Here is a 57671-nt window from a genome sequence, read left to right on the forward strand (position 1 = left end):
CCTGGCCACCCTCGCGGGCCTGCTCGACCTGCGCGCCAACGCGTGGATCACGGGCGTCTTCCTGGTCCTGGAAGTGATCGCGGCGGCCGTGGTGGCCCTCCTGGGCTTCACCCACGCGGAGCGCGGCCCGAGCAGCCTGCTGTCCATGCAGGTGGCGGGCGCGCACGGCCACGCGGACACGGTGACGGCCATGCTGGTGGTCTCCGGCCTGGCCATCGCCCTCTTCGTCACCCAGGGCTTCTCGACGGCCGTCTACCTCTCCGAGGAACTGGAGAACCCCCGCCGCAACGTGGCCCGCACGGTCCTGGCCACCCTCGCCATCTCCACCGTGATCATCCTGGTCCCGGTGGTCGCGATCACCCTGGGCGCCTCCGACCTGACGGAACTGACCGGCGGCGACATCGGCACCATGGTCACGGCCTGGTCCAACTCCGCGGTCGGCACCTTCGTCAGCCTGTGCGTCGCCCTGGCGATCATCAACGCGGGCATCGTCATGGTCATCCAGAACTCCCGCGTCCTCTTCGCCTCGGCGAGGGACAAGGCCTGGCCCTCCCCGGTCAACACGGTCTTCTCCAAGCTCGGCCGCTTCGGCTCCCCCTGGGTCGCCACCCTCGCGGTGGGCATCCCGGGAGCGGCCCTGTGCTTCGTGAACCTGGACACGCTGTACGGCGTCACGGGCGTCTCGGTGACGGGCATGTACCTCCTGGTCGCGGTGGCGGCCCTCCTCTCCCGCCGCAACCACCACCGCCACACCCCGGCCTGGCGCATGCCCCTCTGGCCGGCCATGCCGATCCTCCTGATAGCGGTCCTGACGTACATCCTCACCCAGCAGGAGACGGAGTACCTGCTGTGGACGGGCGGAATCACAGCAGCGGCGACCCTGTACTGGGCCCTGTATCTCCGCCCGAGAAGGGAAACAAGGTGGCTGGTCTCAATTCCGAGTGAGTAGACCTACTCAGGGGCGCGGGGAACTGCGCGACCAGCCACAACGCGCCGGCAGACGGCACACCACAGAACCCCCCGAGCTCATGGCCGCCCGTACCGCACCTGCTGTACAGGACGACACCCCCTCCACCCCCAGGATGGCCCGGAGTTCAGCCCCCAGTAGACACGTCCCCGCCCGCTTCACCCCGTACCGTTGAATCATGGATCTTCGACGCCTCCGGAGGCCACGGTGGATCGCCGCCGCGGCCTCCGTCGTCGTCCTCGCCGCAGCCGGGACATGGACGGCCGCCGCTTCCGACGACCCACCCCCGGTGCACCGCGCGGACCAGATCATGTCGATCGACGGCGTCCGCATAGACACCTCGTACTTCACGACGAACGGCACCGAGAGGCGCCCCGCGGTCCTCATAGGCCACGGCTTCGGCGGCAGCAAGAACGACGTACGCCAGCAGGCACAAGCCCTCGCCAGAGACGGCTACGCGGTCCTCACCTGGTCCGCGAGAGGCTTCGGCAGGTCCACCGGCAAGGTCGGCCTCAACGACCCGGGCGCCGAGGTCAAGGACGTCAGCAAGCTGATCGACTGGCTGGCGAGGCAACCGCAGGTCCAGCTCGACAAGCCCGGCGACCCCCGGGTCGGCGTGACCGGCGCGAGCTACGGCGGCGCGATCTCCCTGCTGGCCGCCGGCCACGACGCCCGCGTGGACGCCATCGTCCCCGAGATCACGTACTGGAACCTCTCGGACGCCCTCTTCCCGAACGGCGTCTTCAAGAAGCTCTGGGCCGGCATCTTCGTCAACTCCGCGGGCGGCTGCGACAGGTTCGAGCCGCAGATCTGCGCGATGTACCAGCGCGTCGCCCAGTCCGGCACCCCGGACGCGAGCGCCGAGAAGATGCTGGAGGAGCGCTCCCCGTCGGCCGTGGCCAAGGACATCAAGGTCCCCACCCTGCTGATCCAGGGCCAGACGGACTCCCTGTTCCCGCTGGACCAGTCCGACGCCGCCGCGAAGGCGATCCGCGCCAACGGCGCCCCCGTCGACGTCGACTGGATCGCGGGCGGCCATGACGGCGGCGACCTGGAGACGAGCCGCGTCCAGTCGCGGACCGCGTCCTGGTTCGACCGCTACCTCAAGGGCGACAAGGGCGCCGACACCGGCCCCGCCTTCCGCGTCACCCGCACCCTCGGCACCGGCACCGGCGACGGCGAACCCCGCCTGACCGGAGTCACCGCCGGAACCTACCCCGGTCTGGAGGGCGACGAGCGCAGGATCGCCCTGACCGGACGCGAGCAGGACTTCGTCAACCCGGCCGGCGCCAGCCCGCCCGCCGTCTCGGCCCTCCCCGGCCTCGGCAGCGCCGGCGGCCTCGCCCAGCTCTCCTCCCTCGGCGTCGGCGTCTCCCTCGACTTCCCGGGCCAGTTCGCCGCGTTCGAGTCGGCCCCTGTCAAGGACGACCTCCAGATCACCGGTTCGCCCACCGTCACCGTCCATGTGAAGTCGACCAGCGACGACGCGGTCCTCTTCGCCAAGGTGTACGACGTCTCCCCGGGCCGAGGCGGACGGCAGACCCTGCCCTCCCAACTCGTCGAGCCCATCAGGGTCGAGGGCGCGAAGGCCGGCAAGGACGTCACGATCACCCTCCCGGCGATCGACCACGAGATCGACGACGGCCACCGCCTCAAGTTGGTCCTCGCCTCCACGGACCTCGGCTACGCCTCCCCGGTGACCCCGGCGACGTACACCGTCTCCCTGAAGAGCGACCTCCACGTCCCCACCGCCCTCAGCGAGAAGAACACCCAGGCCCCGCTGCCCGCCTGGGTGTGGTGGCTGCCCCTCGCGGGTGCCGTGCTCGCGCTGGTCCTCGTGGCGACGGGCCGCCGCCGTACCGCGGCCCCCGCCGCCCCCGAGCCGGAACTCACCGAAGTCCCGCTCCAGATCAGCGACTTGAGCAAGCGGTACGCCAAGTCCGCCGACCGGTACGCGGTCCGCGATCTCTCCTTCCGGGTCGAGAAGGGCCAGGTCCTCGGCCTCCTCGGCCCCAACGGCGCGGGCAAGACCACCACCCTGCGCATGCTGATGGGCCTGATCAAGCCGGACGGCGGCGAGATCCGCGTCTTCGGTCACGCCATCGCCCCCGGTGCCCCCGTCCTCTCCCGCGTCGGCGCCTTCGTCGAGGGCGCCGGCTTCCTCCCGCACCTGTCGGGCCGGGAGAACCTGGAGCTGTACTGGCGGGCCACCGGCCGCCCACCCGAGGACGCCCACATGGACGAGGCCCTGGAGATCGCCGGCCTCGGCGACGCCCTGGCCCGCGCGGTGCGCACCTACTCCCAGGGCATGCGCCAGCGCCTGGCCATCGCCCAGGCAATGCTGGGCCTGCCGGACCTGCTCATCCTCGACGAACCCACCAACGGTCTCGACCCGCCGCAGATCCGCGAGATGCGCGAGGTGATGATCCGCTACGCGGCGGCCGGCCGCACGGTCATCGTCTCCAGCCACCTCCTCTCGGAGGTCGAGCAGTCCTGCACCCACCTGGTCGTCATGGACCACGGCCGGCTGGTCCAGGCGGGCCCGGTCGGCGAGATCGTCGGCTCCGGCGACACCCTCCTGGTCGGCACCGCCGTACCCGTGGAGGAGCCGGTCGCGGAGAAGGTCGGGGCCCTGCCCGGCGTGGCCTCCGCCGTCACCACCGACGACGGCCTGCTCGTACGGCTCGACGCGGACGGCACCGCCCAGCGCCTCGTCACCGAACTCGTCCGGCTGGAGGTCCCCGTGACCTCGGTGGGTCCCCACCGCCGCCTCGAAGACGCCTTCCTCACCCTGATCGGAGACTCCGCATGAGCACGGTCACCGACCGCGCCGAGGTGGCCGACGGCTACCGCGCGGGCCGCACCCTGCCGGTCCGGGTGGAGCTGGTACGGCAGTTGAAGCGCCGCCGCACCCTCATCATGTTCGGCATCCTGGTCGCGCTGCCTTTCGTCCTGCTGATCGCTTTCCAACTGGGCGGCGGACCGGACGGCGGCAACAACCAGGTCAGCCTGATGGACACCGCGACCGTGTCCGGGGCGAACTTCGCCGCGGTCAACCTCTTCGCCTCCGCGGGCTTCCTGCTGGTCATCCCGGTGGCACTGTTCTGCGGGGACACCGTCGCCTCGGAGGCCAACTGGTCCTCGCTGCGCTATCTGCTCGCGGCTCCGGTGCCCCGGGCCCGGCTGCTGTGGTCGAAGCTCGCCGTCGGCCTCACCCTGAGCCTCGCCGCGATGCTGCTGCTCCCGCTGACCGCCCTCGCGGTCGGCACGATCGCCTACGGCTGGGGCCCGCTCCAACTTCCCACCGGCGGCGCGATGCCCGCGGGCACCGCGACCCAACGCCTGCTGATCACGGTGGCGTACATCTTCGTCTCCCAACTCGTCACCGCGGCCCTCGCGTTCTGGCTCTCCACCCGCACCGACGCCCCCCTCGGCGCGGTCGGCGGCGCGGTCGGCCTCACCATCGTCGGCAATGTGCTGGACCAGGTGACCGCCCTCGGCGACTGGCGCGACTTCCTGCCCGCGCACTGGCAGTACGCCTGGCTGGACGCCGTACAGCCGAAGCTGGAGTGGTCCGACATGATCCAGGGCACCTCCCTGTCGATAACACTGGCCCTGGTGCTGTTCGCCCTGGCCTTCCGGGGTTTCGCCCGCAAGGACGTGGTCTCCTAGGTCAACGGAGGGTCACCCACCGGTCTCGACGGGCCGTCTTCGTGCCCCCTTCGATATCCATCCGCAACGCTCCGTAGCGCACGTTCCGGCCCCCCGGCCCGTCACAGTCGCAGAAGCCGACGTCAACAGGCCCAGGGGGTACGGACGATGGAGCGACAGCGGACACGACAGGTGATGCTCGCCCTCGCGGTGGCGGGCGGCCTGCTGCTCACCGGCTGCGCCGGGGGAGAGGACGGGAGCAACAGCAGCACGGACGGGGCGAAGGGCGGCTCCTACGGCTCGGCCTTCCCGGCCCCGAACCAGCCCCAGGGCGAACAGGACCAGGACGAGTCCCGTGACTTCGACTCCCCGGAACGCAAGGCACCCGACTACCTCTCCACCTTCGCCCTCGACGTCGACACCGCCTCCTACGGCTACGCCCGCCGCACCCTCGCCGAGGGCCGCCGCCCCGACCCCGCGACGATCCGCCCCGAGGAGTTCGTCAACAGCTTCCGCCAGGACTACGACCGTCCCGACGGCAACGGCTTCACGGTCACCGTCGACGGCGCCCGCACCGACCAGGACGACTGGTCCCTCATCCGGGTGGGCCTGGCCACCAGGAACGCCGAGGACGACGCGGACGAACGCCCGCCGGCCGCCCTGACCTTCGTCATCGACATCTCCGGCTCCATGGCCGAACCCGGCCGCCTCGACCTCGCCCAGCGCTCCCTCGACACCATGACGGAACGCCTCCACGACGACGACTCGGTCGCGATCGTCACCTTCAGCGACCAGGCCGAGACGGTCCTGCCGATGACCCGCCTCGGCGGCCACCGCGACCGCGTCCACCGGGCGATCGACGGCCTGGAGCCGACGTACTCCACCAACCTCGGCGCGGGCGTCGAGACCGGCTACCGCACGGCGGTCAAGGGTCTGCGCGAGGGCGCCACCAACCGGGTCGTCCTCATCTCCGACGCCCTCGCCAACGACGGCGACACCGACCCCGACTCCATCCTCGACCGCATCGACACCGCCCGCCGCGAACACGGCATCACCCTCTTCGGCGTGGGCGTCGGCAGCGACTACGGCGACGCCCTCATGGAACGCCTCGCCGACAAGGGCGACGGCCACACCGTCTACGTCTCCGGCGCCGACGACGCCGAGAAGGTCTTCTGCGAACAGCTCCCGCAGAACATCGACCTCACCGCCCGCGACGCCAAGGCCCAGGTCGCCTTCGACCCCGAGACCGTCAGGCAGTTCCGCCTGATCGGCTACGACGACCGCCGCGTCGCCGACGACGACTTCCGCGACGACCGCGTGGACGGCGGCGAGGTCGGCCCCGGCCACACCGTCACCGCCCTCTACGCGGTCCGCACCAGGCCCGGCGCCGAGGGCCACCTGGCGACCGCGACCGTCCGCTGGCAGGACCCGGAGACCAGGGCCCCGCACGAGCGGTCCGCCGAGCTGGAGACCTTCCACGACTCCCTGCGCGAGGCGAACCCCCGCTTCCAGGTCGACGCGGTCGCCGCCTACTTCGCCGACGCCCTGCGCGACCCGTACACCGACCAGCGGCTGCCGGGCCGGCCGTCCATGAGGGAACTCGCTCACTGGGCGGACGAGTTGGGCGGCCGCACCGACGACAGCGCGGTCCGCGAACTCGCCGCCACCATCGGCCGGGCCCGGCACCTCACGGACTGACGCCGGACCCATTGACCTTTTCTTACTTGAGGGTAAGTTAGCGGCCCAGTCGGAGCCGACCGGGGAGCCAGCATGGGCGTACGCAAGGACCTGAAGAGGGCGAGACACCTGGCCGGCCGGAGTGCGGTCGAGGTCGTCAAGGACGAGAACGGTGTCGTACGGGAGGCCCGCACACCGCCCCTCGCCCCGCCCCCGACCACCGGCAGCATCGCCGACCTCCCCTTCACCAACGCGGCCGAGACCCCCGACACGGTGGTGCTCCACCGCCGTGCGGAAACCGGCTGGCGTCCGGTCACCGCCCGGGAGTTCGCCGACGAAGTCACCGCCGTGGCCAAGGGATTGATCGCGGCGGGGCTCGAACCCGGCGGCCGGGTCGCGGTGATGTCCCGCACCCGCTACGAGTGGACGGTCCTCGACTTCGCGATCTGGGCGGCGGGCGGTCAGACGGTCCCCGTCTACGCCACCTCCTCCGCCGAGCAGGTGGAGTGGATCGTCCGGGACTCCGGCGCCCGCCATGTCGTCACCGAGAACGCCGAGAACGCGGCGACCGTCACCACCGGCACCGCCGACCACCAGGTCAAGCCCCGGATCTGGCAGGTGGATTCGGCGGTCCTCGACGAACTCACCGCCCTCGGGCACGACATCCCCGACGACGAGGTCGCCAAGCGCCGCGCCGACCTCACCCCCGACACCGTCGCCACGATCTGCTACACCTCCGGCACCACCGGCCGCCCCAAGGGCTGCGTCCTCACCCACGCCAACCTGCACGCCGAGGCCGCCAACACCGTCGAACTGCTGCACCCCATCTTCAAGGAGGTCACCGACCAGACCGCCTCCACCCTGCTCTTCCTCCCGCTCGCCCACATCATGGGCCGCACCCTCCAGATCGCCTGTCTGATGGCCCGCATCGAGATCGGGCACTGCCCGAGCATCAAGCCCGACGAACTGCGGCCCGCGCTCAAGGAGTTCCGCCCGACCTTCCTCGTCGGCGTCCCGTACCTCTTCGAGAAGATCCACGCCACCGGCCGCGCCACCGCCGAGAGGATGGGCCGCGCCGCCTCCTTCGACCGCGCCCACCGCATCGCCGTCCGCTTCGGCCAGGCGTACCTGAACAAGTTCCTCGGCCGCGGCAGGGGACCGGGACCCGGCCTCTACGCCGCCTGGGGCCTGTACGACCTGCTGGTGTACCGCCGTATCCGCAAGGAACTCGGCGGCCGCATGAGCTACGCCATCAGCGGCGGCTCGCCCCTCGACCGCGACCTCAACCTGTTCTTCGCCGCGGCCGGCATCATCATCTACGAGGGCTACGGCCTCACCGAGACCAGCGCCGCCGCCACCATCGTCCCGCCGCTCAGCCCCCGCCCCGGCACGGTCGGCCAGCCGGTCCCCGGTACCGCGATCCGCATCGCCGAGGACGGCGAGGTCCTGATCAAGGGCGGGGTCGTCTTCGGCGCCTACTGGAACAACCCCGAGGCCACCGACGCCGTCCTCAGGGACGACTGGTTCGCCACCGGCGACCTCGGCGCCCTCGACGAGGACGGCTACCTCACCATCACCGGCCGCAAGAAGGACCTCCTCGTCACCTCCGGCGGCAAGAACGTCTCCCCGGCGGTCCTGGAGGACCGGCTGCGCAGCCAGGCCCCGGTCGGCCAGTGCCTCGTCGTGGGCGACAACCGCCCCTTCGTCGCCGCCCTGATCACCCTGGACCCCGAGGCGATGACCCACTGGCTCTCCGTCCGGGGCCTGCCCGCCGACACCCCGCACGCCGAACTCGCCAAGGACGAACGGCTGCACGCCGACCTCCAGAAAGCCGTCGACCACGCCAACGCGGCCGTCTCCCGCGCCGAGTCGATCCGCGCCTTCCGGCTGGTCGAGGGGGAGTTCACCGAGGACAACGGCATGCTCACCCCGTCCCTGAAGGTCAAACGGCACGCGGTGACCGCGGCGTACACGGAGGACATCGAGGCCATCTACCGCAAGTGAGGCACCCTCGCGGCGCCCGGACACACGAAGGCGCCCGGACACACGAAGGCGCCCGGACACACGAAGGCGCCCGGACACACGAGAACGGCGGGTCACCGGAGAACCGGTGACCCGCCGTTCCGGCGGAGCGGGGAGCCTCAGCTGTGCGCGGCGCCGTTGCCGGACAGGGCCGAGATGTCGTCCAGGATGTGCGACAGCGGCTCGTCACCCTTGGCCTGGGTGCTGTTCTCGACGCACTGCTGGTTCTGCGGGGCAGACAGGATCGGCACGTCCTGGAGGACGCCGACGGCGACGAGGCCGACGAGACCCTGGGCGTTCAGCTTGGCCGGCAGGCCGACACAGGGCTTGTTCAGCGAACCCTGGACCAGCGAGAGCTGCGGGCTCATGTCGCCGAACGTGGCCGAGTTGCCGAACTCCTGCGAGGCGCCGTTGCCACTGGCGGACGTGGTGCCGCTGTCGTTGCCGATGGCGAGCGCCTGGGGGGCGGCCGCGGCCGCGACACCGGCGACGGACGCGGCAACAGCCGCGGTTGCCCACAGCTTCTTCATGTTCATTCCCTTCGAAAAGCGGACTCCGGGGAGGAGCTGCATGATCGTCAACGCCCGACCCCCGGCCAGGGTTGCGCTCTTTGCCCCGATTGGCCCAGCGCGCGCCCGGAACTCGCGGGCGCCCCTCAAGCGCAGGCGTAAGCACTCCCGCGCACGGTGACGGCATGCATCAGACGGGGCGGGTCGTACGGCTTCGGATTCGTGCCCGCCTTGAGCAGCGGCCGGTCCTCGCGCAGCGTCTTGAACATCGCGCCCGCCTTCGCCTTGTCCCAGGCCAGCGTGGAACCGATGTCCGGCCGGGTCGGGTTGAACCCGGCGACCGGCACCGTGGCGAACTCCGTATTCTTCGCCTGCACCTTGTGCAGCGCGGCCGCCAGCTCCACCAGGTCCCCGGCCGTGAAGCCCTGCTCGTCGCGCCCGGACCCGAGCAGGGTGCGCACGAGGGCGGCCGTCTTCACCGGGTCGGTCAGCAGCCGCTTCGCCTGGAGCCCGCGCAGCGCCTGCACCAGGAAGCGCTGCTGCCGCTGGATCCGCCCGAGGTCCGCCGCCTGGTCCACCTTCCGCGACCGGACGTACTGAAGCGCCGGGCCGCCCTTCAGACGGTGCTTGCCCGGCTTCAGGTCGAGCTTGGTGGCCTTGTCCTGAAGGCGCCGGGCGGTGCACACCTCGACTCCGCCGACCTTGTCGACGCCGTCGATGAACCGCCGGAAGTCCAGCTGGAGGTAGTGGTCGATGTTCAGTCCGGTCATCGACTCGACGGTGGCGACGGTGAGCCGGGGGCCGCCCTCGGCGTACGCGCCGTTGATCTTCGAGGGACGCGCCGGCAGCTGCTTGCCGGTGCCCTCGTCGCGGTGGGGCGGGATGTCGGCGTAGGAGTCGCGCGGCAGGGCCACCACGCTGACACGGTCCTGGCGGGCCGAGACATGGACCACCATCAGGACGTCCGTGCAGTCGCAGGCGAAGCCGCCCGCGTGGAACTTGCGCTTCTCGGCGGCGGAGATGGTGTCCCGGCCGTCCGTTCCCATCACCAGGATGTTCGTGCCGTGCCCGGCGTGGGCGGCCCTGCCGGGGGCGGTCCGGCCAGGGAGGACGGCGCCCGCGAGCAGCAGGGCGGAGGTCGCCAGGACGACCGAGGAAAGGGTTCTCTTCATCGTCACGCGACGCAAAATAAGTCAGCGGACCGCCGGTGGTACGGCGGCCCGCTGACGGGGGCTCAGAATCCAGCCCGAGGGCTCATCGGCCCATGGTGCGCGACAGCTCAGCTGTGCGAGGCACCGTTGCCGGACAGGGCCGAGATGTCGTCCAGGATGTGCGACAGCGGCTCGTCGCCCTTGGCCTGGGTGCTGTTCTCGACACACTGCTGGTTCTGCGGGGCCGACAGGATCGGCACGTCCTGGAGGACACCGACGGCGGCGAGGCCGAGGATCCCCTGGAGGTTCGCCTTCGCGGGCAGGCCGATGCAGGGCTTGTTCAGCGAACCCTGGATGAGCGCCATCTGCGGGCTCATGTTGCCGTAGGTGGCGGAGTTGCCGAACGACTGCGAGGCACCGTTGCCGCTGGCGGACGTGGTGCCGTGGTCGTTGCCGATGGCCATGGCGGGGGAGGCGGCACCCACGATGGAAGCGGCGACCGCGGCGGAAGCCAGAACCTTCTTGATCACTTGCTGATTCCCTTCTGGAGAAACCCCGACCACCGGAGCGCCCTGGACAACTCGCCCCGGCGCGGCTTGGTTGCTGTCATTCACTCCGATGGCCCAAAGGTGCTCGGGGGAATTTCGTGCCGCGGCAGCGCCATTCGGGTGACGGGTCGAAACCAATCCGGATGCCGAGGGTTGATGCGGAAGCAGGAACAGTGCGTCTCGTCCCCGGGGACGTGTCCCAGGAGGCGTGTCCCAGGAAAGGAAAACGAAATGCTGAAGAAGGCAATGGCCGTGGCGGCGGTCGCCGCGTCCGTCGTCGGTGCCTCGGCGGCGGTGGCCCCCCAGGCGCTTGCCATCGGCAACGACCACGGCACCACGTCGGCCAGCGGCAACGGCGCCCACAGCGCGTTCGGCAACCAGGTGACCAAGGGTGACATGAGCCCGCAGGCCACGCTGGTCCAGGGCTCGCTGAACAAGCTCTGCGTCGGCCTGCCCGCGAAGGCGAACCTCCAGGGCATCGTCGGCATCATCGCCGCCGTCGGTGTCGCGCAGGACGTGCCGATCCTGTCGGCGCCGCAGAACCAGCAGTGCGCCGAGAACAGCACCCAGGCCAAGGGTGACGAGCCGCTGTCGCACATCCTGGACGACGTCTCCGCCCTGTCCGGCAACGGCGCCGTCGGCAGCTGAATCCCCTGCTTCGAAAACGCCCGGGCCACGGCCCGGGCGTTTTTCGTTGCTGATACACCGTCAATTGCTTTTCGCGTTGCTCGGATGAGGCGTTTCCTTGAAGGCGTTCGAGTGAATTACCCGGCGACACACGTTCCGTAGTTTCCTTCGCTGTCTATGCCTCGTTCTACAGCCTGCCGGTCATGGTGCGAGCCGTCCCGAATGCGTTCGCCCGGTTTCTACCGTCACTTCAGGCATGACCGCAGAGAAGGGAAACCTCATGAAGAAGACCGCTGCTGTCGTCGCGGGCGTGATCATGGCCCTCGGCATGGCCGCCCCGGCCTTCGCCGACGCCGGTGCCGAGGGTGCCGCCATCGGCTCCCCGGGTGTCCTCTCCGGCAACCTGGTCCAGATCCCGGTGCACGTCCCGATCAACGTGTGCGGCAACACCGTGAACGTCATCGGCCTGCTGAACCCGGCCATCGGCAACACGTGCGTCAACGACTGACGACGTAAACCGCCAGCCGCCCGGCTGTGCCAGGGCCGGCCCCGGACGTCTTCCAGTCGTTCGGGGCCGGCTTTTCCCATTTCTTCGAGCAGGAAGACAACGAGATTGCGCCAGACACTGAGCAAGGGAATGGTCGCGGCCGCCGCCGCGACGAGCATTCTGTCCCTGTGCGGCGGTCCCGCGATCGCCGAATCGCACGCGGGCGGGGCAGCCAAGGACTCGGCGGGCGTGCTGTCCGGCAACACCGCGAAGGCGCCGCTGGAGGTGCCGCTCAACGCCTGCGGTGACTCCGTGGACGTGATCGCCGCCCTCGACCCCGCGTTCGGCAACTCCTGCGCGAACGCCCCGGCCCCGCACAAGGCCGGTTCCCACGGTCCCCAGGGCCGTCACGCCTCCCGCGGGGACGACCACGGCTACGGCGACTGCGACACCGACGGCGGCTACGGCAGCCACGGCGGCGACTGCGGGGAGACCCCACCCCCGACGAAGCCCCCGCACACACCTCCGACGAAGCCCCCGCACACGCCTCCGACGAAGCCCCCGCACACGCCTCCGACGAAGCCTCCGCACACTCCGCCCCACACGCCCCCGCACACTCCGCCGACGACGAAGCCTCCGCACACGCCCCCGCATACGCCCCCGCACACTCCGCCCCACACCCCACCCCACACTCCGCCGACGACGCCGGGCACCCCGCCCACGACGACGCCCCCGCACACTCCCCCGCACACCCCACCCCACACGCCCCCGCACACTCCGCCGACGACGAAGCCCCCGCACACCCCGCCGCACACGCCTCCCCACACCCCGCCGCACACGCCCCCCACGACGGCGCCTCCGCACACGCCCCCGTACACGCCTCCGACCACCACCCCGCCCAGCACCCCTCCGCACCTGCCGCACACCGGCAGCAGCGGTGAGGCCATGCTGGCCGCGTCGGGTGTCAGCGCCGCGCTGATCGTGGCCGGAGCCGTCCTGTACCGACGAGGCCGGGCCGCGGCCCGCCGCTAGGACCGCACCGGGTGCCGGGCCGCACCGACCCGGCACCCGCGCCCGTCGGCGGGCCGTGCCTCAGCGGCTGCTCGCCCTCTCGTCACCGGGCAGGTCCGAGAGTCCGGGGAGACCGTCCGGTCCCGTCCGGTCGGTCAGCCGGGGCAGGTCGGTCAGGGACGCCACCGGCGCCGTCCCCTGGCGGATCACCTGCGCGGCCGCCCGCTGCCCGCGCCGCGTGCACAGCCGGCGCACCCGCTCCAGCAGTCGCCGGGACACATGCCGGGCCCACAGCGCCCACATCGCCCACCCGGGCCCGCGGTCGTCCGCCGCGTGCCACGCGAACTCCCGCCGGGCCGGCGCCGGACGCAGCGCGGCCAGCGGTGCGTAGTTCTCCACCACGAACGCCCGCCCGGGCAGCGCCACCCCGTCCGGCAGCGGCCGGTGGGTCAGGTCCAGGTGCAGCGCGCGGACGACGTCCAGGCCGGCGCTGTCGGTGAAGAGCCGGAACTGCGCGCCGGGCCGCGGGTTGAAGTCCAGCAGGTGGAAGTCGCCGTTCGTGCCGTGGCGCCGGAAGTCGAGGTCGAGGATGCCGCGGTAGCCCAGCGCGCCGGTCAGCCGCTCGGCGAGCACCCGCACCCGCGGATCGGGCCGCCAGTGCCCCACCGCGGTCAGCCCCGCACCGCGCGGCCAGGACTGCTCCTTGACACCGCTGCCGCCCGCACGCAGCGCACCGCCGCGGTCGGCGTACCCGTGGAAGAACCAGTCGCCGTCCGGCTGCGGCGGCAGGAACTCCTGGAGCAGCAGCCGGCTCCCCGCCTCCTCGGACCGCAGATACAGCTCGCGGGCCTCCCGCGGCGAGCGCACCACCACCGTGCTGCGCAGCCCGCCCTCCGTCGGCAGCAGCCAGGGCCGGCTCCACTTGGCGACCACCGGCAGCCCGAGCCGCCAGGCCATCGCGTCCGCCTCCCCGGCGCTCTCCGGGACCAGCGTCACCGGATGCGGCACGCCCACGGCCGCGCACACCTCGGCCAGTTCCGCCTTGTCCGCCAGCCGTTCGGCGAGCGGGCCCGGCTGCTGCGGCAGCAGATAGGAGGGGGCCAGCTCCGCACCCAGCGTGCCCACCGCGACGGCGCTCGCGTCGTCCATGGGGATCAGCACGGCCGGGTGCGGGATCCGGGCGGCCACCCGGCGCAGCACGGCGGCGATGTCACCCGGCGACGCCCCCGGCGGCGGCGGGGGATGCAGCTGCCGTACGAAGCGGGACGTGCGCACCGGACTTCCCGCGCAGTCGGCGACGACGTGCACGTCCACGCCCGCCCTGCCGAGCGAGCGCACGGCACCCAGCGTGCCGTGGTGAAAGGGGTTCCGGTCGATCCGCAGCAGCACGGCGGGGACTCGGGTGTCGAACAACGACACGGGCCATTCCTTCGGGTCGGTTCACTCGTGCGGACCATCGCAGCACTCGAAAGCCGTAGGCACGGTGGCGGAATTCATATTGATATGACTGAGTGTCAGTTAGTCGGAGAAGTGTCCGGAAAGCGCGAGAGTGGAGAAAGGAGCAGGAATGGACTCACAGCACAGACGGGCTCGTACCGGACGGTTGGCGTTCATCGCGGTGACAGTGGCCGCGTCGGCCGCCCTGGCGTCGGGCCCGGGTTTCGCCGTGGGGGCGGTCGGAGATCCACCCGCTCCGGCCTCCGCGGTCACCCCGGTCCCCGGGGTCCCGCCGGTTCCCGCCGTGACGCCCGCTCCGGCGATCACCCCGGATCCCGTCAGCCCGGTCCCTGTCACCCCGGCCCCCGTCACCCCGGTGGTCCCGGTGAAGCCGGTGGACCCCGTCGTGCCCGGAGGGCTGCCCGCCTTCGGCGCCTATCTCGACTACGGCCCCGACGGCGTCTCCCGGATGACCGAGCTCAGCCGCTGGCTGGGCAACGCCGACCTGCGCGTCGGGCACACCTATCTGCCCGGTGACCGCTGGAGCAACATCGAGGGCAGGCCCGACTTCCTGGAGGCGTGGGCCGACTGGCGCACCAAGCGCGCCGACCGGATGTTCGTCCTCAACGTGCCGATGATGGAGCGCAACGAGGACCACCTCTCCGACCACCAGGTCCGCTTCCTGCTCCGCAGGGCCGCGGCAGGCCAGTTCGACGAGCACTACCGCGTCCTCGCCAAGCGCCTGGTCGACCTGAAGGTGCCGGACACGGTGATCGTGCTCGGCTGGGAGATGAACGGCACCACGTACTCCCATCGCTGCGGTCCGGACCCGGAGTCCTGGAAGAAGTACTGGAACAGGATCGTCACCACCATGCGGTCGGTCCCGGGCCAGAAGTTCAAGTTCGACTTCAATCCGACGCGCGGCCGGGACGCCGTTCCGTGGACCCAGTGCTATCCCGGTGACGACACCGTCGACATCATCGGCATGGATTCCTACGACCAGCCGTCGGGAATCACTTTCGACCAGCAGATCAAGGAGCCCTACGGCCTTCAGGCGCACGTCGATTTCGCGAAGGCCCACGGAAAGCCCATCTCTTATCCCGAATGGGGGCTTTTCCGCAACGGGGACAATCCCGAGTACATGAAACGCATGCTCGCGTGGATGGACGAGCACAAGCCGCTCTACAACACGCTGACCGACTACTGCCCGCACGGGGTGTGGCAGTGCTCGGACAACCCGAAGTCGTCCGAGGTCTACCGTTCGGTGCTGTTCGGCCGGACCGGTGAGCCGACCACGGAACCGACCACCGAGCCGACCAAGCCCACCGAGCCGACGACCCCGCCGACCACCCCGCCCACCACCGAGCCCACGAAGCCGCCCACCCCGACGACCCCGCCCAACTGCTCGCCGCTGCAACTGGGCGACTGGGTGGAGTACTGGCTCGGCGGCAAGCTGTGCCTGCGCTTCGACTGGTACTCGCGCAACCGCTAGCCGCACCCGCCGCCGGCGGCAGGCCCCCTCAGGACCTGCCGCCACCGGCACGCTCCCTCCACCCGTGCCGGCGCAGCAGCAGTTCCTTGCCCCACCGCCGCGCGGCCACGTCGCACAGGACCGCGGCCAGCAGCGGGGCCGTGTGCCTGCGCGCCAGCAACAACCGCTGGTTCACGACCTGTTCGGGCCGCCAGTGCTGCTTGTACGGCTCGTTGCCGCGCAGCAGGCTCAGCGTGCCGCGCGCGTGCTCACTGCACGCGTCGAGCAGCATCACCGCCACGTCCGCCTTCTGTTCCCGCAGCCGCGGATGGGCCCCGTACAGATAGCCCCCGGCCAGCCGCCGCGACAGCAGCGTCAGGTCCACGGCCACCACGTCGTCGTCCAGCCGGAACTCGGTGACCACCGCGTCCCCGGAGCGCACCATCGGCCCGACCGAGCGCACCAGGTGGTCGCAGAACCGCGGCCGCAGATGCTCCGACGTCACCTTCCGCCCCTGCCACTGGAGTTGGTGCAGCTCGATCAGGCGCCGCAGCGCCGAGTCCACCTCGTCCGGGTGGACGACACTGCGCCGGACCCCCAGCGAGGTCAGCTTGCGCAGCTTGGCGCGCACCCGCTGCTGGGCCTTCGTGGACGGCAGCCGGGCCACCAGCTCCTCCATCGGCACGGCGGGCAGCTCCAGGCACACCGAGTCGCCGACCCGGCGCCGGGGCCCGCTCCAGTGGTCGTAGATCCTCTGGGCCGCGCCGCCGGGGCGCACCTCGCGGAAGTCGACCAGCGCGGTGCGGGCCGCCCGGGCGAGGCCGTCGGTGAGGGCGGCCACCGCCTCCTCGCCCCGCCCGTCGTCCAGCAGGACGTCCCCGTAGTCGGAGATCGCCCCGCCCAGCGGCACCAGGGAGGGCACCGGCCGGCCCACCCGCATCAGCGGGGCGGCGGCGACCAGTTCGCCCTCGTGCCGGACCAGGACCAGCCTCAGGCGCCCGGGCCTGCCGTACGACAGCCACCAGGAGTGCAGCCAGGCGTGGCTCTGGAACGGGGTCGCGGACTCGCAGCGGCGGTACAACCCGTCCCACTCGGGGCCGAGTTCGGCGAAGGCCCGCTCGTTGGTGACCAGGTGGGTCGTGTACGTCACAGCTGTCCGTGGGCTTCGGCGGCCACGGCGGGGGCCGGCACCGACGCCGGGCGCCCCTGGTCCCGGCCGGTGCGCCGGGGCCGGGCCAGCAGCACCAGGCCGCCGAGCAGCCCGCCCGCGCTAGCGCCGACCAGGCCCGTCACCGCGGGGGAGGCGGAGGACGGCTCGGTGGGCCTGGTGGCGCGGGCGAACTGCTGGAGCTCGACGTTGGTGGCGCTCTTGGTGTCGTTCGCGTGCCGGGTCAGGGCGCGGGAGACCGCGTTGGCCATGTCGGCGGCCAGGTCGGGGCGGTCGGAGGTGGCCGTGATGGCGACCATCGGGGCGTCCGGCGAAGTCGCCGTCTGGACACTCGACTTGAGCGTGCGCACCGGCACCCCGGCCCACACCTGGGCGTCGCCGAGCACCGCGACCTGCGTGGCGACCCGGCCGTAGGCCTGCGCGAAGCCCAGCGCGGACGCCGAGTCGGACTTCTCGGTCGGCACGGCGACGACATAGGCCGTGGCCGTGTAGGCGGGCGGCTTCGCGAGGCCGTAGACCCCGCCGAGCAGTCCGCCCGCGAGGGCGCCGGCGGCGATCAGGGACCAGGGCGGGAGGGCCTTGACGCGGCCCAGCGGGGAGGGGCGGCGGGCGCTGGTGGGGAGGTCGGTGGTGGTCATGAGGAACTGGCTCCCTGGGGTGACGGGGACACGGAAGGAGCGGCCACGGCGGCCGCGTAGACGTCCATCAGCTGGGCGGCACTGCGAGTGATGCTGTAGTGGTGGGCGGCTTCCGGCGCGGTGCGCGGGCCGGTGTCGTGCGCGCGGGTGGCCGCCACCGCGCGGGCGAACGCGGTGGGGTCGCAGGCGACCTGGCGGGCCGCGCCCGTGCTCTCGGGCGGCAGGTCCTCGATCGCCGGACAGGAGGCGTAGAGCACGGGCAGCCCGGCCGCCAGCGCCTCCACGGCCGCGAGCCCGAAGGCCTCCTCCGGGGAGGGGGAGGCCAGCACGTCCATCGCGGAGGTGAGGGAGGGCAGGTCGGGGCCCGGCGAGCCGTCCGGGGCGTAGGGCAGTTCACCGGTGAACAGGACCCGGTCGGCCACGCCCGCCTCGTGCGCGGTGCGCCGGAGGCGGTGCTCCTCGGGCCCCCCGCCCACCAGCACCAGGCGGCAGATCTCGGGGAGCTGGGCGAGGGCGCGGATCAGGACGTCGAACCGCTTGCCCGGGTGCAGCCGCCCGATGCCCCCGACGACGTACGCCGTCTCGGGCAGCCCGAGAGCCTGCCGGGCGCGCAGCCGGCGGGCCGGGTCGAAGCGGAAGCGGTCCAGGTCGATGCCGTTCGGCACGACCGCGATCCGGGGCGCGGGCACGCCCCAGTGACGCAGGCGGGCGGCGACCGTGGGGGAGACGGCGACCGTGGACCGGCCGAGGCGCTCGCTGGCGAGGTACAGGCCGCGCACCCCTCTGGTGAGCCGGCGGCCCTCCATCTGCGAGTCGCCGAGGGAGTGTTCGGTGGCCACGATCGCCCGCACCCCCGCGAGCCGCGCCGCGAGCCGGCCGTAGACGCAGGCCCGGTAGAGGTGGGTGTGCACGAGGTCGTAGCCGCCGGACCGGATGTGCCGCACCAGCCGGGGCAGCGCCCCCAGGTCCCGGTTCCCGGCCATCCCGAGGTGGGTCACCCGTACGCCGTCGGCGACCAGCCCGTCCGCGACCGCGCCCGGGTTGGTCAGGGTCACGACCTCGCAGTCGACCGGCAGATGCCTGAGCAGCAGCCGCAGTTGCTGCTCGGCACCGCCCACGCCGAGACCGGTGATGACATGCAGGGCCCGCACCTCAGATCCCCTCGACGGGACGGCGGCGCAGCCGGTGCAGCCGGTGTTTGAGGAACAGGCGTACGGCGGTGTCCTGCTGGCCGATGTGGACGCGGGGCAGCGCGAGGGGGCCGTTGATCGGGCCCGGGTCGATGGCGCAGGCGTAGCGGTACCCGGCGTCCCGGACGGTGTCCACCGCGCGCTGGTCGAGCGTGCCGTACGGGTAGCAGAAGCCGCCGATCTGAGTGCCGGTGAGCTCCTCCAGCAGGGCCCGGCTCTCGACGACCTCGGACTTGAGCGTGACGTCGTCCGCCTGCGTCAGGTCCACGTGGGTCAGCCCGTGCGAGCCGATCTCGACGCCGGCTTCGGCGGCCTCGCGGATGCCGTCGGCGGTGAGCAGGGGCTTGCGCGGGCCGAGCGGGTCCCACGCGTTCTCGCCGCCGAGTCTGCCGGGCAGCACGAACAGGGTGGCGCCGAAGCCGTGGCTCGTGAGGACCGGCAGGGCGTGGTCTAGGAAGTCGGCGTAGCCGTCGTCGAAGGTGAGCCCGACCAGGCCGGCGCGGGTGGGTGCGGCCAGGAGCGCGGACACGGAGACGCCCCGCAGCCCGCGGCGGCTCAGCCAGTACAGCTGGCGGTCGAGCCGGTCGGGCGTGACGGTGATGCGGTAGGGGTCCTCGGAGCAGTCGCCCACCGAGTGGTACATCGCGATCCACGGGGTGGAGTCAGTGGCTGCGGCCATGAATGAGCCTTCGTGTGACGGAGTGGACGGACTGGAGTACCGGAGCGAGACCCTGGGCGCCCAGGGCCCGGGCGAGCAGGACGAACACGGTGAGCACGGTCGCGGCGCCGGCGACCAGGCCGGTCAGCGGGTCGTCGAGACGGCTCGCCACGAAGGCGCCCGCCAGGGTCGCGACCACCGCCGCCCGTACCGGCCTGCTCAGCTCGGCGAGCACCTGCCGGGTGCGGATCGGCACGCTGCGGCGGCGCATCCCGGCGAGCAGCAGCGCGGCCGTGACGGTGATGCCGGCGGCGTTGGCGGCGGCGATCCCGAGGACGCCCCAGGGGCCGACCGTCCAGGCACCGACCCAGGAGGTCACGATGATCCCGCCGACCATCGCGGAGACCGGGTACCAGCTGGGGCGGCCCGCCGAGAAGTAGGAGCGGACCAGCGCGCCGGTCAGGGTCTGGCCGAGCAGTCCGAGCGCGTACACCCGCATGACGTCCGCGGTGGCGGTCGTGTCCCGGACCGTGAACGCGCCCCGCTGGAAGAGGAGTTCGATGATCTGCGGAGCGCACGCGATCACGGTGGCGGCGCCGAGCAGCACCACGCAGGCCGCGAGCGCCAGGTCCCGCTCCACCCGGCCGCGCGCCCGCTCCACGTCCCCGTCGGCGAGGGCGCGGGCGACCACCGGGAAGGTGACCGTGCACAGCATCAGCGACAGCGTCATGGGGATCTGGGCGACCTTCTGCGCGTAGTTCAGGTGCGAGATGGCGCCGGCGGGGAGCGTGGAGGCGAGGAACCTCTCGATCAGGACCTGGGACTGCCGGCACAGCGCGAAGAGCAGCACGGTCGCGACCAGGGCGACGGTCACGGCACGCTGCTCGTCGGCCTCGACGGGCAACGTCGGTTCGACCTTCCGGCGACGCAACTGCCGCACGAAGGAGGGCAGTTGGATGAGCGCCATCAATCCGCTGCCGATCGCCACCCCGAGCGCCGCCGAGCGCACCCCCCAGTGCCCGCCGAGGACGAACATCGCGGTGATGATGCCGGTGTTGTACGCCACGTAGATCGCCGCCGCGGCCACGAAGCGGCGGTGGGCGCGCAGTGCCGCGCTGAAGTATCCGGTGAGGCCGAAGCCGAGCACGCACAGCGCGGTCAGCCGGGTGCAGTCGACGGCGAGCGCGGGGTCGGGCAGGCCGGGGGCCAGGGCCTCGACCAGGTAGGGGGCGGTGCCGGCGATCAGCGCGGACACGGCGGCGAAGGCGAGGCAGAGCCGGGGCAGGGTCGACGCGACCAGTGCGCGGACCGGGTCGCCCGCGGCACCCTGCGCCCGCCGGGCCAGCGCCAGGCTGAACGCCGGGATCAGCGCGAACGCCAGCCCGTCCTCGATCAGCAGCGTGGACGCGAACTCCGGGACGGTCCAGGCCACCAGGAACGCGTCGGTCTCGCTCCCGGCCCCGAACAGCCGCGCCAACGCCTGATCCCGGACCAGCCCGAGCAGGGCGCCGGCGATGGACAGCACAGCGGTGACGAGGGTGGCCTTGGCGAGGAACCGACGCGAGACGGGGGTCAGTTCGCCTTCGGCGGGGTGGGTGGCGGGGCGGGCGGTGGAGCGGTCGGGGGTGCGGGCGGGGGTGCGGGCGGCGGGGCGGACTGGGGGGCGTGCCGGGGGACCGTCCGGAGTGGCGGGGGTGGCCGTGGTGGAGAGCTGGGCGGTACCGGTTCCCTGGGTGGTGGCCGCGGTCGGCGTACGAGGAGTGGCCGCCGGGTCCTGAGCGTTGGCGGGGGGCGATCCGGCGGTGGCGGGGATCGAGCCGTGGGTGGCCGTGCGCGCGGGCGGCCGGTTACCGGCCGGGGCGTGGACCGTTCCGTAGGCCGAGGTCGTCCGGCCGCTCAAGGGCCCGAACGGCAGGGCGCTCGCCCAAGCGGGGCCGGTGGTGGAGGCGGGCGTCGCGGGACCTACGTTCGTACGGCCGCTCGTGGGCGTGGGGCCCGTGGCCGTACGGCTGTTAGTGGGGGCGGCGGGACCCACGTCCGTACGGCCGCTCGCGGTGGCGGGACCGGTGGCTGTACGGCTGCTCGCCGATGCGGGATCGGTGGCTGTACGGCCGCTCGCGATAGCGGGATCCGTGGCGGTGCGGCTGCTCGCCGGTGCGGGATCCGTGGCGGTGCGGCTGCTCGCCGGTGTGGGATCCGTGACCGTGCGGCTGCTCGCGGGCGCGGGACCTGTGGCCGAACGACTGCCCGCAGCCGTAGGACCCGGGGCCCCGTGGCCGGTCGCGGGTGTCCCCGGTGAGGGCTGTGGCTCCCGGGGTGGCCGAGGGCCCGTCACCCTCATCGTGCCGTGGCCTTCCCGGCCGGTTCGCGCACCGGGGTCACTGCTCCGGACGGGGCCTCGGTGGCGTGCGCGGCCAGCGACCACCACGCCACCAGGCCCAGGCAGACCGCCGTCAGGACCGTCGAGGGGCCGCCGATGTCGGCGTACGCGAAGTCGGTCAACTGCCAGACCAGCAGCCCGCAGGCGACCAGCGCGCAGTCGAGGCCGGGGCCCCCTCGGCGTACCCGCAGCAGTCGCCGCAGTCCGCACACCAGCAGCGCGAGCCAGCCGCCGGCGAGGGCCAGCAGCCCGATCAGGCCCTGTTCGGCGAGGATCAGCAGGTACATGTTGTGCGGGGACAGCAGCGGCTGCCGGACGAACCCGGTGCCCGCGCCCTCCGTGTCGCTGCCCGCGGACAGCGCCAGCGAGGCGTGCGCGTCCCGGTGCTCCGGGAAGCCCTTCAACCCCACGCCGGTCAGCGGGTGTTCACGCCACATGCCGACGGCCGCCGCCCACATGGTGTACCGGTCGGTGACGGACTGGTCGGGCGCGTCGGTGACCTGCGTGATGCTGTCGACGCGCTCCTGGAGCATCGCCGAGCCGACCCCGAAGCCGCCGACCAGGATCACCCCGAGGGCGGCCACCACCGCCCCCACCTTCAACGCCCGCCGCAGTCCGGCCAGCAGCAGCTGGACGACGATCGTCACCACCGTGGCGATCCACGCGCCCCGACTGAAGGAGAGGGCCAGCGGGACCAGCAGGGCGAGCGCACAGCAGGCGGCAACCGTCCCCTGCCGTACCGAACTCCGCCCCAGCGCCAGCCCCACCGCGCACACCAGCCCGAAGGACACCACGGTCGCCATGCCCATCACGTCCTGCGCCCCGAAGGTGCCGACGGCCCGGATCTCCTCGCCCTGGTAGGAGGCGCCGGTCCCGGTCAGGAACTGGTGGACACCGATCGCCCCCTGCCACAGCGCCAGCCCCACGAACGCCCAGGCCACCAGCCGGAAGTCGGCCCGGCCGCGGACCAGCAGCAGCACGGCCGCCGGGACCAGCACGAAGATCTGGAGGTAGCGGCCCAGGCCACCGAGCCCGGCGCCGGGGGAGGAGGCCCCCGTCGCGGCCACGGCGAGCCCGATCACCGGCAGCCCCAGCAGCACCACGGCCGTGCGCGACAAGGGGCGCCTGCGCTCCCGTACCAGACGCAGCGCGCAGGACAGCACCGCCAGCGCGGAGACCGCGTCGGCGGGACCCGCACCGCCCTCGCCGCCCGGGCCGAGGGGCAGCGCGAGCAGGGCGATCACCAGCAACACCGGCAGGACCGGCGGCAGTTCACGAAGGCGGGCCAGGGCCGGCGGGCGGACCGGCAGCGACTCGGCGTGGGGCGCGTGGGTCATCCCGCTCAGCTCCCCGTCGGGCGCACGAGGGAGGCCGCGGTGCGCAGCAGGATGCAGACGTCCTGCCACAGCGACCAGTTGTCGATGTAGGCGTTGTCGAAGCGGGCCCGGTCCTCGATCGAGGTGTCACCGCGCAGCCCGTGGACCTGGGCGAGCCCGGTGATGCCGGTCCGCATCCGGTGCCGGGCCGCGTAACCCGGGTAGGTCTGGCTGAACTTCGTGACGAAGTAGGGGCGTTCGGGGCGCGGCCCGACCAGGCTCATGTCGCCCCGCAGCACGTTCCACAGCTGGAGCAGCTCGTCCAGCGAGCTCTGGCGCAGGAAGCGGCAGAACCACGACATCCGGATCTCGTTCGCCACGCTCCACCGGGTCGCGGACTCGTGCTCGTCGACCGGGCGGTGGGTGCGGAACTTCAGCAGGGTGAACGGCTTGCCGTCCTTGCCGATGCGCTCCTGCCGGAACACCACCCCGGGCCCGTCGGTGAGCCTGAGCACCACCGCGCACACCAGCAGCAGCGGGCTGACCAGCAGCAGCAGGCTCCCGGACACAGTCACGTCCAGCAGCCGTTTGCCGACGCTGCCGCGCCGCCGTGCGCCCATGTCCAGGCGGCGACAGGAGAATCCGGCGAGCTGGTGGCGGCTCTCGTACGACGGCGAGTCCGCGTCCACCTCCCACACCGAGCAGCCGGACTCCGCGAGCGCCCGCAGCAGCGGCCCCTGCTCGGTCCGTACGGAGGGATGGACGGTCAGGACGTCCCGTACGCCGTTCTGGATCAGGGCGCGCTGGACCTCCTCGCCGGTCGTCAGCACCGGGAGGCCGTCACCGCCGTCGGGCTGGTCGGCCACGATGCCCACCGGCCGTACCCCGCACCGCGGATGGCGCTGCACGGCGGCGGCCACCCGCTGGGCGGTGCCCGCGGGGCCGACCACGAGGGCCGCGCGCGGCCGGGCGAGCCGGGCGGTGCGGCGCCGCCAGTGCACGGTGCCGCGGCCCGCGCAGGCCACCGCCGACTGGATCAGGAAACCGGCGGTGAGCGTGCCGGCGCCCAGGGCGAGGGCCGGGTCGTAGGCGGCGACGAGGGCCGCGACCGCGAGCCACGCCACCGCGATCCGGCCGCAGACGGTGGGCAGTTCGTCGAGGATGCCGGGCACCGCCCGGGGCAGCTGCGGCCGCAGCAGTATCGACGCGGCGACCAGTACCGCCGCGAGCAGCGGATGGCGCAGGGCCTCGGCCATCGCCGAGGCGCCGATCAGCGCGGCGAGGGCGTCGGCCGCGAGCAGCGGCACCGGCGAGGCGGGCCGGGCCGGGGGCCGCCGCAGCGGGAACCGGAAGCCGGTGGTGGTGCCGCGCGGCGGCATGAGCGAGACAGGCGAGAATCGCAGATTCCGTGGCTGTCCGCCGGGCGAGGGGACGGTACTTTCCGCGGTCACGAGTGGATGGACTCCCTGTATTCGGTGGGCGCGAGGCGCCCTGCGAACTCGCCGCCGAGGAGCTCGCGGTACACGTCCGCCACCGCCCCGGCCGTGTGCTTCACGTCATGGGTGGCCAGGACGTGCCGACGTCCCTGGTGGCCGAGCGACTCGCGCAGCAGCGGGTCGAGCAGCAGATCGGAGACGGCACGCGCGAGGGCGGCCGGACTGCCCGGCGGTACCAGGCAGTGGGGTGCGAGACCGGGCGGCAGGCTCTCCCGGGCGCCGTCGACGTCCGTCACCACCACCGGCCGCCCGCACGCCATCGCCTCCAGCGGGGCGAGCGCCATGCCCTCCCAGCGCGAGGGCAGCACGACCAGATCGGCGGCCTGGTACCAGGGCACGATGTCCTGGACGCTGCCCGCGAACACCACGGACCGCGGCGATCTGCTGCGCAGGGCCTCGGCGTCGGGACCGTCGCCCACCAGCACCAGCCGGGCGCCGGGCACACGCGCGAGGATCGACTCCCACGCCCGCAGCAGCACGTCCTGCCCCTTCTGCCGGCACAGCCGCCCCACGCACATCACGAGCGGGGCCGCCGGATCGACGTCGGGCAGCAGCGTCGCGCGGACGGTCCCGACGGCGGCGGGGTGGAAACGCCGGGGCTCGATGCCGTTGGGGATCACGCTCCAGCGGGCCGCGATCCCGGCGCGCACGCCGGTCGCACGCTCCGCCGCGCTCACGCACACCACGCGGTGCGCCCAGCGCGCCCCCTCCCGTTCCCACCGCAGCGCGAGCGCCGAGGTGAGCCCGCCGACCGCCTCGAACGACCAGGCGTGCGGCTGGAACACCGTGGGGATCCGTCCCCGCACCGCGAGCCGGCCAGCGAGCCCGGCCTTCGCGCTGTGCGCGTGCACCAGGTCGGGCCGCACCGCGCCGATCACGCGGGAGAGCCCCCGTACCTCCTGGGGGAGCGCACGACCGGGCGAACGGGTCGCGGGCCAGTGGTGCACCTCGGCGCCGACGGCCCGGAGCGCGCCGGTGAGCGGGCCGTCCGGGCAGGCGACCGTGACGTGCAGGCCCGCCGCGAGCTGGGCCCGCGCCAGGTCCGTCACCACCCGGGCGACCCCGCCGTCCACGGGCTGGGTGAGGTGCAGGACCCGTGGCCGAGGGTCGGTGGCTGACTGCTGCATGCGCGGTTTCCTCGCTCACGGGTGGTGCTCAAGAGGGGCGGGAACGCGCCTCACTGACGGGCGTCGACGGCGGCGCGGAGCACACCGGCCCACGCCGCGTCGCGCTGGGCAACGAGCCGGAAGGCCAGCTGGTCACCACCGGACCCGGGCACCTTGCCGAGATCGAACACATCGGAGCCGCGCCCGAGGGTGTTCGAACGGGAGGGCCGACACCGTCCAGCCGCTGGTCCGGGCTCACCGATGGTCGAATTCGGTACGTCCGTACGGGGGTTGGCGGTCCCCGGGTGGGCTCCACCCACCCGGCCGTCCGTCGAAAGGGTGAGCGAGTCACCCGTGCGGCCCCCACCGCCCTCGTGCGCCGCGCGATCTCCGGGTGCGGTGCCCGGGCGGATGCCCCGTTCCCCGGGGGCGGGCGGGGTGCCCGTTGCGGCGAGAAGGGGCGAAGTCGGCGCCGGGGTGCGGCGCGGCGGCGGACCGGGGGATGTGCGCATGACCGGCGTGGCCCTTCCGGAACGTACGGACCCCATGAGTGCGAAGAGATGCCCATAGGGGTGCTTCGGGAGGTCCGCAACACTAGCCGCTATCCGTATTAATCAGGCTAAAGGGGGCAAGTGTGTCGAGATGGCGCAGCCGGGCCTTTCGTGAGATCACCCCATTGGGGGCGCAACCCCGGAGCGCGCGACGCGTTGACACAGCGCCGGGCATCCCCGCCCGGATGTTTGTGTCAACCCAAGGAGCAGCTCTCCATGTCGCGTATTGCGAAGGGCCTGGCCCTGACGACCGTTGCGGCCGCCGCCGTTGCGGGTAGCGCCGGCCTCGCCGCCGCCGACGCCGGTGCCCAGGGTGCCGCCGCCCACTCCCCGGGCGTGCTGTCGGGCAACGTCGTCCAGGTTCCGGTCCACGTCCCGGTCAACGTCTGCGGCAACACCGTCAACGTGATCGGCCTGCTGAACCCCGCGTTCGGCAACGAGTGCGTCAACGGCTGACGTCGACGTCACCCTCTTTGCCGGCCGGGCTCCCGTGACTCCATCACGGGAGCCCGGCCGGTTCTCGTTCTCCCGGGGGTGCTTCCGGTCGACGCCCGGCCGCCGATTCGGTCCCCCGTACGGGTGATCGGGTGTTCGATCCGTCAACCCGGCGTGATCCGGCCCTCACCAGGAGGAACGCGCGGTTGACGAGACGGGCGCGAGAGCGTGCCGTAGCCGATCGGTTGCAGAGCGCGAGGGGCGATTCCACGGTGGGTCCAAGATCCTCGTGCATCGAAAGGAACACCCCCATGCGTGGTCTGCCCGTCCGGCGTATCGCCTCCTCCGCCCTCTGCGGCGCCCTGTTGCTGGGGCTCGCCGGGCCGGCCGCGGTGGCGGCCGAGCACCAGTCGGCGCGCAGCCGCGTCCAGGCGGCTTCCCGGGCCCCCGTACCCGGCGCCGACGGGCTGCTCGCCCAGGTCCAGAGCCTGGGCAACCTCGGCACCGTGCTCTCCCCGGTCACCGACCTGCTGAACGCCGTGCTGAAGGCGGACAACGGCCAGCTCTCCGCCGAGGAGGCGACCACGCTCGGAGACGCCGTGAAGGCCGCGATCGCCAAGGTCGGCGCGGCGGCCCCGGCTGCTCCGTCCGTACCGGCTGCTCCGCCCGTACCGGCGGCGCCCGCTGTGCCTGCCGCGCCCGCGGTCCCCGCGGTCCCGGCGGCGCCTGCCGTACCGGCTGTGCCGGCTCTGCCCCAGACGTCGACGGGCACCCTGCCGACCGGTTCGCTCCCCGCGCTCCCGGCGGCTGCCCCGCTCACCCAGCCCGCCCGGAGCGGTGCCGACTCCAGGGCCGTGGCCTCGGCGAAGCTCCCCGCCGACCTCGTCGACGACGCGCTCGCCGGTCTGGAGGAAGCGGTCGTCGACACCCTGCTCGCGGCCGTCACCTCTGGCGACGTCTCGAAGGTCGTCCCGGCGGTCACCGACGTCCTGACCGACCTGGTCAACATTCTCGTGGCCGTGCTGCTGAGCGGGGGCCTGCCGCTGCCCGACCTGCCGGGGCTGCCCGCGCTGCCGAGCCTGCCCAACGAGCCGGGCCTGCCGACCCTGCCGACCGCCCCGAGCCTGCCGACTCTGCCGTCGGGTTCGCTGCCGGCCGCGTAAGGCGTTCGCGTTCTCCCTTCTCGGGGCACTCCGTCGTGCCGGCCCCCACCGGGCCGGCACGACGGCTTTTTCATGAACGGCTCTTTTCATGAAAGCCCAATTACTGCGCGCGGGGTTTCCCCCGCGGGGGAGAGATCGTTGGGCACGGTGTCCGAATTCGTCCCGGTGACGTGAGTTGCCGAAAGGAAGGAACCCGATGAAGTCCCTGAAGGCTGCCGCTGTAGTTGCCGGTTCCCTGGCCCTCGCCGGTGCCGCCGCGCCCGCGTTCGCCTACAGCACCGCGGACGTCACGCCCACCAGCCTCAACGGCGCTGTGAACACGCTCACCAGCGGCCGGCTCGAGCCCGCCGACGTGGCGCCGCTCCAGCACCAGTCGGACGCTCTCGACACCGAGAACAAGGACTCCGTGCTCAACACCGTGAAGGGCGCGACCACCACGCTGAACTCGGGCGGTCTGCTCGGCGGACTTCCGCTCCAGAGCTGAGGTCTCCTCCGTGCCGTCAGGACCGGTGCCCGCCTCAAGGGGCCGGTCCTGTCAGCCTGTTCGAGGGTGTTTCCCCCCTTCGTGTGGAGCGGGCACGGGCGCTCCCCCGGACGGGTGAGAAGGCGGCCGGCGGCCGGCCGGCGCGTCGATAAGGTCGCGCGGTGACCTCAACCTCAAGCGAAACCCGCCCCTTCAACGCCCCCGACCTGGGCACTCTCGTCGTGATGGCCTGGAGCGGCGAAGCCCCCGACGGCGACATGCCCTACCTCCTCGCCTACTCCCTCGGGGACGGCGCGGCCGGCCCGGAAGGCTCGACGGCCGCCGTGGAGGCACTGCTGGAGAACAACGGCCTGCCGGTCGGCGGTGACCTCGTCGACGGCAAGGCGCGGCCCAGCCTCCCGGTCAGCCTGCTCGTCGAGTCCGGCTCCGCCGTCGTCAGCATGCCGGGCTTCAGCGCCCAGTGCGTCCCGCCGCCGGAGTGGCTCGCGGCCGTCGAGGAACGCGGCTTCTGCTACTTCGTGTTCACCACCCGCCCCTGGCCCGAGGCCGAGCCGGGCAAGCCCGTCGACCCCGAGGCGCTGGCCGCCTTCGCGGGTGCCGAGGAGACCCTCAACGAGGCCGCGCACATCGTGCTGGCGCCCCGCACCCTGCGCGGCTGATGGAGCGGACCGCGGACCGCGGCCGTGACGAGCGTGCGGAACGGACCGCGGGCGGCAGCAGAGCCTTCGCCGCGCTGCTGGTGATCACGGGGGCCGCCGGACTGCTGGCCTCCTGGGTGATCACCCTCGACAAGTTCAAGCTGCTCGAGGACCCGGACTTCACCCCGGGGTGCAGTCTGAACCCGGTGGTGTCCTGCGGCAGTGTCATAAGGAGCGACCAGGCCTCGGCCTTCGGGTTCCCCAACCCGATGCTGGGCCTGGCCGCCTACGCCGTCGTGATCTGCGTCGGCATGAGCCTGCTGGCCGGAGCCCGCTTCCCCCGCTGGTACTGGCTGACCTTCGACGCCGGCTGCCTGTTCGGCGTCGGGTTCGTGTCCTGGCTCCAGTTCCAGTCGCTGTACCGGATCAACGCGCTGTGCCTGTGGTGCTGTCTGGCCTGGGTCGCCACCGTCGTCCTGTTCTGGTACGTCACGTCGTTCGCCGTACGGCACCGATTCCTGCCCGCTCCGGGCGGGTTGAGGAGCTTCCTCGACGAATTCACCTGGGTGCCACCGGTGTTGCACCTCGGCATCGTCGGCATGCTGGTCCTGACCCGTTGGTGGGACTTCTGGACGAGCTGACTGGCGTATGTCCGACTACTGCGGCAGTCGGGGGAATCTTGTACTGGTCCCCGGCCCGGAATCGTTACGGAGTAAGGACGTTGAGCTTCCCGACTTCCGACTCCGGCTGACGACTCCGGATCCCGATTCCCGAAAGGCACCGTACCTGAGATGAAGTCGACCACCCGAGGAACCATTGCCGCCGTCATCACGGGCGTAGCGGCCGCGGTGGGCGCCGCGACCCCCGCCGCCGCGGTGGACACGGTTCCGGTCCCCGTGCCGCTGGAGGGCGTCGAGAACTCCCTCGGCATGCAGCTGCCGAAGCTGGGCGCGGAGCTTCCGCTGCTGACGCCGGGCGCGCCCGAGGGCCCGCAGTACGTCGAGGGCCGGCTCATCCCGGAGCGGGTGCTGCCGCAGGTGCCGATCGGCGGCGCGCTGCCCGGCGCGGGTCTGCGCACCCCGCTGCCGCACCTCCTCGGCGACGACTTCGACCACGTCGGTGTCGAGGCCCCCGCCTCCGACCTGCGCACCCTCGCGCCGGGCCTGACCGTGGACGCCCCGCTCACCGCCCCCAACCCGGACAACTTCGGCCTCCCGGACACCAAGCTCCCCCAGGTGGGCCTCCTCGCCCCCGTCCTCCAGACGGTCCCGGGCGCGGACCTGGTGACGGGACCGGGCCTGTAGGGCCGAGCCGTGCGAGGGGCCCGGGCGCGCCGCTGCCCGGGCCCTCCGCTTTCTCACCGCCCGCTCGCACTGACCCTGGCAGCTCCCCTTTTCGCCTCCCCTTTTCACCTCCCCGGCCCTTCGACGGTGACCGGGAGGGGGTTCGGGCGGTTACCGGTACGGACAACCCGAACCGGAGGAGCAGCGATGGTCGTGAGTGTCGAAGTGGCGGCGGTGGGGACGGCGCGGAGTCGCGGCAGCCGACGCCCGCGCGGTGGATCCGCCCGGGTGAGCCGGCGGGACGTGCTGCTAGGGCTCTTCGGACCGGTGGCCGTGGCCGCCGCGTTCGTCCCGGTCGCCGCCGCCACGCGGTCGCTGCGCGCGGCCGAACCGCCCGCGGACATCGTCTTCGACGAGACCTACCGCGGCCGCCGCATCCGGGGCATCAGAACCTCCGCCACCAGCGCGGGCCGCGTCTTCGACGACGCCCAGTGGCACGTCACCGTCGACGGCCGGCCCCTGCACCTGATGCGCCGCGCCGACGGCACCTGGCTGAGCATGGTCGACCACTACCGGTCGTACGGGACACCGCTCGAAGCCACCCGCGCCGCCGTCGACGAACTCGGGCCCGGGCGGCACCTGCGTGAAGGAACAGAGCCACACATGGGGGGAGACCATGGCGTACACGCGTAAGGACGTCAGCACACTGACCGCCGGCGAGAGGCGGCGGTTCGTGAAGGCGATGCTGGAGGTGAAACGGCGGGGCGAGTACGACGAGTTCGTGCGCACCCACATCGAGTACTACAACTCCGACGGGGAGGACGGCCTTCGTACGGCCCACATGGCGCCCTCCTTCCTGCCCTGGCACCGGCGCTTCCTGCTGGACCTGGAGCGGGCACTGCGACGCGTCGACTCGTCGGTGACGGTGCCGTACTGGGACTGGACGCGCGACCGTACGGCGACCTCGGCGCCGTGGACCAAGGACCTGCTCGGCGGCAACGGCAGGCGCTCGGACCGGCAGGTGATGACCGGGCCGTTCGCCTGGGCGACCGGCAACTGGACCCTCAAGGAGGGCGTCACCGACGCGGAGTTCCTCACCCGGGACCTCGGCCGCGCCGCCAACCCGATCGCGCTGCCGACGAAGAGCGAGCTGGAGGGGGCGCTCGCCGACCCGGTCTACGACGTCTCGCCCTGGGACTCCACGGTGACCAGCGGCTTCCGCAACAAGCTGGAGGGCTGGGGGAGCGGGCGGGGCAGCGTCGCCTGGCGCAACCACAACCGGGTGCACCGCTGGGTCGGCGGGGCGATGGTCGGCGGCGCGTCCGTCAACGACCCCGTCTTCTGGCTGCACCACGCCTTCATCGACCTGTGCTGGTACCGCTGGCAGCGGCGGCACGCGGGCGCCCGCTACCAGCCGGCCAGGCCACCGGGTCCGGCGAGCGACCAGTGGCGGCGGGTCGTGGCCCGCGGCGAGAAGCTGCCGCCGTGGGGCGTGACGCCGGAACAGCTGGAGGACGTCAGCGGGATCTACCGGTACGCGTGAGATCCGTGGGCCGTTGAGAGATCGGCGGGCAGGGCAAGACCGTTGAAAGATCGGCGGGCATGGCAAGAGCCCCGGCGCTCGAGGTGCCGGGGCTCTTGTGCGGGGTACGGACGGTCAGCCGCCGTAGCCGTAGCCGCCGTGTCCACCGGGGCCGGGGTTGCCCTTGTGGCCGCCGTCGTTGAGGCAGGTGTTGCCGAAGGCCGGGTTCAGCAGGCCGATCACGTCCACGGTGTTCCCGCACACGTTGACCGGGATGTTGACCGGGACCTGGACGACGTTGCCCGACAGGACGCCGGGCGAACCGACGGCCTCGCCGTTGGCGCCCGCGTCCGCCAGCGCCAGGCCGGCGCCGCCGATGACCACGGCGCCGGTGCCGAGGGCGACACCCGCTGCCTTCGCGATGCGAGACATCACGTACTCCTTTTGACTCGTTGGGTGCGACGGCAGGACGCGCCGTCGCACTCCCCCTTCAACGCGGCCACTCACTCCTGGTAACGGCGTTCGGGCGGTGGATCACCCTTTTTGAACAGCGGGGCCGGGTTCCGCTGCCGTGTGCGAGCCCGTGTACGAGGGAAATTCGCTCGGAGCGGAGAGGGGGCCGCGGCTAGCCTCCGGACATGGCTACCGACACCGAACCGGTCGACCAAGTGATCCGTCTCTTCGCCGAGGAAAGCCGAGTGCGGGCCTTCGCCGCGGTCGCGCTGGGCGCCGGCACCCCCGCCGCCGTCGCCCGTACGGCGGGCCTGTCGGCGCGGGAGACGGCCGTGGCGCTGCACCGGCTGGGCGAGCAGGGCGTGGTGGTCGAGGGGACCGACGGGGCCCTGGGGGTGGCGTACGACCTCTTCCGGGACCACGCGCGGGAGGCGGCGCGGCGGGAACGCACCGCGGTGGGGCCGGTGGCGGGGGAGCCGGTGCTGCGGACCTTCGTCCGGGACGGGCGGCTGGTCCGGCTGCCGGCCCAGTGGAACCGCAAGAAGCTGGTGCTGCGGCACATCGCCGAGCAGACCTTCGAGCCGGGTGTCGCCTATCCGGAGCGGGTCGTCGACGAGAAGCTGCGGGCCTGGTGCGAGGAGAGCGACGAGATCGACCATGTGACGCTCCGGCGCTACCTGGTGGATCTGCACCATCTGCGCCGGAGCGAGGGGATCTATCGAATGCCCTCCGCGGACGAGGCCTCAGGGGAGTCGTCGCACGGGTGAACCCGAGTGGTCCCTCAGAGGCGTCGTCTCACGAGTGAACCCGAGTGGCCCCTCAGGGGAGTCGTCTCACGGGCGAAAACGAGTGACCCCTCACGGGAGTCGTCTCACGGGTGAACCCGCCAGGTACGCCTCGATGTTCTCGACCGCCTGGCCGTAGTAGGTCGCGTAGTTGGCCTGCGTGACATAGCCGAGGTGCGGGGTGGCGAGCAGGCGGGGGGCCGTGCGCAGGGGGTGGTCGGCGGGGAGGGGCTCGGTGTCGAAGACGTCGACGGCCGCCCCGGCGATCCGGCCCTCGTGCAGTGCGGCGAGGAGGGCGTCCTGGTCGACGATCGCCGCGCGCGAGGTGTTGATCAGATGGGCGGTGGGCTTGAGGAGGGCGAGTTCGGCGGGGCCGAGCAGACCCCGGGTGCGGTCGCCGAGCGCCAGGTGGACGGAGACGAAGTCGCCGGTGGCGAGGAGGTCCTGCAGGGACGGGGCGAGTTCCACGCCCACCTCGTCCGCGCGCTCCTGGGTGAGGTTCTGGCTCCAGGCGCTGACCCGCATGCCGAACGCGAGGCCGATCCGGGCGACGCGGCTGCCGATCTTGCCGAGGCCGAGCAGGGCGAGCCGGCGGCCGTGCAGGTCGGCGCCGACGGTGGACTGCCAGGGGCCCTGCGCCCGCAGGGCGTTGCTCTCCTGGACGATCCCGCGGGCGAGGCCGAGGAGCAGCGCCCAGGTCAGCTCGACCGGCGGGGTCGACGAGCTGGCCGTGCCGCAGACGGTGACGCCGCGCGCCTCGGCGGCGTCGTAGTCGATGACGGAGTTGCGCATGCCGGAGGCGACGAGCAGCTTCAGCCGGGGCAGGCGGGCGATCAGGGAGGCGGGGAAGGGGACGCGCTCGCGCAAGGTGACCACGATGTCGGCGTCGGCGAGGGCGGCGGCCAGCGCGTCCTCGTCGGCGAAGTGGCTGTCGTAGGAGACGACTTCGACCCGGTCCGCGACCGGCGACCAGTCGGCGAGAGTGGTCGCCACCTGCTGGAAGTCGTCGAGCACGGCACAGCGCAGACGCATGTCGGTCGTCCCCCCTCGTGATCTCCGGTCAGGATGATCGACTCTACGCCGCGGCACTGACAGCGGCACGAGGCCCTGTCAGGAGTGCTTGGCGCTGTCAGTAGGGCTGGGCGCTGTCAGTAGTAGTCGCGCATGATCTCGGTCGCCCAGGCGGGCTGGTGCGTGGGGCCCTGGGGGCCGAACTCGGCCATGTAGGGCTTGATGTCGAGGACCGGGGTGCCGTCGACGGCGTCCAGGCCCTGGACGTGGAGGTCGAGTCCGTCGGTGCGCAGCAGCCGGCAGCGGGAGACGCCGATGCGGTTGGGGCGGTTCTTGCCGCGCTGGGCGAAGATGCCGACCAGGGGCCAGTCGGCGTTGCCGCGAGGGTGCCGGGCACCGGCCTCGACCTTCTCCACCGGTACCCGGTCGAAGTGGTAGACGACCTCCAGGTGGGAGAAGGCGTCCAGCCCGGCGAGCGCCTCGGGCCCGAACCGGTCGGAGTCCAGCCGTATGACGGCGGTCTCCTTGCCCCAGTCGTCGTCCAGCACCTCGCCCCGTCCGCCGACGACCCGTCCCACGGGAACCGAGACGACCTCTTCCGGACTTTTCTCCTCGGGCACGCGGGAGCCCCTTCCGTCACTGACCCTTGAGCGCGCACGGCCCAGGGCGCCTGGTCACATACCGCCGCGGGGGCCGGACATGAAAAGACCGCCTGCCCAAAGTACGTGGTCAGAAGGTGTGAGCGCCCCCGGCAGGACTCGAACCTGCGGCCAAGCGCTTAGAAGGCGCCTGCTCTATCCACTGAGCTACGGGGGCCGGGTGTGGTGGCCTCTGTCTTGGGTGCCCGGGTGTGGGCCGGTCCGTGACGTTGCCGGGGACAAGGATAGGGCTCCCACGACCTTGTCCCTGTTGCTTCGCCTCCGTGGCTCGATGTGGAGGTTCAGTGAAGCGGTCCTGATAATCGCAGGCAGGTACGAATCGTGCATCGCTTTTGCCGCCTCGCGCACCGGGTGTTGTGCACTCGTTATGCCTGGGCTGTGCCTCCGTCCCAGTCATCCCTTTCGTCCCTCGGGTCCGATCGGCGCGCAGACATGCTCATATGCTTCAGAATTCCCCTAAAATTGGGCATTCTTCACATGTGGTGACCTTGGACGTACGGCCTCAGCTGCTCGACGCACTCTCCGCCCTGCGCGACCGTGTCGCCGCCGCACGCTTCCCGCTGCCCCTGGCGGGGGCCCCACGCGCGCGTGCCAACCGCGACGAACTGCTCGCCCAGCTCGACGACTATCTGGTGCCCCGGCTGAAGGACCCCGACGCGCCACTGCTGGCCGTCGTGGGCGGTTCCACCGGCGCCGGCAAGTCGACCCTCGTCAACTCCCTTGTGGGCCGCCGGGTGAGCGAGGCGGGCGTGCTGCGGCCCACCACGCGGACACCGGTGCTGGTCTGCCACCCGGAGGACCACCACTGGTTCAGCGGGATGCGCGTCCTGCCCGACCTCACGCGCGTGTGGGCGCCCCGCAAGGAAGCGGCGGACGACCTCCTGCTGCCCGGCGAGAACCCCGCGCGCGTGCTGCGCATCGAGACCGCCGACACCCTGCCGCCCGGCCTCGCCCTCCTCGACGCACCCGACATCGACTCCCTGGTCGCCGACAACCGCGTTCTCGCCGCCGAGCTGATCTGCGCGGCCGACGTCTGGATCATGGTCACCACGGCCGCCCGCTACGCCGACGCGGTCCCCTGGCACCTCCTGCGCACCGCCAAGGAGTACGACGCCACGCTGGTGACCGTCCTCGACCGGGTGCCGCACCAGGTCGTCTCCGAGGTCTCGCGGCAGTACGGCGCCCTGCTCACCAAGGCGGGCCTCGGCGAGGTACCCCGGTTCACGGTCCCCGAGCTGCCCGAGTCGGCCTGGGGCGGCGGACTGCTGCCGGCCACCGCGGTGGCGCCACTGCGGACCTGGCTCGTCCACCAGGTGCAGGACCCGGCGGCCCGGCAGTACACCGTGGCCCGTACGGCCCACGGCGTCCTCGCCTCCCTCAAGTCCCGGATGCCCGAGCTCGCCAGTGCCGCCGCCGCCCAGTACGCGGCCGCGCTGCGGCTCACCACCGCCGTCGAGAGCGCGTACGACACCGAGTACGCGCGCGTGCGGGGGCGGCTCCAGGCCGGGGCCGTGCTCGCCGGTGACGCCCTCAAGCGCTGGCGGGCCTTCCCCCTGGACTGCACCGCCGGCGAGCTCCTGGACGCCCTCGTCGAGAGCCTGGCCGCCCTCCTGCTGTGCTCGGTCACCGCCGCCGACGAGCGGGTCGCCGAGGCCTGGCGGCGCGAACCGGCGGCCACGGCACCGGAACTGACCGACCGTGATCCGACACCGGAGAGCGCCGAGCACCGGATCGGGATGGCCGTACGGCGGTGGCGGCGGGAGCTGGAGGAGTACGCGGAGGAGGAGGTCCGCGGCCTCGACCGGGGGGTCGCGCCCGACCCCGAGACCGTCGCCGCCCTCGTCGCCACCGCGCTGCTGGGCGGGCGCCGGGCCCGGGTCGCCGGTGAGGGGCTCGCCGAGCGGATCGGCGCCCACGGCGCGCTGCGGCTGCGGGACCGGGGCGGACGGCTGCTCGCTCAGCACCTCGACCGGGTCGTGCACACCGAACGCGAGCGCCGGCTCGCCCCGCTCGACGCACTCGAAGTGCACCCCGAACCCCAGGCCGAACTCATCGCCGCGCTGTCCGTACTGCAGAAGGAGAGGTGACCGATGACCGCCGTCACGGATCAGGACCACACGGATCAGGACCGCACGGAGCGGGCGGACCACCCGGAGCGGGCGGATCGCGCGGGGCGGCCGGATCGCGCGGGGCGGCCGGATCGCGCGGGGCACGCGGGGGGCGCCGTACCGGGACGAGCCGTGTCCGAGGACGCCGCCGCTGAGGACACCGCACACGGGCACACCGGGCGCGAGGGCGCCGTAGCGGGGAGCGAGGACGGGGTGGACGAGGCGCCGGGCACGGCTGAGGGCGAGAAGAACCCCGGGAGCGAGAAGGAGCACACGCGCGTGGAGGCCGGTGACGGGCGGGCGGAGGGCAGGGGGCCGCAGCGGGCCCCGGCGGTGGGCGAGGGGCGGGTCGGCCGGGCGCGGGCCCGGGCCGGGCTCGCGCGTGAGGAGGGTCCGCGCGGGCCCACGGAGGCCGCTCAGGCGCGGGCGGAGGCCGAAGGCGGCTCCCCGGGGGCCGCCGACGCCGGGGCGGCCGCAGACGGCGAGTCCGGGGACGCCTGGGACGACGGGCTCATCGCGCGGCGGGTCACCGCCGAGAGCGAGCAGGCCGCCGTAGTGGAGGCCCGCGGGCACAACGCGCCGCCCGCCGCCCCGCTGGCCTACGACGGCCCCCTGCGCTCGCGTCTGGACGCCCTGCGGGAGCTCATCGGGCTCTCACGGACCCGGCTCGACAACCGGACGCTCGCCGAGGCCGGTCAGGTCCTGGACGAGGCCGCCGCCCGGCGCAGGCTCTCCGGGCAGCACACCGTCGTCGCCATCGCGGGCGCGACCGGCAGCGGCAAGTCGCAGCTCTTCAACGCGCTCGCCGGAGTGGCCATCTCGGAGACCGGCGTGCGCCGGCCCACCACCGCGGCGCCGATCGCGTGCAGTTGGAGTGACGGCTCGGCCAGTCTCATCGAACGGCTCGGCATCCCGCCCCGGTTGCGGCGGCGCCCGCTCCAGAGCGCCGAGTCGGAGGCACAGTTGCGCGGGCTCGTCCTGGTCGACCTGCCCGACCACGACTCGGCCGCCGTCCAGCACCGCGAGCACGTGGACCGGATCCTGGCGCTCGTCGACGCCGTCATCTGGGTCGTCGACCCCGAGAAGTACGCCGACGCGATCCTGCACGAGCGCTATCTGCGGCCCATGGCGGGCCATGCGGAGGTCATGTTCGTCGTCCTCAACCAGATCGACCGGCTGCCCGGGGAAGCCGCCGAGCAGGTCCTCGACGACCTGCGGCGACTGCTCGACGAGGACGGGATCGCGCTCGGGGAGTACGGCGAACCCGGCGCCACCGTGCTCGCCCTGTCCGCGCTCACCGGGGACGGTGTCGGTGAACTGCGGGAGACGCTCGGCCAGTTCGTCACCGAACGCGGGGCTCCCGCGCGGCGGATCGCGGCCGACGTGGACGCGGCCGCGTGGCGACTGCGGCCCGTCTACGCGACCGGGCGGCGCACCGGCCTGAGCGAGGAGGCGCGCGACGACTTCGCCGCCCGTCTCGCGGACGCGGTCGGCGCCACGGCGGCGGGCGAGGCCGCCGAACGCGCCTGGCTGCGCAACGCCAACCGCGCGTGCGGAACGCCGTGGCTGCGGCTGTGGCGCTGGTACCAGGACCGGCGTGAACCCGCCACCGGACGGCTGCCGTTGCGCGCTCCGGCCGACGAGGAGGCGACCGCGCGGCAACGGGTCGAGCAGGCCGTACGGACGCTCGCCGACCGGGCCTCGGCGGGACTGCCCGCGCCCTGGGCGCTGGCGGTGCGCGAGGCGGCCGTACGGGGCTCCCAGGGGCTGTCCGAGGCGCTGGACGAGCTGACGGCCCGGGCCGGACTGCCGCCGGGCAGGCCGCCGCGTCCGGGCTGGTGGCCTGCGGCCGTGCTGGCGCAGGCGTCCATGACGCTGCTCCAGATCGTCGGCGGGGCCTGGCTGGTGGGGCAGATCGTCGGGGTCATGGCGCCGAACCTGGGGGTTCCGGTGCTGCTGATGGTGCTGGGCATCGTCGGCGGTCCGCTCGTCGAGTGGAGCTGCCGGATGGCGGCGCGGGGGCCCGCGCGACGCTACGGCGTGGAGGCGGAGCGACGGCTGCGGGAGGCGGCCGCCGGGTGCGGCCGGGCCCGGGTGCTGGATCCGGTGGCGGCGGAGTTGCTGCGGTACCGGGAGGTGCGGGAGCAGTACGGGAGGGTCGTCGGGGTGGGGTGACGGGGGTCGGGTGGCAGGAGTGCGGTGGGAGGGACGGGGTGACAGGGGCGGGGTGACAGGGCTCTCGCGTGGACGAGGTCCCTCGATCGGGTGGTGAGGTTTTCCACAGCCCGTGGACGGTCCACAGGGCGCAGCGGGCTCGGCCCGGCGGAGGCAGTCTGGCTTCGCGGCGATCGCGGTGAGCGGTCCCCGCACAGACGGCAACAGCCGTACGGGACGGGCCCGTACGCACGTCCGGGAGGGATGTCCGCGATGAACGAGACGATGATCTGCGCGGTGGGCAACGTGGCGACACAGCCGGTGTACCGCGAGCTGGCGACCGGCGCGTCGGTGCGGTTCCGGCTGGCGGCGACCGCGCGCTATCTGGACCGCGAGAAGAGGGAGTGGACGGACGGACACACCAACTTCTTCACGGTGTGGGCCAATCGCCAGCTCGCCACCAATGTGTCGGGGTCCATCAACGTGGGCGATCCGGTGGTCGTCCAGGGCCGGTTGAAGATCCGGTCGGAGGTCCGCGAGGGGCAGCCGTCCTGGACCTCGGCCGACATCGACGCGGTGGCGATCGGCCACGACCTCGCGCGCGGCACCTCGGCCTTCCGGCGCACCCAGCGCGCGGAGACCGCGGGGTCGGGTGCGCCCGCGCGGCCGGAGCCCTCCTGGGAGACACCACCGGCCGGGACCGAGGACGAGCGGGGGGAGGCCGTCGCCGAGAACGAGGACCAGCGGGAGGCCGTCGCGGTGACATGACATCGGGCAGATGTCGGCACTCCGGCCGAAGTACGGCTTATCGGCGAATGCGTTCCGGATGTTTCCGGTCGACTTGTCGATAAGCCTTACCGGTGAAAGGGACGGGCGATAACGATTCCGAGTCGGATCGATCTTCCGACCGCATCCCGGGAAGAGCGGCACGACCGCGTCCCTAGGATGCCGAACACAGCTCTCGGGGCTACTGATTCTGCTGGTGGGACCGCCACCCCGCTCGTCAACGGGTCCTGCCCGAAGGGGTATTCCGTGTTTTCTGCGTTCTCTGCGCTGTCCGTGCGCGGACGGGGAGCGGCTCGCCTCGCGGCCGCCACGTTCGTCTCCGGCCTGCTCGCGGCCGGTATGGCGGTGGCCGCCGCCGGCACGGCCGCCGCGGACGGGACGGCACAGGACCAGAGAGGCGCGACCGCGACCATAGGGGGCCTGAAGACCTACGGCGAAGCGGTGATCCACGACACCGACGGCGATCTCCCGGTGCCCGCCGGGCTGTTCGAGATGTCCGTCGAGGGCGGGGGCACCCTGCAGACCTACTGCGTCGACCTCTACAACCCGACGCAGAAGGACGCCAAGTACCACGAGACCGACTGGAGCGGGACCTCGCTGGGGGCCAACAAGGACGCGGGGAAGATCCGTTGGATCCTCCAGAACTCCTATCCCCAGGTGAACGACCTCGCGGCGCTCGCCGCCCGGGCAGGTGTCTCCGCGGGCCTGACCGAGCAGGACGCGGCGGCCGGGACCCAGGTGGCGATCTGGCGATACTCGGACGCCGCGAACGTGGACGCCGTCGACCCGCAGGCCGAGAAGCTCGCGGACTACCTGGAGAAGAGCGCCCGCGACCTCGCGGAGCCGGCGGCCTCGCTGACGCTGGACCCGCCCGCGGTCTCCGGCCGGCCCGGTGGGCTGATCGGTCCGGTGACCGTGCACACCAATGCTGCCGACACGACGGTCACCCCGCCGGCCGACGCGGCGACGAGCGGGGTGCGGATCGTCGACAAGGACGGCAGGCCGGTCACCTCCGCGAGTAACGGCAGCGAGCTCTGGTTCGACGTTCCCGAGGACGCGGCGGCGGGCTCGGCCGGCCTGACCGTGCAGGCCTCCACCACCGTGCCGGTCGGGCGGGCCTTCGCCTCGGAGAGCCGGAGCCAGACCCAGATCCTGGCCGGCTCCAGCGAGTCGACGGTCTCGGCGACGGCGAGCGCGAGCTGGGCGCAGCAGGGGGCCGTCCCCGCCCTGTCCGCGGCCCGCAACTGCACCAAGGGCGGCCTGGACATCACGGCCACGAACCAGGGCGACGAGGAGTTCGGGTTCGAGCTCATGGGCACGCAGTACGCCATCGCGGCCGGGGAGACCCGTACGGTGACGGTCCCGCTCCAGGAGGACCAGGCGTACGACTTCACCATCAAGGGGCCCGACGGTCTCTCGCAGCGCTTCACCGGGGTCCTCGACTGCCGTACCCGGAGCGCCGAGAAGGGCACCACGACCCAGACCCTCAGCGAGCCGAGCCCCGCCACGGTGGCGGCGCCCTCCGCCGACGTCAACCTCGCCGAGACCGGCGGCTCCGCGACGACGCCGCTGATCGCCGGTACCGCGATCGGGCTGGTCGTGATCGGGGGCACGTTCCTGGTCGTCACGGGCAGGAAGCAGAACCGGACGCACGACTGACCTCGACGCGCCGGCGCGGGCAGAATGGCCCGCATGACGAAGTCAACCGCGTCAGCGGCGCGTCACCCGTCCTCCGATTCCGTGCTGTCCCTGTGGTCGCAGGACTCGGTGCTGTCGATCGGCTCGGTGGGCTCGGTGCTGTCCATCGGTTCCGTGGGCTCGGCCCTCTCGGTCGGCTCGATCGGCAGCGCCCTGTCCGTCGGCTCGATCGGCTCGGCCCTGTCCGTGATCTCCACGGGGTCGTGGCTGAGCATGGGGTCCCTGTTCTCGGCGCAGTCGACCTGGTCGGTGCTGTCGTGGCGCGGACACCGCGGCCTGATGCAGTCCGCGGGGGTCGGCGCGGGAGCGGTCGCCGTGGGGGCCGCGGTGTGGCTGGCGGTGCGGGGGAGCGCGGACGGGTAGCGGGCTGTCCGGCGGATCTGGCCGGCTGCGGAGAGCGGTGCTGATCGGCGCCGACGGGTCGAGCGCGGGGCGACCGATGAGCGTGACGACCGGGGCGGAGCCGACGCGCTGCCGGTCGGACGGGCCGTGGGGTTCTCGGCCGGTGAGGGCTGGGCGGCGACGAGCCGGTCGTGGACGGTGGCGATCCCGTGAGGCTCGTCGGCGAGGGCAGGTCGACGGCGTGTACGGCGGCCGCGTGACCCTGGCGGGTGCGGACGGTCACCGCACAGGGTGCTGGGCGTCCTGATCTTCCGGGCCTGCGGGATCTCGTTGCCCGGCGACCACCGGTACCGGTCGGCCGTATACCGTCGCCCGCGTGAACCCCCAGGTCACAGCCCCCCGACCAAACGGGTTACCACCCAAGGGTGGACCTCAGGCAAGATGGGGTGTATCTGCCCACTGCCAGATTTCAAGCTGCCGGACGGTTTCTCTTGGCTGAGTACATCTACACCATGCGCAAGACGCGCAAGGCAATCGGCGACAAGGTCATCCTTGACGACGTCTCGCTGAACTTCCTGCCTGGCGCGAAGATCGGTGTGGTCGGCCCGAACGGCGCCGGTAAGTCCACGATCCTGAAGATCATGGCGGGGCTGGACCAGCCGTCGAACGGTGACGCGTTCCTCGCTCCCGGTTACACCGTCGGCATCCTCCTCCAGGAGCCCCCGCTCAACGAGGAGAAGACCGTCCTGGAGAACGTCCAGGAGGGTGTCGCCGAGGTCAAGGGCAAGCTCGACCGGTTCAACGAGATCGCCGAGCTGATGGCCACCGACTACAGCGACGCCCTGCTCGACGAGATGGGCAAGCTCCAGGAGGAGCTCGACCACGCCAACGCGTGGGACCTCGACGCCCAGCTGGAGCAGGCCATGGACGCCCTCGGCTGCCCGCCCGGCGACTGGCAGGTCACCAACCTCTCCGGTGGTGAGAAGCGGCGTGTGGCCCTGTGCAAGCTGCTGCTGGAGGCCCCCGACCTGCTGCTCCTCGACGAGCCCACCAACCACCTCGACGCCGAGTCGGTGAACTGGCTGGAGCAGCACCTCGCCAAGTACGACGGCACCATCGTCGCCGTCACCCACGACCGGTACTTCCTGGACAACGTGGCCGGCTGGATCTGCGAGGTCGACCGCGGCCGCCTGCACGGCTACGAGGGCAACTACTCCAAGTACCTGGAGACCAAGCAGACCCGTCTCAAGGTCGAGGGCCAGAAGGACGCCAAGCGCGCCAAGCGGCTCAAGGAAGAGCTCGAGTGGGTCCGCTCCAACGCCAAGGGACGGCAGGCCAAGTCCAAGGCCCGTCTCGCCCGGTACGAGGAGATGGCCGCCGAGGCCGACAAGATGCGGAAGCTGGACTTCGAGGAGATCCAGATCCCGCCGGGCCCGCGGCTCGGCAGCATCGTCGTCGAGGTGAACAACCTCAGCAAGGGCTTCGGCGACAAGCTCCTCATCGACGACCTCAGCTTCACCCTGCCGCGCAACGGCATCGTGGGTGTCATCGGCCCCAACGGCGCCGGCAAGACCACCCTCTTCAAGATGATCCAGGGTCTGGAGTCCCCGGACTCCGGCTCCATCAAGGTCGGCGAGACCGTCAAGATCTCGTACGTCGACCAGAGCCGCGCCAACATCGACCCGAAGAAGACCCTCTGGGCGGTCGTGTCGGACGAGCTGGACTACATCAACGTGGGCCAGGTCGAGATGCCGAGCCGCGCGTACGTGTCCGCGTTCGGCTTCAAGGGCCCGGACCAGCAGAAGCCCGCCGGCGTCCTCTCCGGCGGTGAGCGCAACCGCCTCAACCTGGCGCTCACCCTCAAGCAGGGCGGCAACCTGCTGCTCCTCGACGAGCCGACCAACGACCTCGACGTCGAGACCCTCAGCTCGCTGGAGAACGCGCTCCTGGAGTTCCCGGGCGCGGCCGTGGTCGTCTCCCACGACCGCTGGTTCCTGGACCGGGTGGCCACGCACATCCTCGCCTACGAGGGCGACTCCAAGTGGTTCTGGTTCGAGGGCAACTTCGAGTCGTACGAGAAGAACAAGATCGAGCGGCTCGGCCCGGACGCCGCGCGTCCGCACCGCGCCACCTACAAGAAGCTGACCCGGGGCTGATCTTGCGGCACATCTACCGCTGCCCGCTGCGCTGGGCGGACATGGACGCGTACGGCCACGTCAACAACGTGGTCTTCCTCCGCTACCTGGAGGAAGCCCGTATCGACTTCCTGTTCCGCCCGGAGAAGGACTTCAAGCAGGGGTCCGTGGTGGCACGCCATGAGATCGACTACAAGCGGCAGCTCGTCCACCGGCACGCGCCCGTGGACATCGAGCTGTGGGTCACCGAGATCCGCGCCGCGTCCTTCACCCTCGCCTACGAGGTGAAGGACGGCGAGGAGGTCTACGTCCGGGCCTCCACGGTGATAGTGCCGTTCGACTTCGCGGCCCAGCGCCCGCGCCGGATCACCGCGGAGGAACGGGAGTTCCTCGAGGAGTACCGGGACGACGACGAGGAGGAGGCCGTCGCCGCATGACGGTGCTCCATCTCGCCGACGAGTCGGAGGCGGCCGACCTCGCCGCCTTCCTGACCCGGCTGCTCCACTACGACCGCTCGGCCGCGGTGCGCCTCCAGGGGACCGGCACCGCGCTCGCCGTCTTCGGACGGCCGCCGTCCTTCGAGGTGCTGGCGATCCGCGCGGTGCGGCTCGCGAAGCCGTACGAGAACGGGCTCGACGTCTCCCTGGACGTGACCGTGTCCGCCGGCGAGCTCCTGGAGTCCGTCGACGAGAGCGCGGGCACGGCTCTCGTGCCGGCGGCGGTGACCGGTCCGCCCTGGGCCGGGGTGCTGCCGCCGCGCGGCGGGTGGCAGCCGGTGACCGGCCTCCCGGCGCCGGAGGAGCTGCGTGCGCTCGTCCTCGGCGGGATCGCCGAATTCCGTTCCCGTACCGAGGAGTTGGGGACCGAGGGGCGTACCAGGGCCGAACTCGACCGCATCGGGCGGGAGATCTGGTCCCGGACCGTGGCGGACACCCGGCTTCCCGTGCGGGCCGTGCACGCGGCCCAGTCGCTCGGGTTCCTGCGGCCCGGCGGTGAGTCGGCGCTGTTCTCCTCCGGAGCGTGGCTGCGGCTGCGCACGCCGTACGGCTCGATAGCCGTACGGCAAGGGGGACTTGGGACGCTCGGCGTCAGCGTGCGCTGACCGCCGAGCCGACCGGCACGCCGGTCCTTCAGTCCCGGTCGCTGTCGTCCGGCCACACCCCGATGTGGTCCGTTTCCAGTTCCAGTGCGACCCGGTCGCGCATGCCCAGTGCCTCGATGTGCTCCTTCGGGAGCTGGAGGCGGCCCGCGCGGTCCAGCATCGCGTACTCCCGCGCCACCACGGTCTCGCGGCCCGTGGTGGCGTCGACCTGGCTGCGGCGCAGGACCTCCGTGGCCGTACGGCCGTCCCGGATCGCCACCGCCCGGCGGACCTCCGAGGCCACGGCCTGGTCGTGGGTGACGATGACGATGGTCGTGCCGAGCTGCTCGTTGGCCGTGCGGAACGCGGCGAAGATCTGTTCCGCGGTGTGGGAGTCGAGTTCGCCGGTCGGTTCGTCGGCGAGCAGGACCGCGGGGTTGTTGGCCAGCGCGACCGCGATCGCCACGCGCTGCTGCTGACCGCCGGACATCTGGTGCGGGCGGCGGTTGCGGCAGTCCGCGACCTCCAGCAACTCCAGCAGTTCCAGGGCCCGTTCGGTCTGGGCGCGGCGGGAGGGCCGGGCGCCGGAGAGCTGGATGGGCAGGGTGATGTTCTGGGCCGCGGTGAGATAGGGGAGCAGATTGCGGGAGGTCTGCTGCCACACGAAGCCGACGGTCCTGCGGCGGTAGGCCAGGCGGTCCTTCGCGGTCATGGTGAGCAGGTCGTGGCCGGCGACCCGGGCCGCGCCAGCGGTGGGGGTGTCGAGGCCGGCGAGGATGTTCATGAGGGTGGACTTGCCGCTGCCGGACGCGCCCACCAGGGCGAGGAGTTCACCCTCGCGCACGAGGAGGTCGAGGCCCTGGAGGGCCTGGACCTCCACGCCGTCCGTGGTGAAGATGCGGACGAGCCGGTCGCAGGTGATCAGGGCGTCGTGGCCGTAGCCGGGGCGGTTGCGAGCGGCGGTCGCCCGCTGGGCCAGATCCGTGAGGGTGGGGTTCGTGGTCATGGGCCTTCTCCTGGACTGCGGTCCGGCATCAGGGCTGTTCAAGGGGCTGTCGCGGCGGTTCAGCGGGCGTCACCCGCTCTCAGTTCCGTCACCGACCCCCGTCGTCCCGACCACCAGGCCTGTCCGACCCCCACCCCGACGGCCAGCAGCAGCACGGCCGCCGCAGGCAGCGCCAGGGACAGCAGGTCCATGCGCAACTCCACGGCGCCGGAATCCGGTTCGGCCGTGGGGAGGGCGACGGCGGTCAGGTCGATCCCCGGGGACAGCAGACGGATCGTGGCCCAGCCCGTGAGGGTGCCGCCCAGGGCGGCCAGGAACGCCTGGGGGAGGGACTCCAGGATCAGCAGGCGCCGGCCCGCCGCCCGGGTGAGGCCCATCGTGCGCAGGCGGGCCAGCAGGGCGGTGCGCTCGGGGGCCGTGCGCAGCAGGGACAGGAGAAGGGCGAGGAGGGCGTAGCCCGTGCCGGCCGCCACCGCCGCCGTGTAGACGCGCTCGGCGCCGGTCTGGAGGGGGGAGTCGACGTAGGCCGCCCGCTCCTCGGACCGCAGGCGCACGGTCGCGGTGTCCGGGGAGGCCTCGCGCAGGGCCTTCCCGTCGAGGTGCTCGCCGGTCAGCAGCAGCCCGGTCGGCCGGGCCGCCTCCGGGCTCAGGGCCGCCCGGTCCACGATCAGGAAGTCCGGGCCCGAGACCGCGGCGGTGCCGTCGAGGACGTCGGTGATGCGGACGGTGAGGGTGGTGCCGTCCGGGAAGAGGACCGGGAAGGGCCGGGTGCCGTACGTCTCGGCGGTGGCCCGGGAGGCCAGGGCGGGGGTCGCCGCGCCGGAGGCCGCCAACTCGCCCTGCGGGAAGGCGCCCAGGCCGGTGTGTGCCGACAGGGCCGCGTAGTCGGCGGGGTCCACGCCGACGAGCGGCAGCGACTGCGCCCCGCCGCCCGTTTTCGCGTCGGTGACGCTCATCGCGGACAGGCCGCTCACTCCCGGCGTACGGCGCAGCCGGTCCGGGAGTCCCGACGGAAGCGGTGCGGCCGACTCCACGCGGGCGTCGGCGCCGACCGAGAGCAGGGCGGCGTGGTCGCGGGCCTCGCGCACGCCCGCGAGGACCGAGCCGCCGAAGGCAGCCGTGGTCAGAGCCGTCAGCAGGGCGAGCAGCGGCAGCACGGCGGAGGCCGAGGTACGGCCCGCGCGGGCCAGGGACAGGTGCGCCACCGCGCCGCGCAGCCGGGCGGCGGGCCGGGCCAGGCCGCGCAGCGGCAGCGGGTACACGCGGACCAGGACCAGCGCCGCGATCACCCCCAGCAGCACCGGTGCCAGGGAGACGAGATCGCCCGCCGAGCCCGAGGTGCCGCGCCGGCGCAGCGACTCCACCGCCCCCGCGGCCAGCACCAGCAGCGTCAGCTCGGCGACCGTACGGCGCCGGGACGGCCGTACGGACGCGACGTCCTCGCGGCCGGTGTGCACACGGACCACGCGGTGGGCGGTGGCCGCGCGCAGGGGAAGGGCCGCACAGGCGACGGCGGTGACCGCTGCGGCGGCCCAGGCGGCGGCGCCGGCCCGGTCCGCGGGGACCGCGAGCAGCGCGACGCCGAGGCCGACCGCGCCCGCCGGGACGGCGACGGCGGCGGTCTCGGCGAGGAGCCGCGCCGTGAGACCGCGCAGGGAGACGCCCCGGGCGCGCAGCAGGGCGAGTTCGGCCCGGCGGCGTTCGGCGGTCAGGCCGCCCGCCATCAGCAGGACGACGGCGGCGACCGTGCCGGTGCCGAACGCGGCAACGGCGACGAGCGGGGCGATGCTGTCGCGGATCCGGTCGTAGGCGATGAGGACGTCGTCGAAATCGGTGGTGACCTCGGTGCTGCCGTTGAGCTCCGAGAGTTCGGTGGACGGGCCGTCGATCCGCCGGCGGACCTCCCGCAGCGCGGGACCGGCCTCCAGGGAGGAGATCGCGTGTCGCAGCGCCGGGATGTCCCGGGCCCGCAGGGCCCGTACGTCGGGGGCCAACTGCCAGTAGCGTTCGGGCCTTCCGTCACGGGCGAGCAGGGCGGGCCCGGCGTCCGGGGCGAGCAGCAGGGCGCCGACCCAGTACATGTCGGTGGACGGCAGGGGTTCGCGGATCACGGCGGGAGTGCGCAGGAGGGTCTTGGTCGACCAGTAGGCGCCCTGCGGGTCGCGCGGGGTGACGATGCCCGTGACCCGGACGGTGTAGACGCCGGTGTGCAGCACCGAACCGACCTTGATGTGCAGGGCCTTGGCCGTCTCCGTGCTGACCGCGGCCTCCAACCGGTCGGTCGTCGAGGTGACTTGGCCGTCGGCGCGCGGCAACCGGCCCTGGGCTACGGAGGAGTGGGCGGCGAGGCCCGACTGCGCGACCAGTGTCATCTGCGGGGGGTCTCCGGTCGGCCGCGGCAGCCACGGGTCCAGCACCGGGACGTCCTGCGAGCTGCGCACCCCGTACGCCGACTGGCCCCGGTCGATGACGAGCGGGCCCGGGATCCGGGCGCGGACCTCGCTGTCCTGCGCGGCCAGCGCGTCCGGGCGCAGTGCGTTCTCGCGCAGGGCGGACGAGTCCATCGGGGAGGGCGGCGGGGCGTACACCTCGATGACGGTCCGGTCGGGGCGGGCCTGCTCGGCGGCCCGGCGCAGCCCGGAGTCCTCGTACCGGTCGACCGCGCGCGGGAACGCGGCCGCGAGGCACGCCGTCAGCGCGACCAGCAGCGCGAGCGCACAGGCGGCACCGGTCGCGGCCCGCAGTCGGGTACGGACCCAGGGGACGTGGACCCGGAAGGCCTCGGGCCCGTCAGTCCCGTCAAGCCCGGTGGGCGTGGTGTCGGTCGCGGGGGGCGCTGTGACGTCGCTCCTCCTGAACCACCTCATCTCACTCACTCCCCTCGCGCAGCGCCCGCGCAGGATCCGTTCGGCGTAGGGACAGTGCCGCCGTCACCAGGAGCGGGGCGAGGGCCACCGCCGCCACGAGTACGGCCGCCCGCCCGAGGGGCAGCTGGACCAGGACCGTGGGGACCGGCCGGGTGGCCTGGTCCGTGAGCACGATCAGCGGGATCACCGCCCGGGTCAGCACCGCGCCCAGCAGGGCGCCCGCCAGCAGCGCCAGCAGCACCAGGACGCTCTGCTCCAGGGCGACCGCCCGGGCCAGCCGCCGGCGCGGGGACCCGAGGGCGCGCAGGACGGCGAACTCCGCGCCCCGCTCCCGCAGCGACCCGGCCGCGCTCACCGCGAACCCGACCGCGGCCAGCGCCGCCGCCACTCCCGCAGCCACTGTGAACGCGGCCTCGGGGCCCGCGCCGAACGGGTCGTCGCGCAGCTGCCCGGCGATCTCGTCCCGCACCACGACCTGCGTGGGGTCGATGTCGGGCTGCTCCCGCAGGGTCGCTGCGACCCGGTCCGCGGCGCCCGGCCGGGTCGACAGCCACCACTCGGTCGGCTCGACGCTCTCGCCGTACCGTGCCTGCAACTCCCGGTTAACGGACCGCAGATCGAGCAGCAGGGCGCCGCCGTTCTCCGTGGCGGTCGGCAGCTCCGCCACGGAACGCACGATGTGCACCGACACGGTCTCACCGGCCAGCGGCACGTCCAGCCGCCCCCCGACGAAGGCGGCCGCCGAGTCCAGGAACCGCTGGGTGGCCACGGCCGTGACCTCGACGGGCTGGGGCTGCGGGGCCTTCAGCCGGACCGTGAGCACCCCCACGCTCCAGCTGTCGTCGGACGGGATGAATCCGGTGCCGTAGGCCGCCACCAGCCGCCCGGACCCCGAACTCATCTTGGGCGGGGCGGGTTTGTTCTTGTCGTTCGGCAGCAAGGACACCCCCTCGCTCTGCGAGGTGGCCTTCCAGTCGGTGGGCAACGGCAGCGGGCTGACCTTCCCGTCGGTGCCCGTGGCGCTCAACTCGCTCAACGTCAGGCGGTGTTGCTCGGCACTGCCGTGCGGTACGGGCACGGCCAGCTCCAGGTCGGTGAGGGTCAGCGGGTTCCCGGGCAGGAAGGCGTCCAGCGCGTGGGGCCGTCCGTCGCCGGGGATCTGGCCGATCAGGAGCCGGTAGGGAGTGCCGTAGCGGTCCTCCAGGGTGACGGCGACCTGGACGGCGGTGCTCGGGTCGGAACCGCTGAGGGCCATCGTCAGCCGCAGCCGGGTCGTGCCCGCGGGCACCTGCACGCCCGTCGTCGCGCCGCTCGGGCCGAGCCCCTGGAGGAAGGGCCCGGAGTGCAGGTCGGGACGGATCAGCATCGAGGCGCGCGAGGTGTCCAGTGCCAGCACCGTCGCCACCCGGCTGCCGGACAGCGGGAGTTCGGACCGGGCGGCGGGTGCGATCCGCCGTACGCCCGGGACGGCCGCGTACTCGTCGGTGCGGCCGAGCCCCGCGTTGCTGGAGGCCAGCACCCGCACCGGCGCCCCGGCACGGAAGTCGGCCTGGTCGGACTGCGAACGGTTCCAGGACGCGCCCTGTCCGATCGCCAGCATGCCCAGCGCCACCGCGAGCACCAGCAGCAGTACCGGGCCCGCGCCGCGCATCGGACGGCGGGCGATCTGCCAGCCCGCCAGGGCCGCGCTCAGTCCGCGCCCGCGCGTCGCCCGGCGTTCGGCGAGCCGGGCCAGCAACGGCAGCAGCCGCAGCGTCAGCACGGTGCCGGCGAGCAGCGCCAGCGCGGGCGCCGCCACCAGCAGCGGGTCCACGCCGAGCACACCGGAACTGTCGTCGGTCACGGCGCCGGAGGTCTGCCGGCTGAGCTGGAAGTACGCCACCCCGGCCACGACCAGCAGCCCGAGGTCGGCCCCCGCGCGCACCGGCCCCGGCAGTGTCCGGGCACGGCTGCGCGCGAACGACGAGGTCAGCGCGGGCAGGGTGACCGCCAGGGCGCACCCGAGCGCGACGCCGGCCGTCACCAGCCACACCGCCGGCTGTCCGTCCCGCGGCACGTCGAGGCGCAGCCCGATCCGGGCCAACGGGCCCCGCCCGGCCAGCAGGTGGGTCAGTGGGCCCGCCAGCAGCGGGGCGCAGACCAGTGCGGGCAGGGCGAGCAGCAGCGCTTCCAGGGCGGCGAGGCCCGCGATCCGGCCGCGGGAGCCGCCTCGCGCCAGCAACAGCCTGCTCTCACCGGTGCGTTCACTGCTCAGCAGCCCGGCCACCAGCAGCAGGGCACAGCCCGCCAGCAGCACCAGCTGGAGGGCGACGATCAGCAGGGTGGAGCGGGACAGCAGCAGGGAGCGGTCGGTGCGGTCGAGGACCTCGGGCAGGGCCGTCGACGCGGTCGTGGCGCCGCCGAGCGACGGCTCCTTGCGCAGGGCCGCGTTCCCGGCGAGGGCCGTCCGGCGCAGGGCGTCGGTGCGCGCGGTGGTCACCGTCGCGAAGTCGGCCGACGCCAGCCAGCCCGACGTGCCGACGCTCACTGTGCCGTCGGTCAGCGCGCCGGAATCGGCGAGCAGGGGGCCGTACGTCGTGAAATCGAGCTTGTTGACGCCCCGCCCGTGCAGGTCGTCGAGGAGCCAGTACGGGTCGTCGACGCGCACGGGCCGGTACAGACCGGTCACCGTCACCCGTACCGGGGGGCCGCCCAGCCGGTCGGTGAGGGTGAAGCGGGCACCGGGGCGCAGGTCGAGGGCGAGCGCGGCGGCCCGCGGGAGCGCCACCTCCACCTGCCCGTCGGCCTTCCGCGGCAGCCGCCCCTCCACCAGCCGCACCCGGCTGCGGTCCAGCGCGGCGAAGTGGGTCAGATCGGGGTCCCCGGACCGCTCGGCCTCCGGCTGCAACGAACGGGGCAGCGCGTACGGGCCGGACCTGAGCAGGGTCCGCACGGTCACCGGCAGCCCGTCGAAGGTCTGCCGCGCCACCTGCCGTACGACGGTGTCGGCGGCCTTGCGACGGTCCTCGGGCACACCCGCCTTGACGACCAGTGCGGTGTCGGCGGCGTTCCGCGGGTCTCCCAGGGCGTGCCGCAGGGCCGCGTCGCCGATCGCGCCCGAGTAGGCGGTCAGGGTCGCCAGGACCGCGGTGGTGAGCAGGACCGTGAGCAGTGCGGCCGCCAGCAGCAGCCGGTGCGCCCGCGCACGCAGGAACACCAGACGTGCGATTCCCCCGAACCCCGTCACGCGGCCCCCCGCCCGTGTTGTGACCTCCGGGCGAGGATGTCAGAGGGGAAGGTCACGGGTAAGCGCTTGTAGCCCGGACTTGACCTGATTGTGATCGGAATCCGACGCCCGGCGACCGGAATCCGGCAATCAGTGAACGACGGTCACGCAGAGGTGATCGCTCGGAGGTGAGCAGTCGGAGGTGAGCAGTCCGCGGTGATCAGTAAGTGGTGGTCAGTCTGCGGTGTTCACCATCGAAGCGGCCGCGTACGTCAGGTAGTCCCACAGCTGTGTCCGGTGCGCCTCGGACAGCCCGAGCTCGTCGACCGCGACCCGCATGTGCTTCAGCCAGGCGTCGTGCGCCGCGCGGTCCACGGCGAACGGCGCGTGCCGCATCCGCAGCCGCGGGTGGCCGCGGTTGTCGCTGTACGTCGTCGGACCGCCCCAGTACTGCATCAGGAACAGCACCAGCCGCTCCTCGGCCGGCCCGAGGTCCTCCTCGGGGTACATGGGCCGCAGGACCGGGTCCTCGGCGACTCCCTCGTAGAAACGGTGGACGAGGCGGCGGAAGGTCTCCTCCCCGCCGACCTGCTCGTAGAAGGTCTGCGTCTGAAGCGTGCCGCGCCGGATCTCTTTCACGTCATCCATGGTCTCAGACGGGCCGGACGAGGACTCGAGGCTTAGGACCTCCGGTGCCCAGGGTGCAGAGTGGAGGTATGAGCGCGCACGCTCTCGACCGCGATCTCGCCGAACTCGCCGCCTCCGCACGGGCGGCGCTGGTGCGGGAGATCGACGCGAGCGGGGCCTGGGCCGCCGACCCGGTGTGGCGGGAGGCCTTCGCGGCCGTGCCCCGGCACCTGTTCGTGCCTTACTACTACGTCGGCGTCGTAGGGGGCCACGAGCGGCGCTGGGGCGAGAGCCCGGATTCGCGCACCCGGGAGGAGTGGATACGCGGGGCCTACGCCGACGCACCGCTGGCCACCCGGCTGCGCGACGGCGAGCTGCTCTCCTCCAGCAGCCAGCCCTCGCTGATGGCGATGATGCTGACCGAGCTGCGGGTGCGGCCCGGCGACCGCGTCCTGGAGATCGGCGCGGGCACCGGCTACAACGCTGCCCTGCTCGCGCACCGGCTCGGCGACGACGACCTCGTGACCACCGTCGACCTGGAACCGGAGATCACCGAGGCGGCCCGACGGCACCTGGCCGCGGCCGGCCACCACCCCGTCGTCGTCACCGGCGACGGGGCGCGCGGGGTTCCCGAACGCGCCCCCTTCGACCGGATCATCGTCACCTGCACCCTGCCGTCGGTCCCGCTCGCCTGGCTCGCCCAGTGCCGGCCCGGCGCACGGATCCTGACCCCGCTCGCCACCGGGCTGATCGCCCTGACCGTCCGGGACGCCGGGCACGCCGAGGGCCGCTTCCTGCCCACGCCTGCCTACTTCGTCCCCCTGCGGGGCGCGGAACGGCACGAGACGGGCCCCGTCGAACCGGCCGGGGTGCCGCGGGCGGCGCGGGAGAGCGAGCTGTACCGGTTCCTGCTGGAGCTGAGCCGGGCCGGCCTCGAACCCCAGGAGGCCTACGCCCTGTGGGAACGCGAGGGCCGGCCGAGCCGGGAGCGCTACGGCGTCACGGTCGCCGGGGAGCGGGAGTGGGCCTGGCTGGACTCACCGGAGGGACCCTACGTCTGGCCCCTCCGGTGACCCGCTCGAATTCCTAGCCCCGCCTGATCGTGATCGTCGTCCACGCGCCCACGTGGACCCGGTCGCCGTCCTGCAACGGCACCGGCACGAACGGTGTGATCGGCTCCTCGGCGCCGTTGACCGTGGTGCCGTTCGTGGAGTTCTGGTCGACGACCGCCCACGAGCCGTCCGGCTGCTGCACCAGCACCGCGTGCTGGTGCGAGACGCCCGGGTCCTCCGGCGGCACCGACAGGTCCACGTCGGGGGTGTCGCCGGTGGAGTGCCGACGACGGCCGATGGTGACCTGGTTGCCGGTGAGCTGACGCTGCTGCTCGGGGGAGTACGCGGGCAGGTTCAGGCCCGCGGCCTCGGGTCCGGAGCGCTGCATCATCGCCATGAAGTACTCACGGTCCGGACCGATCGTCGCCGTCCAGGTCGCCGGGCCCTGCTGCTGGAAGGAGGGGCTGGGCGGGGCCTGGGTGGCGCCGGGCTGGGGGTAGCCGTAACCGCCGGGGCCGTTGCCGGGACCACCAGGGCCGCCTCCGGGGCCGCCCGGGGCGGTGGAGGACGGCGGGGAGATGACCCAGTCGTCACCGCCGAAGGACGGACCGCCCTGCTGCGGGCGGCCGGTCTCCTGCGGGAAGGCGGGCGGGGCGGAGGCCCCCTGCGCCTGGAAGCCCTGCGGGGCACCGCTGGTGCCACCGGGACCGGGGGGCGGCGGGACCGGGCGGGAGGGGTCGGCACCGAAGTTCGGCGGACCGCCGGGGGCGCCGGGGCCGGGGCCACCGGGGAAGCCCTGCGGGCCGCCGGGGCCCTGGGAGCCCGGGCCGGGCTGGGTGGGGGTGCCGCCGCCGAAGCCCTGGGGGGCGCCGGGGCCGCCGGGGCCGCCCGGGCCGGAGGGGGCCTGCGGGGAGCCGGGCTGGGTGGCGCCGGGCTGGGGGTAGCCGTAACCGCCGGGGCCACCTGGGCCGCCAGGACCACCGGGACCGGACGAACCGGGACCGCCGGGGCCGGAGGGAGCCTGCGGGGAACCGGGCTGCGGGTAGCCGTAACCGCCGGGGCCGCCGCCGGGAGCGCCGGGACCACCCGGACCGCCCTGCCCGCCCGGACCGGACGGGCCCGGACCGCCGGGGCGGGACGTGTCGCCCGGGAAACCGGAGGGACCGGAGCCGCCGGGGCGGGCCGGGTCGCCGGGGAAACCGGAGGGGCCAGGTGCGCCGGGGCGCCCGGAGTCACCCGGGAAGCCCTGTCGCCCACCCGGGCCGGACGAGCCGGGACCGCCGGGTGCACCAGGGCCGCCCGGGAAACCGGAGGATCCGGAGCCGCCGGGGCGGGCGGGGTCGCCGGGGAAACCGGAAGGACCGGAGCCACCGGGAGCGCCGGGGCCGCCCGGGAAACCGGAAGGACCGGATGAGCCGGGGCCCCCAGGACCACCGGGACCGCCAGACGCACCAGGTCCGCCGGGCCGGGACGGGTCGCCGGGGAAGCCCTGCGAGCCACCCGGGGCGCCGGGACCGCCAGGTCCGCCGGGACCACCCGGACCCGAGCGGCCCGACGGCTCCGAGCCGAAGGGGATCGGTTCCGCCGGGCGGTTCACCTGGGAGGGGCGGGAGCCCTGGTACTCGTAGGAGTCACCGCCGCCGAAGGACGGGCCCGGGGCCGACTGCTGCTGGAAGTGCGAGGGCGGGCCCCCGGAACCGGCCGGCGGACGCGGGGCGGCCGGGGTGTACGAGGTCGCGGTGTTCGTGAGGAAGTTCCACCGGCACTCCTCGCAGAAGGGCGCGCCCCCCTCCCGGGGCGTACGGCACTGCGGGCAGAGCTCCGGCTCGGGGTCGGGCACGGCGGACAGATGTGAACGTCCACCCGGCTGGCCACCGGGACCGCCAGGGCCACCGGGCGGCGGGAAGCCGTAGCCGCCCCCACCCTGACCGGGCGGCGGCGGAGGGGGCGGAGGCACGGCACCGGCCATGCGGTGACCGCAGACCTCGCACCAGTCGTCGGAACCCGACTGGTGTCCGTTCGGGCAGGTCGGCATGTCGGCGCTTCCCCCTCTCGGATCAGGGAACTTCTACGTCGGAAACTGTCTACTTCTTTACACGAACTGTCTTTGTCGACCGGGTCTCGAGAGTCATCTCGTCGGCCTCCTCGACCTTCGCCTTCAGTCGCACAGTACCTGTCGTGGCGTCGACCACGTCGACCACCTTCGAAAGCAGTTTCGCAGTATCCGCGTTCCCCGAGTCGTTCGCGAGCTGAACGGCCCGGCCCAGTTTGGCCGTTGCTCCATCGATATCGCCCGCTTTGCGCAGATCCAGCCCCTGCTGGATCGCCTGTGCCAGTTCGGCCTGGCCGGTGTAGTGGGCGACCTGGGGGTTGATCGACGTCGAGGCCACCATGTCGTCGGTCCACACGGCCCGTACGAGACCCGGTGTGCCCAGGTTCCCGACCGTGCCGTCGGGCTGCGGGACCACCAGCGAGACGCGGGCGGCGAGCATCTCCTGGCCTATGTTCGCGGCCGGGACCTCGACGCACACGTGGTAGTCACGGGACTCGTCCCCCCAGGAGCCGGTGGGGTAGTCCCCGGCGCGCGGACCGGCCTCGGTACGGCGGTCGGTGAGCTCCTCGACGGTGGGCGCGACCTGCTTGACGAACTTGATCGTGGTGCCGACCGGGGTCCACACCCTCAGGGCGACGTCCGCGACCTCCTTGCCCATCGCCGCCTCCATCATCTGCGTGAAGTCGGCGGCGAGCCCGGCCGGGTCGGCGACGATGTCGGCCGAGCCGAGCAGGGCGGAGGCGATCCCTGTGACTTCTTTCACTTCCCAGTCGGTGCCCACGCCCCGCGCGTCACAGGTGAACCGACCGGCGCAGGCGTCCAGGGCGGCCTTGAGGTCCTGGGGCGACTCGTGCTCGTTGCGGCCGTCGGTGAGCAGGATGCCGTGCCGGATGGCGACGTCCGCCGAGGACAGCAGCCGGTCGGCGAGACGCAGCCAGGTGCCGATGGCCGTACCGCCGCCCGCGCTGAGCTTGCGCAGGGCCTGCTTGGCCTGGCCGCGGGTGGTGGCGTCGGCGACCGCGAGCCGGCCGCCGCCCGGATACACCTCCCTGGCCACGTGGGTGCCGTCGATCACCGTGAAGTGCACCCCGTCGCGCAGGGTGTCGATCGCGGCAGCCGTAGCGTCACGGGCGTTGCGCATCTTCGTCGGCGGGTAGTCCATCGAGCCCGAGCAGTCGACCATCAGCGCCACCGCGGCGGACGGGCCCTGGCCCGCCGACCACAGATGGGGCGCGGTGGTCACGCTTCCGATGGTGCCGCCGCCGGTCGCGGTCACCGTGACGATCGCGTTGACCTCGCGGCCGCCCTCGGGCAGGAACTCGTTCTGGTAGACGTCCAGCGAGAACTGCGGCACGTTCGACTTCGAGAAATTGGCCATGCCTACTCAAATCCCCCTCGCGCACCCCGCGTCGGAGTGCTGACTGATGGCGGACCGGTCCCCTCCGGCCCGCGAGGCATCCCCGTGCGTGCTTTCGGCCTCAGGCCGATCCTGCCCCCTGCGAGGGGGTCGGGAACGGCACGACGGCCACTGTTACGTTGTCGTGGCCCCCGCCGTCCAGGGCGTGGCCGACCAGGACCCGGGCGCTGTGCAGCGGGCGCGCGGCGGCGTCGGCCGGTACGGCCTCCGCCATCTCCTCCGCCGCCTCCGCGTAGTTCCACAGACCGTCGGTGCACACCACCACCACACCAGGCCGGTCCGGCTTGAAGGAAGCGGTGTGCGGGTCGAGTTCGTAGGCGTCCGCGCCCAGCCACCCGGTGATCGCGTGGGCGCGCTCGTCGGCGTACGCCTCGGCCTCGTTCATCAGTCCCGCGGCGACCATCTGCGCGGCCCAGGAGTCGTCCTCGGTGAGCCGGGCCGGGGGTGAACTGCGGTCCGTGGGCACCCAGTAGACCCGGCTGTCGCCGACCCAGCCGACGACCAGCAGGCTCGGGGTGACGACCGAGGCGACGATGGTGCACGCGGGGGCGTTCTGGTGCGGCTGGTGCTCGCGGGCCGTGGCGGGCTCGCCGGCCAGGGAGTTGACCGCGTGGGAGGCCGCGACGATCGCCTCGTGCAGGGCCTG

Annotated in this window: 49 protein-coding genes and 1 tRNA gene (2 of these 50 only partly in view); 27 read left to right on the forward strand and 23 right to left on the reverse strand. The window is 72.9% G+C overall.

The window, feature by feature from the left end; genetic code table 11:
- The 5 genes from AQJ54_RS07130 to AQJ54_RS07150 form a co-directional block, all read left to right on the forward strand.
- On the forward strand, positions 1–949 hold the 3' portion of the coding sequence (locus AQJ54_RS07130; RefSeq protein WP_062235125.1) for an APC family permease. Its footprint begins 443 nt before the window's first position; only the last 949 of its 1392 coding nucleotides appear in the window; its start codon lies beyond the left edge, outside the window; it ends in the stop codon at positions 947–949.
- Between the two features lie 196 nt (positions 950–1145).
- Positions 1146–3779, forward strand: coding sequence for an alpha/beta fold hydrolase (locus AQJ54_RS07135; protein ID WP_062235128.1), 2634 nt, complete (start codon positions 1146–1148; stop codon positions 3777–3779).
- Positions 3776–4639 carry an ABC transporter permease gene (locus tag AQJ54_RS07140; protein WP_062235132.1) on the forward strand — a complete coding sequence of 288 codons (864 nt, stop codon included), beginning with the start codon at positions 3776–3778 and terminating at the stop codon, positions 4637–4639. Before AQJ54_RS07135 ends, AQJ54_RS07140 begins: the two co-directional genes overlap by 4 nt.
- A 147-nt stretch (positions 4640–4786) precedes the next feature.
- Positions 4787–6316, forward strand: coding sequence for a vWA domain-containing protein (locus AQJ54_RS07145; protein ID WP_062235136.1), 1530 nt, complete (start codon positions 4787–4789; stop codon positions 6314–6316).
- A gap of 72 nt (positions 6317–6388) precedes the next feature.
- Complete coding sequence (locus tag AQJ54_RS07150; protein ID WP_062235139.1) at positions 6389–8299, forward strand: AMP-dependent synthetase/ligase; 1911 nt, start codon at positions 6389–6391, stop codon at positions 8297–8299.
- A gap of 137 nt (positions 8300–8436) precedes the next feature.
- Here the strand turns inward: AQJ54_RS07150 and AQJ54_RS07155 are convergent, their stop codons facing one another.
- The 3 genes from AQJ54_RS07155 to AQJ54_RS07165 form a co-directional block, all read right to left on the reverse strand.
- Entirely contained in the window at positions 8437–8847 is a 411-nt protein-coding gene (locus AQJ54_RS07155) for a rodlin (RefSeq protein ID WP_062027367.1), read from the reverse strand.
- A gap of 125 nt (positions 8848–8972) precedes the next feature.
- A complete protein-coding gene (locus tag AQJ54_RS07160; RefSeq protein ID WP_062235143.1) occupies positions 8973–9998 on the reverse strand; it encodes an LCP family protein in 1026 nt (341 codons plus the stop codon).
- Positions 9999–10105: 107 nt separating this feature from the next.
- On the reverse strand, positions 10106–10507 hold the full coding sequence (locus AQJ54_RS07165) for a rodlin (protein WP_062027371.1): 402 nt from the start codon (positions 10505–10507) through the stop codon (positions 10106–10108).
- A gap of 249 nt (positions 10508–10756) precedes the next feature.
- Here AQJ54_RS07165 and AQJ54_RS07170 point away from each other — a divergent pair, with 249 nt between their 5' ends.
- The 3 genes from AQJ54_RS07170 (at position 10757) to AQJ54_RS07180 (ending at position 12671) form a co-directional block, all read left to right on the forward strand.
- Entirely contained in the window at positions 10757–11173 is a 417-nt protein-coding gene (locus tag AQJ54_RS07170; protein ID WP_062235147.1) for a rodlin, read from the forward strand.
- Positions 11174–11408: 235 nt separating this feature from the next.
- Complete coding sequence (locus tag AQJ54_RS07175; RefSeq protein ID WP_211278504.1) at positions 11409–11660, forward strand: chaplin; 252 nt, start codon at positions 11409–11411, stop codon at positions 11658–11660.
- Between the two features lie 105 nt (positions 11661–11765).
- A complete protein-coding gene (locus AQJ54_RS07180; protein WP_063806403.1) occupies positions 11766–12671 on the forward strand; it encodes a chaplin in 906 nt (301 codons plus the stop codon).
- A 60-nt stretch (positions 12672–12731) separates the two neighbouring features.
- Here the strand turns inward: AQJ54_RS07180 and AQJ54_RS07185 are convergent, their stop codons facing one another.
- On the reverse strand, positions 12732–14069 hold the full coding sequence (locus tag AQJ54_RS07185; RefSeq protein ID WP_062235158.1) for a carboxylate--amine ligase: 1338 nt from the start codon (positions 14067–14069) through the stop codon (positions 12732–12734).
- A 148-nt stretch (positions 14070–14217) separates the two neighbouring features.
- Between AQJ54_RS07185 and AQJ54_RS07190 the strand changes: the two genes are divergently transcribed.
- Positions 14218–15579: a glycoside hydrolase family 26 protein gene (locus AQJ54_RS07190; RefSeq protein ID WP_211278505.1), complete on the forward strand. Its 1362-nt coding sequence runs from the start codon at positions 14218–14220 to the stop codon at positions 15577–15579.
- A gap of 28 nt (positions 15580–15607) precedes the next feature.
- On the opposite strand, the gene AQJ54_RS07195 is transcribed toward AQJ54_RS07190, so the two are convergent.
- The 8 genes from AQJ54_RS07195 to AQJ54_RS07230 all read right to left on the reverse strand — a co-directional run bounded on the left by AQJ54_RS07195 (position 15608) and on the right by AQJ54_RS07230 (position 25531).
- Positions 15608–16708 (reverse strand): GNAT family N-acetyltransferase, encoded by a 1101-nt coding sequence (locus AQJ54_RS07195; protein ID WP_062235161.1) that lies wholly within the window; start codon positions 16706–16708, stop codon positions 15608–15610.
- Complete coding sequence (locus tag AQJ54_RS07200; protein WP_062027378.1) at positions 16705–17364, reverse strand: YveK family protein; 660 nt, start codon at positions 17362–17364, stop codon at positions 16705–16707. Before AQJ54_RS07200 ends, AQJ54_RS07195 begins: the two co-directional genes overlap by 4 nt.
- Positions 17361–18515, reverse strand: a complete 1155-nt coding sequence (locus tag AQJ54_RS07205) for a glycosyltransferase (protein WP_062235163.1) — start codon at positions 18513–18515, stop codon at positions 17361–17363. The genes AQJ54_RS07200 and AQJ54_RS07205 overlap by 4 nt, the downstream gene beginning before the upstream one ends.
- A 1-nt stretch (position 18516) precedes the next feature.
- Positions 18517–19233, reverse strand: coding sequence for a polysaccharide deacetylase family protein (locus AQJ54_RS07210; protein ID WP_062235167.1), 717 nt, complete (start codon positions 19231–19233; stop codon positions 18517–18519).
- Complete coding sequence (gene murJ, locus AQJ54_RS07215; RefSeq protein ID WP_062236993.1) at positions 19217–21025, reverse strand: murein biosynthesis integral membrane protein MurJ; 1809 nt, start codon at positions 21023–21025, stop codon at positions 19217–19219. Before murJ ends, AQJ54_RS07210 begins: the two co-directional genes overlap by 17 nt.
- 524 nt (positions 21026–21549) lie before the next feature.
- Entirely contained in the window at positions 21550–22929 is a 1380-nt protein-coding gene (locus AQJ54_RS07220) for an O-antigen ligase family protein (protein WP_062235170.1), read from the reverse strand.
- Between the two features lie 5 nt (positions 22930–22934).
- Entirely contained in the window at positions 22935–24359 is a 1425-nt protein-coding gene (locus AQJ54_RS07225; protein ID WP_062235173.1) for an exopolysaccharide biosynthesis polyprenyl glycosylphosphotransferase, read from the reverse strand.
- Entirely contained in the window at positions 24356–25531 is a 1176-nt protein-coding gene (locus AQJ54_RS07230) for a glycosyltransferase (RefSeq protein ID WP_062027388.1), read from the reverse strand. Before AQJ54_RS07230 ends, AQJ54_RS07225 begins: the two co-directional genes overlap by 4 nt.
- A gap of 746 nt (positions 25532–26277) precedes the next feature.
- Here AQJ54_RS07230 and chpG point away from each other — a divergent pair.
- The 8 genes from chpG (at position 26278) to AQJ54_RS07270 (ending at position 31607) form a co-directional block, all read left to right on the forward strand.
- Entirely contained in the window at positions 26278–26517 is a 240-nt protein-coding gene (chpG, locus tag AQJ54_RS07235; protein ID WP_030314387.1) for a chaplin ChpG, read from the forward strand.
- A 290-nt stretch (positions 26518–26807) separates the two neighbouring features.
- Positions 26808–27659, forward strand: coding sequence for a hypothetical protein (locus AQJ54_RS07240; RefSeq protein ID WP_062235176.1), 852 nt, complete (start codon positions 26808–26810; stop codon positions 27657–27659).
- 196 nt (positions 27660–27855) lie between these two features.
- Positions 27856–28143 (forward strand): hypothetical protein, encoded by a 288-nt coding sequence (locus AQJ54_RS07245; RefSeq protein ID WP_062027391.1) that lies wholly within the window; start codon positions 27856–27858, stop codon positions 28141–28143.
- Between the two features lie 161 nt (positions 28144–28304).
- The gene (locus AQJ54_RS07250; RefSeq protein WP_062235180.1) at positions 28305–28802 is read left to right on the forward strand and encodes a DUF5949 family protein; all 498 of its coding nucleotides are present in this window, start codon (positions 28305–28307) and stop codon (positions 28800–28802) included.
- Positions 28802–29422 (forward strand): vitamin K epoxide reductase family protein, encoded by a 621-nt coding sequence (locus tag AQJ54_RS07255; RefSeq protein ID WP_062235185.1) that lies wholly within the window; start codon positions 28802–28804, stop codon positions 29420–29422. The genes AQJ54_RS07250 and AQJ54_RS07255 overlap by 1 nt, the downstream gene beginning before the upstream one ends.
- A 150-nt stretch (positions 29423–29572) precedes the next feature.
- On the forward strand, positions 29573–30085 hold the full coding sequence (locus AQJ54_RS07260; protein WP_062235189.1) for a hypothetical protein: 513 nt from the start codon (positions 29573–29575) through the stop codon (positions 30083–30085).
- 186 nt (positions 30086–30271) lie between these two features.
- Entirely contained in the window at positions 30272–30757 is a 486-nt protein-coding gene (locus AQJ54_RS07265; protein WP_174856957.1) for a tyrosinase family oxidase copper chaperone, read from the forward strand.
- Positions 30741–31607 (forward strand): tyrosinase family protein, encoded by an 867-nt coding sequence (locus AQJ54_RS07270; RefSeq protein ID WP_062027398.1) that lies wholly within the window; start codon positions 30741–30743, stop codon positions 31605–31607. Before AQJ54_RS07265 ends, AQJ54_RS07270 begins: the two co-directional genes overlap by 17 nt.
- A 114-nt stretch (positions 31608–31721) precedes the next feature.
- Here the strand turns inward: AQJ54_RS07270 and AQJ54_RS07275 are convergent, their stop codons facing one another.
- Positions 31722–32018: a chaplin gene (locus tag AQJ54_RS07275; protein ID WP_062027400.1), complete on the reverse strand. Its 297-nt coding sequence runs from the start codon at positions 32016–32018 to the stop codon at positions 31722–31724.
- Between the two features lie 206 nt (positions 32019–32224).
- Between AQJ54_RS07275 and AQJ54_RS07280 the strand changes: the two genes are divergently transcribed.
- The gene (locus AQJ54_RS07280) at positions 32225–32806 is read left to right on the forward strand and encodes a DUF2087 domain-containing protein (protein ID WP_062027402.1); all 582 of its coding nucleotides are present in this window, start codon (positions 32225–32227) and stop codon (positions 32804–32806) included.
- Between the two features lie 90 nt (positions 32807–32896).
- Here the strand turns inward: AQJ54_RS07280 and AQJ54_RS07285 are convergent, their stop codons facing one another.
- From AQJ54_RS07285 to AQJ54_RS07295, 3 genes are all read right to left on the reverse strand, one after another.
- Positions 32897–33856 carry a D-2-hydroxyacid dehydrogenase family protein gene (locus tag AQJ54_RS07285; protein ID WP_062235193.1) on the reverse strand — a complete coding sequence of 320 codons (960 nt, stop codon included), beginning with the start codon at positions 33854–33856 and terminating at the stop codon, positions 32897–32899.
- Positions 33857–33972: 116 nt separating this feature from the next.
- The gene (locus AQJ54_RS07290; RefSeq protein ID WP_062235196.1) at positions 33973–34455 is read right to left on the reverse strand and encodes an SAM-dependent methyltransferase; all 483 of its coding nucleotides are present in this window, start codon (positions 34453–34455) and stop codon (positions 33973–33975) included.
- Positions 34456–34578: 123 nt separating this feature from the next.
- Positions 34579–34651, reverse strand: a tRNA-Arg gene (locus AQJ54_RS07295).
- Between the two features lie 322 nt (positions 34652–34973).
- On the opposite strand from AQJ54_RS07295, the gene AQJ54_RS07300 reads away from it, so the two are divergent.
- The 8 genes from AQJ54_RS07300 (at position 34974) to AQJ54_RS07335 (ending at position 44819) form a co-directional block, all read left to right on the forward strand.
- The gene (locus tag AQJ54_RS07300) at positions 34974–36581 is read left to right on the forward strand and encodes a dynamin family protein (protein WP_062235199.1); all 1608 of its coding nucleotides are present in this window, start codon (positions 34974–34976) and stop codon (positions 36579–36581) included.
- Between the two features lie 3 nt (positions 36582–36584).
- Positions 36585–38777 carry a YfjP family GTPase gene (locus tag AQJ54_RS07305; protein ID WP_062235201.1) on the forward strand — a complete coding sequence of 731 codons (2193 nt, stop codon included), beginning with the start codon at positions 36585–36587 and terminating at the stop codon, positions 38775–38777.
- Between the two features lie 252 nt (positions 38778–39029).
- A complete protein-coding gene (locus AQJ54_RS07310; RefSeq protein WP_062236998.1) occupies positions 39030–39524 on the forward strand; it encodes a single-stranded DNA-binding protein in 495 nt (164 codons plus the stop codon).
- Between the two features lie 264 nt (positions 39525–39788).
- Positions 39789–41201, forward strand: a complete 1413-nt coding sequence (locus AQJ54_RS07315; RefSeq protein WP_062235204.1) for a Cys-Gln thioester bond-forming surface protein — start codon at positions 39789–39791, stop codon at positions 41199–41201.
- 33 nt (positions 41202–41234) lie between these two features.
- The gene (locus AQJ54_RS07320; protein WP_062028034.1) at positions 41235–41603 is read left to right on the forward strand and encodes a hypothetical protein; all 369 of its coding nucleotides are present in this window, start codon (positions 41235–41237) and stop codon (positions 41601–41603) included.
- 470 nt (positions 41604–42073) lie between these two features.
- Positions 42074–43738: an energy-dependent translational throttle protein EttA gene (gene ettA / locus AQJ54_RS07325; protein WP_062235207.1), complete on the forward strand. Its 1665-nt coding sequence runs from the start codon at positions 42074–42076 to the stop codon at positions 43736–43738.
- A gap of 2 nt (positions 43739–43740) precedes the next feature.
- Entirely contained in the window at positions 43741–44154 is a 414-nt protein-coding gene (locus AQJ54_RS07330) for an acyl-CoA thioesterase (RefSeq protein ID WP_062027412.1), read from the forward strand.
- Entirely contained in the window at positions 44151–44819 is a 669-nt protein-coding gene (locus tag AQJ54_RS07335; RefSeq protein ID WP_062235210.1) for a DUF8185 domain-containing protein, read from the forward strand. The genes AQJ54_RS07330 and AQJ54_RS07335 overlap by 4 nt, the downstream gene beginning before the upstream one ends.
- 28 nt (positions 44820–44847) lie before the next feature.
- On the opposite strand, the gene AQJ54_RS07340 is transcribed toward AQJ54_RS07335, so the two are convergent.
- From AQJ54_RS07340 to AQJ54_RS07355, 4 genes are all read right to left on the reverse strand, one after another.
- Positions 44848–45804, reverse strand: a complete 957-nt coding sequence (locus tag AQJ54_RS07340; protein WP_062235215.1) for an ABC transporter ATP-binding protein — start codon at positions 45802–45804, stop codon at positions 44848–44850.
- A 59-nt stretch (positions 45805–45863) separates the two neighbouring features.
- Positions 45864–48671, reverse strand: coding sequence for a thioesterase domain-containing protein (locus AQJ54_RS07345; protein WP_079069774.1), 2808 nt, complete (start codon positions 48669–48671; stop codon positions 45864–45866).
- A 1-nt stretch (position 48672) separates the two neighbouring features.
- A complete protein-coding gene (locus AQJ54_RS07350) occupies positions 48673–51867 on the reverse strand; it encodes an FtsX-like permease family protein (RefSeq protein WP_107121025.1) in 3195 nt (1064 codons plus the stop codon).
- A gap of 243 nt (positions 51868–52110) precedes the next feature.
- On the reverse strand, positions 52111–52524 hold the full coding sequence (locus AQJ54_RS07355) for a globin (RefSeq protein WP_030314432.1): 414 nt from the start codon (positions 52522–52524) through the stop codon (positions 52111–52113).
- Between the two features lie 68 nt (positions 52525–52592).
- On the opposite strand from AQJ54_RS07355, the gene AQJ54_RS07360 reads away from it, so the two are divergent.
- Positions 52593–53576: a methyltransferase domain-containing protein gene (locus AQJ54_RS07360; protein WP_062235221.1), complete on the forward strand. Its 984-nt coding sequence runs from the start codon at positions 52593–52595 to the stop codon at positions 53574–53576.
- Positions 53577–53589: 13 nt separating this feature from the next.
- On the opposite strand, the gene AQJ54_RS07365 is transcribed toward AQJ54_RS07360, so the two are convergent.
- The 3 genes from AQJ54_RS07365 to AQJ54_RS07375 all read right to left on the reverse strand — a co-directional run.
- On the reverse strand, positions 53590–55590 hold the full coding sequence (locus tag AQJ54_RS07365; protein WP_062235226.1) for an FHA domain-containing protein: 2001 nt from the start codon (positions 55588–55590) through the stop codon (positions 53590–53592).
- A 49-nt stretch (positions 55591–55639) separates the two neighbouring features.
- Positions 55640–56986, reverse strand: coding sequence for a vWA domain-containing protein (locus AQJ54_RS07370; protein WP_062235229.1), 1347 nt, complete (start codon positions 56984–56986; stop codon positions 55640–55642).
- Positions 56987–57086: 100 nt separating this feature from the next.
- Positions 57087–57671, reverse strand: the 3' portion of a protein-coding gene (locus AQJ54_RS07375) for a PP2C family protein-serine/threonine phosphatase (protein ID WP_062235233.1). Its footprint extends 729 nt past the window's final position; the window shows 585 of its 1314 coding nt (coding positions 730–1314); its start codon lies off the right edge, out of view; its stop codon occupies positions 57087–57089.

It is taken from the genome of Streptomyces griseorubiginosus, from assembly GCF_001514195.1.
Classification (GTDB): Bacteria; Actinomycetota; Actinomycetes; order Streptomycetales; family Streptomycetaceae; genus Streptomyces; species Streptomyces griseorubiginosus.

Coding starts and splice junctions, on each gene's coding strand:
- AQJ54_RS07135 (WP_062235128.1), top strand. CDS start 1,146: ATGGATCTTCGACGCCTCCGGAGGCCACGGTGGATCGCCGCCGCGGCC.
- AQJ54_RS07140 (WP_062235132.1), top strand. CDS start 3,776: ATGAGCACGGTCACCGACCGCGCCGAGGTGGCCGACGGCTACCGCGCG.
- AQJ54_RS07145 (WP_062235136.1), top strand. CDS start 4,787: ATGGAGCGACAGCGGACACGACAGGTGATGCTCGCCCTCGCGGTGGCG.
- AQJ54_RS07150 (WP_062235139.1), top strand. CDS start 6,389: ATGGGCGTACGCAAGGACCTGAAGAGGGCGAGACACCTGGCCGGCCGG.
- AQJ54_RS07155 (WP_062027367.1), bottom strand. CDS start 8,847: ATGAAGAAGCTGTGGGCAACCGCGGCTGTTGCCGCGTCCGTCGCCGGT.
- AQJ54_RS07160 (WP_062235143.1), bottom strand. CDS start 9,998: ATGAAGAGAACCCTTTCCTCGGTCGTCCTGGCGACCTCCGCCCTGCTG.
- AQJ54_RS07170 (WP_062235147.1), top strand. CDS start 10,757: ATGCTGAAGAAGGCAATGGCCGTGGCGGCGGTCGCCGCGTCCGTCGTC.
- AQJ54_RS07175 (WP_211278504.1), top strand. CDS start 11,409: ATGACCGCAGAGAAGGGAAACCTCATGAAGAAGACCGCTGCTGTCGTC.
- AQJ54_RS07190 (WP_211278505.1), top strand. CDS start 14,218: ATGGACTCACAGCACAGACGGGCTCGTACCGGACGGTTGGCGTTCATC.
- AQJ54_RS07200 (WP_062027378.1), bottom strand. CDS start 17,364: ATGACCACCACCGACCTCCCCACCAGCGCCCGCCGCCCCTCCCCGCTG.
- AQJ54_RS07210 (WP_062235167.1), bottom strand. CDS start 19,233: ATGGCCGCAGCCACTGACTCCACCCCGTGGATCGCGATGTACCACTCG.
- AQJ54_RS07220 (WP_062235170.1), bottom strand. CDS start 22,929: ATGACCCACGCGCCCCACGCCGAGTCGCTGCCGGTCCGCCCGCCGGCC.
- AQJ54_RS07230 (WP_062027388.1), bottom strand. CDS start 25,531: ATGCAGCAGTCAGCCACCGACCCTCGGCCACGGGTCCTGCACCTCACC.
- chpG (WP_030314387.1), top strand. CDS start 26,278: ATGTCGCGTATTGCGAAGGGCCTGGCCCTGACGACCGTTGCGGCCGCC.
- AQJ54_RS07240 (WP_062235176.1), top strand. CDS start 26,808: ATGCGTGGTCTGCCCGTCCGGCGTATCGCCTCCTCCGCCCTCTGCGGC.
- AQJ54_RS07245 (WP_062027391.1), top strand. CDS start 27,856: ATGAAGTCCCTGAAGGCTGCCGCTGTAGTTGCCGGTTCCCTGGCCCTC.
- AQJ54_RS07255 (WP_062235185.1), top strand. CDS start 28,802: ATGGAGCGGACCGCGGACCGCGGCCGTGACGAGCGTGCGGAACGGACC.
- AQJ54_RS07260 (WP_062235189.1), top strand. CDS start 29,573: ATGAAGTCGACCACCCGAGGAACCATTGCCGCCGTCATCACGGGCGTA.
- AQJ54_RS07265 (WP_174856957.1), top strand. CDS start 30,272: ATGGTCGTGAGTGTCGAAGTGGCGGCGGTGGGGACGGCGCGGAGTCGC.
- AQJ54_RS07270 (WP_062027398.1), top strand. CDS start 30,741: ATGGCGTACACGCGTAAGGACGTCAGCACACTGACCGCCGGCGAGAGG.
- AQJ54_RS07275 (WP_062027400.1), bottom strand. CDS start 32,018: ATGTCTCGCATCGCGAAGGCAGCGGGTGTCGCCCTCGGCACCGGCGCC.
- AQJ54_RS07280 (WP_062027402.1), top strand. CDS start 32,225: ATGGCTACCGACACCGAACCGGTCGACCAAGTGATCCGTCTCTTCGCC.
- AQJ54_RS07285 (WP_062235193.1), bottom strand. CDS start 33,856: ATGCGTCTGCGCTGTGCCGTGCTCGACGACTTCCAGCAGGTGGCGACC.
- AQJ54_RS07305 (WP_062235201.1), top strand. CDS start 36,585: ATGACCGCCGTCACGGATCAGGACCACACGGATCAGGACCGCACGGAG.
- AQJ54_RS07310 (WP_062236998.1), top strand. CDS start 39,030: ATGAACGAGACGATGATCTGCGCGGTGGGCAACGTGGCGACACAGCCG.
- AQJ54_RS07320 (WP_062028034.1), top strand. CDS start 41,235: ATGACGAAGTCAACCGCGTCAGCGGCGCGTCACCCGTCCTCCGATTCC.
- AQJ54_RS07335 (WP_062235210.1), top strand. CDS start 44,151: ATGACGGTGCTCCATCTCGCCGACGAGTCGGAGGCGGCCGACCTCGCC.
- AQJ54_RS07340 (WP_062235215.1), bottom strand. CDS start 45,804: ATGACCACGAACCCCACCCTCACGGATCTGGCCCAGCGGGCGACCGCC.
- AQJ54_RS07345 (WP_079069774.1), bottom strand. CDS start 48,671: ATGAGGTGGTTCAGGAGGAGCGACGTCACAGCGCCCCCCGCGACCGAC.
- AQJ54_RS07355 (WP_030314432.1), bottom strand. CDS start 52,524: ATGGATGACGTGAAAGAGATCCGGCGCGGCACGCTTCAGACGCAGACC.
- AQJ54_RS07360 (WP_062235221.1), top strand. CDS start 52,593: ATGAGCGCGCACGCTCTCGACCGCGATCTCGCCGAACTCGCCGCCTCC.
- AQJ54_RS07365 (WP_062235226.1), bottom strand. CDS start 55,590: ATGCCGACCTGCCCGAACGGACACCAGTCGGGTTCCGACGACTGGTGC.
- AQJ54_RS07370 (WP_062235229.1), bottom strand. CDS start 56,986: ATGGCCAATTTCTCGAAGTCGAACGTGCCGCAGTTCTCGCTGGACGTC.